General features: G+C 41.1%; 72 protein-coding genes and 2 tRNA genes. 23 read left to right on the top strand and 51 right to left on the bottom strand.

What is annotated here, in order from left to right; genetic code table 11:
- Positions 1–217: 217 nt before the first annotated feature.
- The 3 genes from AVJ20_RS05980 (at position 218) to AVJ20_RS05990 (ending at position 1,129) form a co-directional block, all read left to right on the top strand.
- Positions 218–293, top strand: a tRNA-Asn gene (locus AVJ20_RS05980).
- Positions 294–548: 255 nt separating this feature from the next.
- A tRNA-Asn gene (locus AVJ20_RS05985) sits at positions 549–624 on the top strand.
- Between the two features lie 22 nt (positions 625–646).
- The gene (locus AVJ20_RS05990) at positions 647–1,129 is read left to right on the top strand and encodes a DUF2726 domain-containing protein (protein WP_171319228.1); all 483 of its coding nucleotides are present in this window, start codon (positions 647–649) and stop codon (positions 1,127–1,129) included.
- 75 nt (positions 1,130–1,204) lie between these two features.
- Here the strand turns inward: AVJ20_RS05990 and AVJ20_RS05995 are convergent, their stop codons facing one another.
- The 4 genes from AVJ20_RS05995 to AVJ20_RS06010 form a co-directional block, all read right to left on the bottom strand.
- A complete protein-coding gene (locus AVJ20_RS05995; protein WP_111884529.1) occupies positions 1,205–1,465 on the bottom strand; it encodes a hypothetical protein in 261 nt (86 codons plus the stop codon).
- A gap of 182 nt (positions 1,466–1,647) precedes the next feature.
- Positions 1,648–3,108 (bottom strand): alpha/beta hydrolase family protein, encoded by a 1,461-nt coding sequence (locus AVJ20_RS06000; RefSeq protein WP_111884530.1) that lies wholly within the window; start codon positions 3,106–3,108, stop codon positions 1,648–1,650.
- Between the two features lie 122 nt (positions 3,109–3,230).
- Positions 3,231–4,112 (bottom strand): 4-hydroxybenzoate octaprenyltransferase, encoded by an 882-nt coding sequence (gene ubiA, locus AVJ20_RS06005; RefSeq protein WP_078191899.1) that lies wholly within the window; start codon positions 4,110–4,112, stop codon positions 3,231–3,233.
- Positions 4,113–4,134: 22 nt separating this feature from the next.
- Entirely contained in the window at positions 4,135–4,620 is a 486-nt protein-coding gene (locus AVJ20_RS06010; protein ID WP_111884531.1) for a chorismate--pyruvate lyase family protein, read from the bottom strand.
- A gap of 203 nt (positions 4,621–4,823) precedes the next feature.
- On the opposite strand from AVJ20_RS06010, the gene AVJ20_RS06015 reads away from it, so the two are divergent.
- A complete protein-coding gene (locus tag AVJ20_RS06015; protein ID WP_111884532.1) occupies positions 4,824–5,738 on the top strand; it encodes a polysaccharide deacetylase family protein in 915 nt (304 codons plus the stop codon).
- 84 nt (positions 5,739–5,822) lie between these two features.
- On the opposite strand, the gene AVJ20_RS06020 is transcribed toward AVJ20_RS06015, so the two are convergent.
- Positions 5,823–6,101, bottom strand: a complete 279-nt coding sequence (locus tag AVJ20_RS06020) for a hypothetical protein (RefSeq protein WP_111884533.1) — start codon at positions 6,099–6,101, stop codon at positions 5,823–5,825.
- 96 nt (positions 6,102–6,197) lie between these two features.
- Positions 6,198–7,613 (bottom strand): type I glutamate--ammonia ligase, encoded by a 1,416-nt coding sequence (gene glnA / locus AVJ20_RS06025; RefSeq protein WP_171319222.1) that lies wholly within the window; start codon positions 7,611–7,613, stop codon positions 6,198–6,200.
- Positions 7,614–8,675: 1,062 nt separating this feature from the next.
- On the opposite strand from glnA, the gene AVJ20_RS06030 reads away from it, so the two are divergent.
- Complete coding sequence (locus AVJ20_RS06030; protein ID WP_111884535.1) at positions 8,676–9,881, top strand: tyrosine-type recombinase/integrase; 1,206 nt, start codon at positions 8,676–8,678, stop codon at positions 9,879–9,881.
- 635 nt (positions 9,882–10,516) lie between these two features.
- Here AVJ20_RS06030 and AVJ20_RS06040 read toward each other — a convergent pair.
- Entirely contained in the window at positions 10,517–10,699 is a 183-nt protein-coding gene (locus tag AVJ20_RS06040; RefSeq protein ID WP_111884537.1) for a hypothetical protein, read from the bottom strand.
- Between the two features lie 264 nt (positions 10,700–10,963).
- Between AVJ20_RS06040 and AVJ20_RS18885 the strand changes: the two genes are divergently transcribed.
- Complete coding sequence (locus AVJ20_RS18885) at positions 10,964–11,092, top strand: hypothetical protein (protein WP_257235011.1); 129 nt, start codon at positions 10,964–10,966, stop codon at positions 11,090–11,092.
- Between the two features lie 81 nt (positions 11,093–11,173).
- Positions 11,174–11,506: a GrlR family regulatory protein gene (locus AVJ20_RS06045; RefSeq protein WP_111884538.1), complete on the top strand. Its 333-nt coding sequence runs from the start codon at positions 11,174–11,176 to the stop codon at positions 11,504–11,506.
- A 52-nt stretch (positions 11,507–11,558) separates the two neighbouring features.
- Here the strand turns inward: AVJ20_RS06045 and AVJ20_RS06050 are convergent, their stop codons facing one another.
- From AVJ20_RS06050 to AVJ20_RS06250, 42 genes are all read right to left on the bottom strand, one after another.
- Positions 11,559–12,065 carry a hypothetical protein gene (locus AVJ20_RS06050; protein WP_111884539.1) on the bottom strand — a complete coding sequence of 169 codons (507 nt, stop codon included), beginning with the start codon at positions 12,063–12,065 and terminating at the stop codon, positions 11,559–11,561.
- Positions 12,062–12,568 carry a lysozyme gene (locus tag AVJ20_RS06055; protein WP_111884540.1) on the bottom strand — a complete coding sequence of 169 codons (507 nt, stop codon included), beginning with the start codon at positions 12,566–12,568 and terminating at the stop codon, positions 12,062–12,064. Before AVJ20_RS06055 ends, AVJ20_RS06050 begins: the two co-directional genes overlap by 4 nt.
- Positions 12,552–12,815, bottom strand: coding sequence for a hypothetical protein (locus AVJ20_RS06060; RefSeq protein ID WP_111884541.1), 264 nt, complete (start codon positions 12,813–12,815; stop codon positions 12,552–12,554). Before AVJ20_RS06060 ends, AVJ20_RS06055 begins: the two co-directional genes overlap by 17 nt.
- Before the next feature lie 59 nt (positions 12,816–12,874).
- On the bottom strand, positions 12,875–15,364 hold the full coding sequence (locus tag AVJ20_RS06065) for a phage tail protein (protein ID WP_111884542.1): 2,490 nt from the start codon (positions 15,362–15,364) through the stop codon (positions 12,875–12,877).
- Positions 15,364–15,789, bottom strand: a complete 426-nt coding sequence (locus tag AVJ20_RS06070; protein WP_111884543.1) for an NlpC/P60 family protein — start codon at positions 15,787–15,789, stop codon at positions 15,364–15,366. The genes AVJ20_RS06065 and AVJ20_RS06070 overlap by 1 nt, the downstream gene beginning before the upstream one ends.
- Positions 15,786–19,091, bottom strand: coding sequence for a hypothetical protein (locus AVJ20_RS06075; protein WP_111884544.1), 3,306 nt, complete (start codon positions 19,089–19,091; stop codon positions 15,786–15,788). The genes AVJ20_RS06070 and AVJ20_RS06075 overlap by 4 nt, the downstream gene beginning before the upstream one ends.
- Positions 19,092–19,150: 59 nt before the next feature.
- Complete coding sequence (locus AVJ20_RS06080; protein ID WP_111884545.1) at positions 19,151–20,008, bottom strand: DUF2163 domain-containing protein; 858 nt, start codon at positions 20,006–20,008, stop codon at positions 19,151–19,153.
- Entirely contained in the window at positions 20,005–20,658 is a 654-nt protein-coding gene (locus AVJ20_RS06085) for a DUF2460 domain-containing protein (protein ID WP_111884546.1), read from the bottom strand. Before AVJ20_RS06085 ends, AVJ20_RS06080 begins: the two co-directional genes overlap by 4 nt.
- A gap of 11 nt (positions 20,659–20,669) precedes the next feature.
- The gene (locus AVJ20_RS06090) at positions 20,670–23,651 is read right to left on the bottom strand and encodes a phage tail protein (protein ID WP_111884547.1); all 2,982 of its coding nucleotides are present in this window, start codon (positions 23,649–23,651) and stop codon (positions 20,670–20,672) included.
- 112 nt (positions 23,652–23,763) lie between these two features.
- Positions 23,764–24,528 carry a hypothetical protein gene (locus AVJ20_RS06095; RefSeq protein WP_111884548.1) on the bottom strand — a complete coding sequence of 255 codons (765 nt, stop codon included), beginning with the start codon at positions 24,526–24,528 and terminating at the stop codon, positions 23,764–23,766.
- Between the two features lie 71 nt (positions 24,529–24,599).
- Complete coding sequence (locus tag AVJ20_RS06100) at positions 24,600–24,836, bottom strand: hypothetical protein (protein ID WP_111884549.1); 237 nt, start codon at positions 24,834–24,836, stop codon at positions 24,600–24,602.
- A gap of 26 nt (positions 24,837–24,862) precedes the next feature.
- Positions 24,863–25,183 (bottom strand): hypothetical protein, encoded by a 321-nt coding sequence (locus tag AVJ20_RS06105; RefSeq protein ID WP_111884550.1) that lies wholly within the window; start codon positions 25,181–25,183, stop codon positions 24,863–24,865.
- A gap of 6 nt (positions 25,184–25,189) precedes the next feature.
- Positions 25,190–25,948: a hypothetical protein gene (locus AVJ20_RS06110; RefSeq protein ID WP_111884551.1), complete on the bottom strand. Its 759-nt coding sequence runs from the start codon at positions 25,946–25,948 to the stop codon at positions 25,190–25,192.
- Between the two features lie 60 nt (positions 25,949–26,008).
- Positions 26,009–26,449, bottom strand: a complete 441-nt coding sequence (locus tag AVJ20_RS06115) for a hypothetical protein (RefSeq protein ID WP_111884552.1) — start codon at positions 26,447–26,449, stop codon at positions 26,009–26,011.
- Positions 26,442–26,924, bottom strand: a complete 483-nt coding sequence (locus AVJ20_RS06120; protein WP_111884553.1) for a hypothetical protein — start codon at positions 26,922–26,924, stop codon at positions 26,442–26,444. Before AVJ20_RS06120 ends, AVJ20_RS06115 begins: the two co-directional genes overlap by 8 nt.
- 7 nt (positions 26,925–26,931) lie before the next feature.
- Positions 26,932–27,126, bottom strand: coding sequence for a hypothetical protein (locus AVJ20_RS06125; RefSeq protein ID WP_111884554.1), 195 nt, complete (start codon positions 27,124–27,126; stop codon positions 26,932–26,934).
- A gap of 9 nt (positions 27,127–27,135) precedes the next feature.
- Positions 27,136–27,519, bottom strand: coding sequence for a DUF4054 domain-containing protein (locus AVJ20_RS06130; protein WP_034703003.1), 384 nt, complete (start codon positions 27,517–27,519; stop codon positions 27,136–27,138).
- Between the two features lie 8 nt (positions 27,520–27,527).
- Positions 27,528–27,914 (bottom strand): hypothetical protein, encoded by a 387-nt coding sequence (locus AVJ20_RS06135; RefSeq protein WP_111884555.1) that lies wholly within the window; start codon positions 27,912–27,914, stop codon positions 27,528–27,530.
- Between the two features lie 13 nt (positions 27,915–27,927).
- Positions 27,928–28,923, bottom strand: a complete 996-nt coding sequence (locus AVJ20_RS06140) for a DUF2184 domain-containing protein (protein ID WP_111884556.1) — start codon at positions 28,921–28,923, stop codon at positions 27,928–27,930.
- A gap of 6 nt (positions 28,924–28,929) precedes the next feature.
- Positions 28,930–29,400, bottom strand: coding sequence for a hypothetical protein (locus AVJ20_RS06145; RefSeq protein ID WP_111884557.1), 471 nt, complete (start codon positions 29,398–29,400; stop codon positions 28,930–28,932).
- Between the two features lie 14 nt (positions 29,401–29,414).
- Complete coding sequence (locus AVJ20_RS06150; RefSeq protein WP_111884558.1) at positions 29,415–30,602, bottom strand: DUF2213 domain-containing protein; 1,188 nt, start codon at positions 30,600–30,602, stop codon at positions 29,415–29,417.
- A gap of 173 nt (positions 30,603–30,775) precedes the next feature.
- Positions 30,776–31,321 (bottom strand): hypothetical protein, encoded by a 546-nt coding sequence (locus tag AVJ20_RS06155; RefSeq protein ID WP_162689740.1) that lies wholly within the window; start codon positions 31,319–31,321, stop codon positions 30,776–30,778.
- 60 nt (positions 31,322–31,381) lie between these two features.
- Entirely contained in the window at positions 31,382–31,573 is a 192-nt protein-coding gene (locus AVJ20_RS06160; RefSeq protein WP_111884560.1) for a hypothetical protein, read from the bottom strand.
- Positions 31,574–31,621: 48 nt separating this feature from the next.
- Positions 31,622–32,431 carry a phage minor head protein gene (locus AVJ20_RS06165; protein WP_111884561.1) on the bottom strand — a complete coding sequence of 270 codons (810 nt, stop codon included), beginning with the start codon at positions 32,429–32,431 and terminating at the stop codon, positions 31,622–31,624.
- Entirely contained in the window at positions 32,406–33,719 is a 1,314-nt protein-coding gene (locus AVJ20_RS06170) for a DUF1073 domain-containing protein (protein WP_111884629.1), read from the bottom strand. The genes AVJ20_RS06165 and AVJ20_RS06170 overlap by 26 nt, the downstream gene beginning before the upstream one ends.
- Positions 33,720–33,769: 50 nt before the next feature.
- A complete protein-coding gene (gene terL, locus AVJ20_RS06175) occupies positions 33,770–35,296 on the bottom strand; it encodes a phage terminase large subunit (protein WP_111884562.1) in 1,527 nt (508 codons plus the stop codon).
- Positions 35,274–35,756, bottom strand: coding sequence for a DUF2280 domain-containing protein (locus AVJ20_RS06180; protein ID WP_111884563.1), 483 nt, complete (start codon positions 35,754–35,756; stop codon positions 35,274–35,276). Before AVJ20_RS06180 ends, terL begins: the two co-directional genes overlap by 23 nt.
- 46 nt (positions 35,757–35,802) lie before the next feature.
- Positions 35,803–36,450, bottom strand: a complete 648-nt coding sequence (locus AVJ20_RS06185) for a putative metallopeptidase (protein ID WP_111884564.1) — start codon at positions 36,448–36,450, stop codon at positions 35,803–35,805.
- Positions 36,447–36,617, bottom strand: a complete 171-nt coding sequence (locus tag AVJ20_RS18415; protein ID WP_171319224.1) for a hypothetical protein — start codon at positions 36,615–36,617, stop codon at positions 36,447–36,449. The genes AVJ20_RS06185 and AVJ20_RS18415 overlap by 4 nt, the downstream gene beginning before the upstream one ends.
- Before the next feature lie 711 nt (positions 36,618–37,328).
- Positions 37,329–37,829, bottom strand: a complete 501-nt coding sequence (locus AVJ20_RS06190) for a hypothetical protein (RefSeq protein WP_111884565.1) — start codon at positions 37,827–37,829, stop codon at positions 37,329–37,331.
- Positions 37,826–38,233 carry a DUF559 domain-containing protein gene (locus tag AVJ20_RS06195; protein WP_111884566.1) on the bottom strand — a complete coding sequence of 136 codons (408 nt, stop codon included), beginning with the start codon at positions 38,231–38,233 and terminating at the stop codon, positions 37,826–37,828. The genes AVJ20_RS06190 and AVJ20_RS06195 overlap by 4 nt, the downstream gene beginning before the upstream one ends.
- A gap of 6 nt (positions 38,234–38,239) precedes the next feature.
- Positions 38,240–38,590 carry a hypothetical protein gene (locus tag AVJ20_RS06200; RefSeq protein WP_111884567.1) on the bottom strand — a complete coding sequence of 117 codons (351 nt, stop codon included), beginning with the start codon at positions 38,588–38,590 and terminating at the stop codon, positions 38,240–38,242.
- The gene (locus AVJ20_RS06205; RefSeq protein WP_111884568.1) at positions 38,583–38,984 is read right to left on the bottom strand and encodes an HNH endonuclease; all 402 of its coding nucleotides are present in this window, start codon (positions 38,982–38,984) and stop codon (positions 38,583–38,585) included. The genes AVJ20_RS06200 and AVJ20_RS06205 overlap by 8 nt, the downstream gene beginning before the upstream one ends.
- Entirely contained in the window at positions 38,975–39,322 is a 348-nt protein-coding gene (locus AVJ20_RS06210; RefSeq protein WP_111884569.1) for a hypothetical protein, read from the bottom strand. The genes AVJ20_RS06205 and AVJ20_RS06210 overlap by 10 nt, the downstream gene beginning before the upstream one ends.
- Entirely contained in the window at positions 39,312–39,617 is a 306-nt protein-coding gene (locus AVJ20_RS06215) for a hypothetical protein (protein ID WP_111884570.1), read from the bottom strand. Before AVJ20_RS06215 ends, AVJ20_RS06210 begins: the two co-directional genes overlap by 11 nt.
- Positions 39,599–39,871, bottom strand: a complete 273-nt coding sequence (locus AVJ20_RS06220) for a hypothetical protein (protein WP_228157163.1) — start codon at positions 39,869–39,871, stop codon at positions 39,599–39,601. Before AVJ20_RS06220 ends, AVJ20_RS06215 begins: the two co-directional genes overlap by 19 nt.
- Complete coding sequence (locus AVJ20_RS06225) at positions 39,872–40,657, bottom strand: hypothetical protein (protein ID WP_111884571.1); 786 nt, start codon at positions 40,655–40,657, stop codon at positions 39,872–39,874.
- Between the two features lies 1 nt (position 40,658).
- Positions 40,659–41,546, bottom strand: coding sequence for a replication protein (locus AVJ20_RS06230; protein WP_111884572.1), 888 nt, complete (start codon positions 41,544–41,546; stop codon positions 40,659–40,661).
- Complete coding sequence (locus AVJ20_RS06235) at positions 41,543–41,851, bottom strand: hypothetical protein (protein ID WP_111884573.1); 309 nt, start codon at positions 41,849–41,851, stop codon at positions 41,543–41,545. Before AVJ20_RS06235 ends, AVJ20_RS06230 begins: the two co-directional genes overlap by 4 nt.
- Positions 41,848–42,099, bottom strand: a complete 252-nt coding sequence (locus AVJ20_RS06240) for a hypothetical protein (RefSeq protein ID WP_228157164.1) — start codon at positions 42,097–42,099, stop codon at positions 41,848–41,850. The genes AVJ20_RS06235 and AVJ20_RS06240 overlap by 4 nt, the downstream gene beginning before the upstream one ends.
- A 47-nt stretch (positions 42,100–42,146) precedes the next feature.
- The gene (locus AVJ20_RS06245) at positions 42,147–42,647 is read right to left on the bottom strand and encodes a phage regulatory CII family protein (protein WP_111884574.1); all 501 of its coding nucleotides are present in this window, start codon (positions 42,645–42,647) and stop codon (positions 42,147–42,149) included.
- Between the two features lie 57 nt (positions 42,648–42,704).
- On the bottom strand, positions 42,705–42,884 hold the full coding sequence (locus AVJ20_RS06250; RefSeq protein ID WP_111884575.1) for a Cro/CI family transcriptional regulator: 180 nt from the start codon (positions 42,882–42,884) through the stop codon (positions 42,705–42,707).
- Positions 42,885–42,961: 77 nt separating this feature from the next.
- On the opposite strand from AVJ20_RS06250, the gene AVJ20_RS06255 reads away from it, so the two are divergent.
- Positions 42,962–43,630, top strand: coding sequence for a LexA family protein (locus AVJ20_RS06255; RefSeq protein WP_111884576.1), 669 nt, complete (start codon positions 42,962–42,964; stop codon positions 43,628–43,630).
- A gap of 87 nt (positions 43,631–43,717) precedes the next feature.
- Positions 43,718–43,915, top strand: a complete 198-nt coding sequence (locus AVJ20_RS06260) for a hypothetical protein (RefSeq protein ID WP_111884577.1) — start codon at positions 43,718–43,720, stop codon at positions 43,913–43,915.
- Here AVJ20_RS06260 and AVJ20_RS06265 read toward each other — a convergent pair.
- On the bottom strand, positions 43,912–44,229 hold the full coding sequence (locus tag AVJ20_RS06265; protein WP_111884578.1) for a hypothetical protein: 318 nt from the start codon (positions 44,227–44,229) through the stop codon (positions 43,912–43,914). The two genes, AVJ20_RS06260 and AVJ20_RS06265, sit on opposite strands and share 4 nt — an antisense overlap.
- Positions 44,230–44,248: 19 nt before the next feature.
- Positions 44,249–44,608 (bottom strand): hypothetical protein, encoded by a 360-nt coding sequence (locus AVJ20_RS18630; RefSeq protein ID WP_228157165.1) that lies wholly within the window; start codon positions 44,606–44,608, stop codon positions 44,249–44,251.
- 204 nt (positions 44,609–44,812) lie between these two features.
- On the opposite strand from AVJ20_RS18630, the gene AVJ20_RS06275 reads away from it, so the two are divergent.
- From AVJ20_RS06275 to AVJ20_RS06340, 14 genes are all read left to right on the top strand, one after another.
- Entirely contained in the window at positions 44,813–45,238 is a 426-nt protein-coding gene (locus AVJ20_RS06275) for a hypothetical protein (protein ID WP_228157166.1), read from the top strand.
- Positions 45,238–46,359, top strand: a complete 1,122-nt coding sequence (locus AVJ20_RS06280) for an ATP-binding protein (RefSeq protein WP_111884580.1) — start codon at positions 45,238–45,240, stop codon at positions 46,357–46,359. The genes AVJ20_RS06275 and AVJ20_RS06280 overlap by 1 nt, the downstream gene beginning before the upstream one ends.
- Positions 46,356–47,525, top strand: a complete 1,170-nt coding sequence (locus AVJ20_RS06285; protein WP_111884581.1) for a hypothetical protein — start codon at positions 46,356–46,358, stop codon at positions 47,523–47,525. The genes AVJ20_RS06280 and AVJ20_RS06285 overlap by 4 nt, the downstream gene beginning before the upstream one ends.
- Positions 47,526–47,667: 142 nt before the next feature.
- Positions 47,668–47,907, top strand: coding sequence for a hypothetical protein (locus AVJ20_RS06290; protein WP_111884582.1), 240 nt, complete (start codon positions 47,668–47,670; stop codon positions 47,905–47,907).
- Positions 47,908–47,910: 3 nt separating this feature from the next.
- Positions 47,911–48,510 (top strand): HNH endonuclease signature motif containing protein, encoded by a 600-nt coding sequence (locus AVJ20_RS06295; protein ID WP_111884583.1) that lies wholly within the window; start codon positions 47,911–47,913, stop codon positions 48,508–48,510.
- Positions 48,510–48,920: a hypothetical protein gene (locus tag AVJ20_RS18500; RefSeq protein WP_213066185.1), complete on the top strand. Its 411-nt coding sequence runs from the start codon at positions 48,510–48,512 to the stop codon at positions 48,918–48,920. Before AVJ20_RS06295 ends, AVJ20_RS18500 begins: the two co-directional genes overlap by 1 nt.
- Complete coding sequence (locus AVJ20_RS06305; RefSeq protein WP_111884584.1) at positions 48,920–49,123, top strand: helix-turn-helix transcriptional regulator; 204 nt, start codon at positions 48,920–48,922, stop codon at positions 49,121–49,123. Before AVJ20_RS18500 ends, AVJ20_RS06305 begins: the two co-directional genes overlap by 1 nt.
- A 116-nt stretch (positions 49,124–49,239) precedes the next feature.
- Entirely contained in the window at positions 49,240–49,824 is a 585-nt protein-coding gene (locus AVJ20_RS06310; RefSeq protein ID WP_078190263.1) for an anthranilate synthase component II, read from the top strand.
- 18 nt (positions 49,825–49,842) lie between these two features.
- Positions 49,843–50,889 carry an anthranilate phosphoribosyltransferase gene (trpD, locus tag AVJ20_RS06315; protein WP_111884585.1) on the top strand — a complete coding sequence of 349 codons (1,047 nt, stop codon included), beginning with the start codon at positions 49,843–49,845 and terminating at the stop codon, positions 50,887–50,889.
- Positions 50,890–50,905: 16 nt separating this feature from the next.
- A complete protein-coding gene (gene trpC, locus AVJ20_RS06320) occupies positions 50,906–51,712 on the top strand; it encodes an indole-3-glycerol phosphate synthase TrpC (protein WP_111884586.1) in 807 nt (268 codons plus the stop codon).
- Positions 51,713–51,818: 106 nt separating this feature from the next.
- Entirely contained in the window at positions 51,819–52,802 is a 984-nt protein-coding gene (locus AVJ20_RS06325; RefSeq protein WP_111884587.1) for a hypothetical protein, read from the top strand.
- A 111-nt stretch (positions 52,803–52,913) separates the two neighbouring features.
- Entirely contained in the window at positions 52,914–53,603 is a 690-nt protein-coding gene (locus AVJ20_RS06330) for a Smr/MutS family protein (RefSeq protein ID WP_078191970.1), read from the top strand.
- Positions 53,604–53,698: 95 nt separating this feature from the next.
- Positions 53,699–54,247, top strand: a complete 549-nt coding sequence (folE, locus tag AVJ20_RS06335) for a GTP cyclohydrolase I FolE (RefSeq protein WP_171319230.1) — start codon at positions 53,699–53,701, stop codon at positions 54,245–54,247.
- Positions 54,248–54,366: 119 nt separating this feature from the next.
- Positions 54,367–54,723, top strand: coding sequence for a cupin domain-containing protein (locus AVJ20_RS06340; RefSeq protein ID WP_078191972.1), 357 nt, complete (start codon positions 54,367–54,369; stop codon positions 54,721–54,723).
- The last annotated feature ends 136 nt before the right edge of the window (positions 54,724–54,859 follow it).

Consider the following 54,859-nt stretch of genomic DNA (forward strand, 5'->3'; position numbering starts at 1 on the left):
GATTCTAAAAAGCCCACTCATTGCGAAGTGGGTTTTTTATTGCCTGATATTTAACAAAGCATACCTACTTTTTTGTTTTTGCTTTCCTAAAAAGTATCCGTATATGTACCAAGTTGTCTGATTCGGCTATTTTTAAAACACTTAATTTGATTTTTAAGTATTTTATTTAAATCTGGCTTGACCACCCTCCCATACATCTTTAGAATCCACTTCAGATTCTCCAATAGCTCAGTCGGTAGAGCGACGGACTGTTAATCCGCAGGTCCCTGGTTCGAGCCCAGGTTGGAGAGCCAAATTCTAAAAGCCCACGCATTATGTCGTGGGCTTTTTTATGCTCTGACTTTTGTTTTGAGATAAGTATAACTTGCTCTATGACCTAAGCTTTTCACTTAGCTCTCCGACCACATTAGAAAGAATAGTCAGAGCTTAAGTTTTAAAAACGCTTTATATTAAAGGTGTTTATATTTAATACATTCAGCCTAAATTTCCTTATTTTTTGCAATTCTGACTTGACCTCACTGCATTTGCCCCATAGAATGCGTGCAGATTCTCCAATAGCTCAGTCGGTAGAGCGACGGACTGTTAATCCGCAGGTCCCTGGTTCGAGCCCAGGTTGGAGAGCCAAATTCTAAAAAGCCCACGCATCATGACGTGGGCTTTTTTCATATATGTAGTTTATTTCGTGCCAAATCTCAGTCAGTTTACATTTTTTATTATTGGTTGCTTGGCAACTTTTGCCCTTGTCTGCTTAATCTTTCCGAGACTGTTTAGAAGCAAACAAAAGTTTTTCCCACGTCGTGTAATCACCGCCTTTGAAAGTAAGATGTTTCATCGTTTAAATGAAGCATTTCCGGACTACCACATTTTAGCACAAGTGGCGTTTAGCGCACTGATCACCACTCAAAATTACAAAATCAGAAATAGATTTAATCGAAAAGTCACTGATTTTGTCATACTTGACCAAACTTATAATGTGCTTGTGATTATCGAACTTGATGACCCCAGTCATATAGGCAAAGAGCAAGAAGATGCTGAACGTGATGCAATGCTTGAAGAAGCTGGCTACCGTGTAATCCGCTACATCAGTATTCCAACAGTTCACACGCTCAGGCATGATGTAAATAAATAGTTGTTAAATACGTAAAGTACAATCAAACATTGGGTGAATGCGCATTGCATTCACATCCATAATGTAAGCAGAATTTTACTGAGCATTTGACTCTTGAGCTGCCAGCACTTCCGATACTGCTTGGTCAGCCTCAGCAGCCAAAGCCGCATCTTGAGCTTCTTTTTCTTTAATACGCTCAATCATTTCAGCTTGTTGTTGCTTATACTTTTCTTGGTTTTTAGCATCACTATTGACTGCAAGAAAAGCCATACTGACCAAAAATATAGGAATCAATAGCCCAAGTGCCATCAAAATGATCATCTTTTTGGTATTGGGTTTTGGCTTAACTTCAGACATAACGATTCTTTCATTTACATAAATAATTCGACGCCCAATATAGCAAAAAACAAAATTCGCTCAAGCCTTCATATCATTCTTTGCTCGAACTAACGATGCCCCTCATTTTCACGGATTGAATGATTAATAATCCAATATGCAAAAAAAAGGAGACATGCTCCTTTTTTTATTATTGAAAAAACTTAGCTTGAAGCAGCTCCCCCCTTACAATGTGGACTTTGGCTTGCATCTTTTTGCTCATTGGTTAAGACAATACCTGTACCTGCTGACATTTTAGCTTGAATAAATTCGACCGCTTGCGCATTTCTACAGATAATTGCCTGTGTATGATTTGCATTTGGCACAACGTCTAATTGATAACCTTCAGCATAATTTGCATCTGGGAAATACTTCGTCGCTTGTGTTTTCATATTTGCAAATAGCGCTTGCGTAACCACAGGAATAACTGCCTGATCATTTGCACCTTGAATAATATACACAGGCGCTTTAATTACTTTGGCAGCAGTAGCATTTGTCGCTGGCTGATTATCATTTAAAAATTTCTGAACAACAGGATCGGTATCGATTTTATTCAAATCAATTCCATACTGTGAAACCGTATGCGTTGGATCCTTTAAAAATTCAATCACAGCTGCTTTAAACTGTTCTTGCAAACCATTTGCGCCATTTGGATCGGCATAACTTAAACATGCACCGTCATCCCCTGTACGTCCATAGGCTTTTTCTGCAATAACACCGGCATCAGCAGTAAAAATATTTTTTAAATCATAATTTGGCTCATAGGCTTTAATACCCGAACTGGTCAATGCAGCATATGCCAAAAGCTCAGCATAGCCATCTGCAATTTGATCAATTAACGCTTGTGCTTGAACCTCCGAAAGCTGCCCCATACTAAGTGCATAACGCACTTGTGCCAACTGTTCATCCAATCTATTCAATCCATGGGGTTTAGGTTGACCATTTGCATCAACATTTAGTTTTGGATCTAAATAGATCTTAATAATCGTGCCTAAACTCGACGCAGGTGCGGCTGCTACTGCACCTTTATAATTAGTATCGGTATTCGCAAATTCCGCCGTCCCTAAGGATGCATGACCACCTTGCGATTGACCAATCGACATCCACTGACCATTGAGTTGCTTACCATAATGTTCTTTTGCCGCTTTAACTGCAGTAAGCGCCGAATTTGCCGCACTCGATAAATTAAGGTATGGATGAACCCCCTTGGTTCCTAAACCCTCATAGTCTGGTGCCACAATTACATAACCTGCCGCCATAAGCGTGTTAGCTAGAATTTTAAAGCGTGGATGAATTGCATTTTTACTTGGCGCACATTCATCTCCAGCTCCGACTGTTCCATGCTCCCATACCACAACACGATAACCATCTTTAGGTTGAGTAGCTTTCGGAAACAACACTAAAGCCGTTGCTGTTGCTACTTTCCCCTGCACATTGGTCATGTTATACGTCATGACTTTTATGGACGATGTATTGTCTACAGTTTCTAAAGCATAATTTGCTTCAGAAACAAATGTTGATTTTTGATTCGAAGATGATGAGTCATTATCATCGTCATTACACGCGGTTAAAGACAGCATAGAAACTGCAACTGTCAAAGCCAATGCTATTTTTGAACGTTTCATAAAATATCCTTTTTAATCATTATTCTTTACACATGAAACTACATGCCTTTTTATTAATGCATAAAAAAAAGCACCCGAATAGGATGCTTTAGTTCATTTTAAAAAGTTTCAGATCAATGACATTAAAGAGCCAATGCCATAAAAATTCCAATAAAAATCATAAACCCTACCCAACGGTTATGGCGAAACGCCCAAAAACATAACTGCGGATCACGGCCTTTGGTTTTAGTCCACTGGTAAATAAAATCGGCAGCCACAGCCAACATTGCAACTAAACCAAATGGCATCAAGAGATCTTCTAAATACAACGCAGAACCAATCAGTACAATGCTTAGCGCCTGTAATAAAGAAATGATTTCTATATCATATTTACCAAATAAAATCGCAGTTGATTTCACGCCAATTTTCAAATCATATTCACGGTCAGTAATGGCATATTGTGTGTCATATGCAACGGTCCACGCCAAATTACCAAAGTACAATAACCAGCAAGTCAAATCAGGTGTTTGCCCCACAGCGGTGTAAGCCATAGGAATCGACCATGAAAATGCCGCGCCTAAAAATACTTGTGGCAGATGCGTGTAGCGTTTCATAAAGGGATAAATGAACGCTAAAAACAATGCACCAAAGGACCAATAAAAAGTTTCTATCGGTAAAAAGAACAACATACATGCGCTAGCAAGCACCAAGATCAAGAACACATATATGGCTTCTTTAGCACTAATCACTCCAGTGGCTAAAGGACGATGTTTGGTTCTTTCCACAGCACCATCGACTTTACGGTCAGCAAAGTCATTAATCGCACAACCTGCTGCACGCATAAATATCGTGCCCAAAATCATGGGAATCAAAATACTGAATTGCGGTGTTCCTTGATTGGCAATCCACAGTGCCCACATGGTTGGCCAAAAAACCAGTTCCGTGCCAATTGGCTTATCGAAGCGACATAAATAGTAATAAGCTTCTAAACGCTGCTGCCAAGTAATTTGTTGCACCACGGCCATGACTGTCCTTCATCTGGTAATGTTATTTCTGCAAATATTGTTCAAAACTCGCTAAAAAAGTTTCCTGAACAATAAATTTACAACCATGCCAAGTATAACAGCTCTGACGTGTCCAACCATCGTCTAGCCACAGTACACGCCGCTCACACTTCGGATTGGTCCGTTGAAATAAAAAATGTCCGATCGGTTTTTTACCAATATGCTGAAAAATCCGCGCACGTCCTTGTATGCTAAGGATTGGAAATATACTTTTTGCCTTGACCCACGGCTCAGCTTCACAGCCATATAAATAACTTTCACGTACCCAAGCTGTGTGCTGTATTGGCATTTGTAGCCACCGTGCATCTTGAAGCGTCATACGTTGAAATTGCTCAATACTTGGCTCAACCTTAAATACGCCTTGGGCAAAATCTGTTAATTGTTGAGTTAATGAACCCGAAGCATACAACCATGTTCTTAATTCAGGAGACATTCTTTTATCCCGCATTTCGCATGCTTGACGCTGCATATTCCATTTCCCTTATAAGCATTTGCTGAGTATAGCGAATCCTTAGTGTAACCAACTCAACATCGTTTTTCATGACCCATAGCTTGTTTTCAGTAAAATGAGCAAAACCAAAACAGCTTAAGCACTTCATTACATATGCAATCAACACAAACCTCACATACACAGTATGATGTCGTGGATAACCACTAAATTACACAAGCATAATGTTTCCATTTTACTCGCTACATGTTTTTATTTTTTTCGTTTTACTTTGTGCCAATATCACGGTTCAAGCAAAATCTATTGCACTCAGTTTTGATGATGGATTAAATCCAGCGTTTAACGCACAAGCGGAACAAATCAATGCTCAAATTTTAAAGCATCTGCATGATCAAAAAATCAAAACTATTGTTTTTCCGAGCCTGATTAAAATTGGTGATTATCAAGGTAAGCAACTAATTCAAGCGTGGGGACAATCCGGCCATCTGATTGGCAATCATAGTGCACTGCACCAAAATCTGAATAAAGAAAATGTCACATTAAAAGATTATCTGCACAGCATTGAACATGCGGATACAGTGTTAAAAACGCTGCCGAATTACACACGTATCTATCGTTATCCATTTTTAAAAGAAGGTAATAGCGCTGAAAAACGTGATGCTGTCTATCAATGGTTAGAGCAGCATCAATACCGCATTGGCGGTATGAGTATCGATGCCAGTGACTGGTTTTATAACCGAAAATATCTCGACTATGCCAAACTGCAAGATCAGGACAAATTAGACCGACTAAAACAAGCATATATTACTCACCTGCTTCACCGAGCAGATTATTATGACCAACTTGCCCAGCTCACCATAAATCGTTCGCCACAGCATGTTTTACTTTTACATGTGAATGCTATTAATGCCGCATTTTTAAAGGATGTCATTACTGCTTTTCAGCAGCATGGCTGGACTTTTATTTCAGCAGCAGACGCCCTACAAGACCCACTATATTCACAGCGCAGCCAAAACATCCCTGCGGGAGAGAGTGTGATTTGGTCCATTGCCAAAACCAAAGGATTCGAAAACTTACGCTACCCTGCCGAAGATGCGCCATATGAAATCGATAATTTAAAACAGCATGGTTTGCAATAACGTTTGGCAAATTTCTAGATATTCAATAAAAAATGACCTGCAATATTGCAGGTCATTTTTTCAGTTCAATTTTTTAGTGTTGAATTAAAAGTTATCTGTCTTGGCAATGGCTTCAAACTTGCCTTGCGGTGTTTTAATCAGAACTAGTCCTTCGGTTGTAATATAAAAACTTTCAGGGTATTCAAACTCCAATGCCAGCTCTGGGTTTTTCAGTTCGACAAATTGAGCCTGTTTATAACCTTCAACGGTCCGCCCAACTTCCAAATAAGTCACTTCTGAGAAGTTGAGTTTAAATCCCTTTGCCTGATCCGCTGGATCAATCCAAGGGAAAAAACCGGTATGTTTTTTACGTGGTTTTGCCATGTTTAGATATTCATTCAACTCTTTGCTTTATCTTAACCCATCCCATAAAAAAACCCGCACAAGGCGGGTCTTTTTACAGTGAAATTCTGTACAGAATTACAAGCTGTAGTACATGTCGAATTCAACTGGGTGAGTAGTCGTGTTAAGACGACGAACTTCTTCAGTTTTAAGTTCGATGTAGGCATCAAGCATTTCTTTAGTGAACACGCCACCTTTAAGAAGGTAATCATGGTCAGCTGCAAGAGCTTCAAGCGCCATATCTAAGCTATGAGCCACTGTAGGGATTTTAGCTTCTTCTTCAGGAGGAAGGTCGTACAAGTTCTTGTCAGCAGCTTCACCTGGGTGGATCTTGTTTTGAATACCGTCAAGACCAGCCATAAGAAGTGCAGCGAAACCTAAGTACGGGTTCATCATTGGATCTGGGAAACGTGCTTCGATACGTTTGCCTTTAGGGCTAGAAACATAAGGAATACGGATAGAAGCTGAACGGTTACGTGCTGAGTAAGCAAGCATAATCGGCGCTTCGAAATGTGGAACTAAACGTTTGTACGAGTTAGTTGATGGGTTTGTGATTGCGTTCAATGAACGAGCGTGTTTGATCACACCGCCAATGAAGTACAACGCCATTTCTGAAAGACCAGCGTATTCATCACCAGCAAACAAGTTCTTGCCGTCTTTAGAGATCGACATGTGAACGTGCATACCAGAACCGTTATCGCCAACCATTGGTTTAGGCATAAACGTAGCAGTTTTAGCATATTGGTGAGCAACGTTCCAAACCGCATATTTAAACTGTTGAACTTCGTCCGCTTTGCGAACCATAGTGTTGAAGCTTACACCGATTTCAAGCTGGCAAGATGCAACTTCATGGTGATGTACTTCTACACGACCTGGACCCATGATGTCTTCGATTTTTGCACACATATCTGCACGCATATCTTGTGAAGAATCAACAGGAGGAACTGGGAAGTAACCACCTTTCACACGTGGACGGTGACCAGAGTTACCCGCTTCGTAATCTTTACCAGTAGACCAAGCAGCTTCTTCAGCGATTAATGTGTGGCGCGCGCCAGACATATCGATGTCCCATTTTACTTCGTCAAAAACGAAGAATTCTGGTTCTGGACCAAAGAAAGCTGTATCACCGATACCAGTTGATTTTAGGTATTCTTCCGCACGGCGAGCAATAGAGCGTGGGTCACGTTCATAACCTTGACCAGTTGAAGGTTCGATAACATCACAAGTCACAACAACTGTAGCTTCTGCAAAGAACGGGTCGATAAAACAAGTTTCTGCATCTGGACGTAAGATCATGTCAGATGCTTCAATGCCTTTCCAACCAGCAATTGAAGAACCATCAAACATTTTGCCATCTTCAAACGTATCTTCGTCGATTGAATCTGCTGGGTAAGTTACGTGTTGTTCTTTACCCTTAGTATCAGTAAAGCGAAAATCGACCCATTTTGCGCCACTTTCTTGGATGAGTTGAAGGACCTTGTTCGCCATGCTCATTTTGCTCCGATGATTTTTTTGTGCACACTGAAGTGCGTGTTAGTAGTTGGTAGTTATTAAGCAATTACCGTACCAACTTTTAAAAGCCAAGCTAAAATATTGAATTCCTTATCAGAATAGAAGATTTTAGCTCCTAGCTTTTCGACTATTATACTGTGTGTAACAGTAAATGCACCATATTCAGCCACTCTTCATCACTTTTGTTTAAAAACTTCTCGCAGGTGTATCAAAATAGTGCAACTTGGTTTTGCACCAAAATGATTAATCGCTTTCAACGATAAAATCATTGAGATTTTATCAAAGCTTTAAGGTCGAATTTAAATACGATAGAAACTAATGGCTTAGCTAGTTATAAATGGAAAAATACTGGCGTAATAACTGAATTAATGATCGATATCTAGGTTTTTTGAGCCCGTAAAGTATCCATTTTTTGACGTTAATTTAACCATTTTGTTTTAATTTTAATCAATCTACCTTTGCATTAATTTGTGCTCCATTTTGGTGATTTTGCTTCAAAACGATTCATATTTTTCCATCAAGAGCCTGAATTGCTATTTTTAACGACAGCAAACAGATCTTTTTAAAATATCAACTGAACACATTTTAAACACTTAAATTCAGCCGATTGCTTTGTTCAACTTAAATCCTAAATTTATAAGTTGATAATTTGCTGAAATGATTTCAGTTGCGATGAACTTTGGCGAAATTGTTCAGCAGAAATTGAATAATATTTGCTATGATTGGCTGCATTCTAAATATTTCACTATTTTTCTATTTAAAATATCCACACGATATTTGGGTCAATATACAACTATTTAGAATCATTTCGGACTATTCAAAGCACAGTTAAGTGCATAAATTTCAAAGGTTAATACGCTCATGCTTTTGATGATCGAAAAAAAGTACTGAGATTCACACTACTCCCCATTAGTTCCTTTTACCTACATAACAGTCTGATTTGTTACAAAATAGGTTTGTATTAGTTCCTTTTAGTTCTTCTTAATCCGGTACATTTACGGGTAATATTGCGGGTAACCTTAAATTTACCCGTTCGTTACCCGTATGGCCTCCAATAAGCTTACAGATGCAAAAATTAAAACACTTAAACCACAAGAGAAAGTTTACCGAATATTAGATTCAGATCGCCTGTATATTGAAGTTCGCCCATCAGGTACGAAAGTTTGGCGTTTTAAATTTACACATCAAGGTAAAGAGTCATCTATGAGTCTTGGTGAGTATCCATCAATCGGTTTAGCTGATGCTCGCATTTTGCGTGAAGAAATGAGGGCAAAACTTGCTAGAGGAGTTCACCCTGTTTTAGAGAGAAAGCAGCTCAAACTTGAAGAAGAAAGCAAACTAACCAATACTTTTAAAAATGTTGCTTTAGAATACTATGCAGAGCGCCTAAGCTCTAAGACTGAAAACTATAAAAACCAATTTTTAGTTTCTATGGAAAAAGATGTATTTCCGGCTATCGGATCTAAAGACATTAAAGCTGTAACGTCAGCTGATGTTTTAGGTATTTTGAAAAATACTATTAAACGAGTTAGATCTCAAAAGAATCGTGGCACTGGTGAGGTTACAGCAATACAAAATAGGAAGTTTATTGGTGCTGTTATGCGATATGCCATTGCCACCCTACGCGCTGAGAATGATCCAACATATGCTGTTCGTGATGTGGTTATCCGCCCTGAAGTTACCCATGCAAGAGCATTAAGTAAAGATGAGCGTATCAAGGTCAGAACTCGCTTAGAAACTTACGGCGGCACTGAAACGGTAAAAAATGCTGGTCTTATGCTGCTTTACACGATGCTTAGAACCATAGAAATACGTCGCATGGAATGGTCTTGGGTAGATTTTGACGATCGCATCGTAACTTTTCCTAAGGCTGCCATGAAGAAAAGCCGCGAACATATTCTTCCGATGTCGGAACAAGTCTACGCAATTCTTAAAAACCAATATTTAAATTCTGGTAATAAAGTTTATGTGTTCCCTTCGGTTTATAAATCGGATTCAATGCTTAACCAGATGACCCTAAATAGAATGTTTCAACATTTAGCTATTGAAGATGTTTCAGCTCACGACTTGCGTGCTACTGCTTCTACTTTGCTGAATGAATATGGCTATGATGAGAAATGGATTGAAGCTCAACTTGCACATGCTGACGATAATAAAACCCGAGCATCATACAATCACGCAAAATATTTGGCTGATCGTAGGAAAATGATGCAAGATTGGGCTGATATGGTAGATAGATGGAAGCAATAAAGCCTTCTATTGTTTCTATTGTTGGTGGGTACTTCTTTCTTTGAAATACCTTATACAACTCTCTATAAATTCAGCATTTACGTGCTACAAGCCTAGAATATTATCGAGATTTTGTTCTTTCAGAATTGACCACATCTCTTTACTATTTCAGATGAAGAATTGCGATTAATATTTTTAACTTACAGAGTCATAACTTACCTTTTATGCTTTTTTTCATTTTATAGTTTTAAAACAGTAAGCCGAGCCTAATTGAAAATAATGCACACAAACGAAACACTTCGCAATATATTTAGAACAATGCAAGATAAAAAATTATTACTATAAAAATATTTCAATCTATTTAATAAAATTTTTAAAATAATTTCTTCTCGAATTTGAATTTAAAACTAAATGGTAGCAAAACTTATCATATTTATTACGATGCTGATAATCATTATTATTCTGTTGAAATTCATTATTCAACAATATTTCTTTAAAATTCAAATTTGTTACTTCAATAACTAGTTTTGTATCCATGACATTCACCTTTTGAACATAATAATTATTAACTAGATAAAGCAACTAGAAATCACTCAAAGTTAAAGGAGGTGTGGTCAATTCCCCCTTTAACCCTGCATCAGAGACAAAAAAACAACTCAATTATTTTTTTTATCTTGTTGTTGCTCTTTGTTTATTTGAGCCTGATCTTTTTTTTGCTCATGTTTACTCTGATGTTCACTAACTTGTTGCTGTTTTTGCGGTTGATTTTCCTGATCACTATCAGGTTGTTTATGTGAATCTTGATTCTGTTTAGAACCTGGCTGTTTAAAGTTTGGCATAACTACTTCCTATATTTGTCATTAGCATTAGTGACAAATACAGATTGGACCCTTTATTTATATATAGATACTATTTAAATGTATCAAGAAATATTATTAAACTTTTAGTAAAATACATTCTTATATTTAATAGCCTGTTATAACTAAAAATCAAATAAATTTTATATTTTAATTTTCTCAATTATATTTTATTACAAAAATAACCTGAAAAAATAAATATTGAGTGCTATTTATTTAATCTCCAAGTAAAGAAGTAGGTGCAAAATGAAAATTTTAAAAATATTAGGTGCAAGTATTTTAGCTGGCTGTTTATACAGAAAAATAAAAAACCAGAAAAAATCTAAATGTGCACTTAAAAATGATGCTGAAACTCAGGCATCAGCCACTAAATGAATTATTAAAAACTCATTATTTAGTTTTTAATACGTTCAATATCAAACAATTACTCACAGTTTATTTATATCGAGAACACTAATGAATAACGGTGTTTATTTACTTATTTTTAAAAGTATTAATATTGATTTTGGCACCGGAATTTTGGTTGTGAACAACAACATAGCCAATGGCGGCGATACTATATATTCATATACTGGCGAAATAAATGATACACAGGTTGTGTTTGAGTTTATCAAACACAATATTGAAGCACATTCACTCTTCGGGAATGTTGGCAAACTTAAGCTTAATCTGACATGTCACCCAGAGCCTGAGGGCTATCTTATGAAAGGTAATGTAGAGAATATCCAGTCTGTCCCACTGGTCATTAAAGCTAAGTTTATTGGTCACATTGCTAAAGAGTCTAACTAGTAGCAGTTCAGCAATAATTTAAAAAGCATAGCCCTCAATTGAGGGCTTTTTATTATGGCCAAGCATCATTTAATCGTTTTGCATCAGCTGCGTGTTCATCAGCTCGTTGCGCCACTGTTCGATATTCATTGACGCATTTTTCGAGTACGACACCGTTGGCACTAGCGTACTCAATGATGGTTTCTCGGGTAGCTGTGGACATACGACTTGAGGCTGTATCGATTTGCTTTGACAGCCGATCAATAGCGGACTTAGCGCTATTGCTATCAGCAATAATTTGTTTGATATCATCACGATGTTGAATCTCCGCTTTGAGTAGCTTTTCAGACCATTGTTTTTCTTTTGCGATAGCATCTGCTTTCGCTTTTTCGGTTAATGCCTCAGCCTTGGCTAGATCGGTTTTATATTTCGCATCAAGTAATGCGTAATCATCTTGCCAGCTTGAAACTCGCCATGTCTGCACACCAAAGCCGATAAGTGCAAGCAATAAAAAAGCCGCCAATGCAATGATGACGGCTTCATAAAACTTTGTGATAAATCCTGTTATTAATTCTTTCATTGTGCCCCCATGCATTTTTGATGACGCTCTAATTGTCGAGTCCAAACGCCATAGCAATTGTTTGAACGCACTGAACAATCACGCTTTGCAACGAACTTCCACTTCAATAATGAATCGCAAGCGGCCTTGTACTGCCTAGCCTTCAGGTTGCGTAGCATTGAAGATGAGCGCCAGTTAGCTGCACCAAAGTTGTATGAAAAATCGAGATACACATCGTATTCAACTTGCGAAAGTTTCACACCTTCAAGTGACTTTCGAAATGCAATCTCATCTTTAGACACGTGCGCCTTTGCCCACTCCAATGCGGTTTTTCGAGAAATTGGTGGATCAGTCATTTTGATTGGCTTACCACCTGGTTTAGTAGTAGATCCAATGCCCTGTGTTACAACCCCGCCGCTATCTTTATAGGGTTTTGCTGAGTAACCTTCATGCTTTTCTAAACCCACAAAAAAAGCAGCCGAAGCTGCTAATCCATACGTCCAATATTTAGTCTTGTTTGACATTGCATTGCCCTCGCAATTTCGCAATTTTCAGTTCATGTTCTTCCTGCTCACGTTGATCTTTGCGCTTTTGAAATTGCTTATTTGATAAGTAGTTTGCAAAACTGATCGCAAGACCAGCCAAGCCGATAATGACACCGACTAAAAAACCCCAATCCCACGTTGCAAGCCAACTTACAACAGTTAGCCCTGCACCTGCGCCTGTTGCTACTGGTCCAGATGCATCTACAATTTGTGTCGTATTCGACATTGCGCCCCCTAATTTTTGGCAATAAAAAAGCACCCGAAGGTGCTTTATGGTTGAAAATTTTAACTATCAGCAGTTGCCTGTGTTATTCGTGATGAATAATTCCACGAAGTCGGCTTCCAAACGTCCCTTGCTGCAACACGCACATAATATGTGGTCGTTGATTGCAAGCCCGTAATCGTGCAAGCATTTTCCGTACCCGTCCAACGTGCTGCCGTGGTATCAGGATCGAAACTTGCATTGGTACTGATCCACACCTGATAATCTTTTAGATCCGGTACTTCACTTGGTATCCAAGTCACTGTGATCGAATCAGCCGTTGCTGATGTGTACACGTTCAACAATTGTGGTGGCACTGGATTACTGATATTCAGCTCAGCAAAGGTACTAATAATCGAACCGTTTTTACTTGCGACACGTACTGTATAAGCACGTTGAATTCCGTCAATTTTCGCCTCTTCCATGCTGTATGAATAATCGGTATTCGTCGTTTCAACTGTTCGAAGCAAAACTCCACCTGAACGAATCTGAACAACATAGCCAGATGCACCCGCTGCCGGTTGCCATTGCACTTTGAAACTGGTACCCACAAATGCTGATTGCAGTGATAGACCCTTCACCCCTGCAGGACGACCACCGTTTACGGTATAACTATAAGCAGTCACTTCATCCAAAGTTTCTTCTTTTTGCTCAAGACCATTAAAGCTGGTGAACTTCAAATAAACCTCTTTGCCAACCATGTTCGGATTAAAATCGTACTCAAAAATGGCACGGTCAATACGAACAAATGATTCGCCTGCATTATGTGAGCTTGCATCATTGAAACGCCCACGAAGCATGCCACTTAATGTATATCGCCCAGATCCGTCCAATGTTGCATCAACATAGTTGATATATTCATCCCCGACTTTACACAAAGTTGCATCAACTTCAGCATCTTCAACCGTACCACCAAAAATTTGAGACGACGTATTGAGCTGCACTTGCATCGATGTATCATCTGTATCAATTGCAGTGGTCAACGTGCCATAACGTGCTGAGCCGTAAATCGTACCAATCATTTCATAAGTGGCATTATCTAAACTTGCCCAGACGTTACAACCGCCCCAATTGATACCACCCGATGCTGCAACCCAAATCTGATTTTTACCATCCGTTAATTCTAATGGAGGTTCAAAAATAGCCGGCGCATTGACGTTACCTGGTTCTTCATTCCCGCCTTGGTACCCGTTTGATGATTGCAGATCGTATTCAACAGCTGATCGAGATCCGACTGCAAGCTCTTCAGCAGTAATTGAAAGTACACCCTCTTCATCTTCTTCAACCCGAGTGATCCGCACTAGAAACTGATTCAATCCCAACGATTCATCCGTGATGGTTACAATGTCCATTGGCTCCAGTCGGCAGTATTTCCAACCCAGCTCAAACTCATATTCATTTCGAACATACAGTTTTCGCTGTAATAGCAATTGCACCGCATGACGGGCAATTTTCGGCTCACAGAAAAAGTCAAACTTGACTGGATCTTGTGTACGCAGACCAAACATTTCAATATTGGCTTGGTCCTTGGCTTCAACTGTTTCAGTGTTGTACTGGTTGAAGCGATTCACATACTCGATTTGGCAGTGGTTATAGGCATCTGTGTCACGGCTTCGACGTACACGTATTGGCTGATCTTCACCTAAGAAATCATCATCAGTGAGGTGATATACCGGTTCAAGATTTGGTGTGAATGTCACACCATTTCCAGTCACTGCACTGTCACCATAGGAACGGATTTTCAAGCCATCTGGACTTGGTACCACTGCACAATTCACTGCTTCAACAATCTCATTGATGATTTCAAACGCTTCACGCTGTTCTGTCAAAGCAGGACTGATCAACAAATTAGTGGCTGCACAATATGTTCGAAATTCAGATAAATCTGCCATATTCAAACTAGGTGCTGCACCGTACCGTGGATTCGTAATGAAGTCTTCGATCACATCCGCAGGATTTGCATCATGGATCGTTTCTGAAAATGTAATATCGCTAATCACTTCAAAATTATGATTCGATAATGCAGCACTTCCACCCAAGTCATAATTGGCACATGCGACATATCCAAGGAACGGATAATGCACTGCTTCATCTGGATGCTTTGATGCTAAATAACCCCAAACTGGATTATGGTCGCCATCAAAAAGTTCAAAGCCGATCTGATCAATCGGCTTGAGTTGCACACCACCTTCAGTCTTAGTGACGATCTGTTCTTTATCACGCCAAACAATGCCAATATCTTTGATTTTGTTTTCACACAATCCAAGCATCAAAGATGCTGAATAAGTATATGTTGTGTTTTTTGTCTTGGTTTTACCGCCTTTACCACCAGATTTAGTGGTTGTCGTGTGGGCAGTAGATTTAAAATCGCCATACCAAAACATATTGGCTGCAACACGATTTTTTCCATAAACCAGTGGCTGTGTCAGACCATAAGCAGACTGCTGAATGCGCATCGAGTTGATGCGCTTATCAGACGTACTGACTGTTGTACTTCCAAATATCCCGCCCATTATTCTTTTAGCCTCTTCATACGAAAAAAGCCCGCAATTCTGCGAGCTAGACTTCCTTTTGTGCCATCTTGGAGTATTACTCCTTGATGAATATAGGAGTGAATAATCGTTGGCCATTCAACGACAATTGCACCATGACTGATGCACTTGCCAAAATGATAAAGAACAATGTCACCAGGCTGTGGCTCATCGACTTCATAGCACACGGATAAAACGTGCTCCAAATATCGTTGGCCAAGCTGATGCATGTGCCAATCTGGTGGGTATGGTCGCGGATCTAAGTGATCCATGAGTCCAACTTTTTCATAGACTTCACAAATAAGAGTCCCACAATCTACCCCCACGCCTTTGACACGTCCTTGGTGATGATATGGTGTGCCGAGCCATGTCATAGCTTCAGTAACTGCTTCAAGATTTTTACTCATCGCATATACCGAATATCGCCAATGATCCATGTACCACCGCTGTTAAAACGACCATCAACACGCTTATCAAAGATGAAATGCTTTTCTAGAGCATAAGCAAAACAGTTTGGTTTTTCGCCGTTTAGCGTAGCGTCAACAGGCTCTTTATAGATTTCAACAACATTTACGCCATCATAAGTCATATAAACAATGTCATGCGGTGCATCTGTGCCTGTGTATGCGCCATCACGTCCAAAGTACATTGTTGCTGGCAAATGCGGTGCGTGTTGATAGCCACCACAACCGTAATGACTTAACGCGCTATGTGTAAACATTGCTGTATCACGCAAAGCATTCGGGTTTTTAGTTCGAGCCATTCGATATAAAGCAGTTGGATTTGCATCAGCCCCAAGCAACAAGCAATCTTGAAGTGGGAAAATTGATACATGCTGCTCATTTAACCAGTCTTGACTACGTGTATTAAAGCTGATCATTGATTGCTCAGGAGTCGCAGGTTTCTCAATAAACCACAAGTTTGACGCAACACTTGAGCCTGGGTTATTGAATGCGCCATCGCCCATCACAACCCAAACACCTTCCCAATACGGATCATACTTGACAGCATGAATGTGCATTGAATTACGCTGAGCGTTATCAATAAAGCTTGAAGTTGCTATATCAAGAATAACTTGATAAGTCTTACCGTTATCGCCTGAAAAATTCACACGACCAGTTCCGCGACCTTCTGTGGCTGGCTTGTAACCTGAAGTAATGACAATATTATCAACACAATCAGTTCCCCAAGCATTGTAGTGAATCCCCTGAACGTCTTGATAACCCGTTGCTGTAAGCCAAGTTGCACCCCCGTCTGTGGAATAGTGTGCAGTTTCCTTACTCACAATAACAAGTGTCCCGTCGCCAGTAATTCGTAGCCACCCCTTAGGGGTAGAAGCATTAACCAACGGCAAGCCAGAGCTATTAAATACGCCATGTTTTTCAGTACCAACGCTTGCCGACGCAACACAACGAATATTTAGATCATCAACTGTTGTTTTATAAAGTGCATTACCATTTTTGATATAAACATTGTCATCAAAATCAACATGCAGAATTTTAAAACCTTCACTGTCAATATGACGTACATTGCTCAATCGCTTCGGTAGCAAAGATTGACCGTTAATTAACTCATAATCCGCAACTGTGTCTTGTGCTGTTTTCAGCGGTCTAAACAACTGACGTCCAACACTAAAGACGTTTTGAGGCTGTTCAGCTAAAGCATCTTTCAAACGCAGATAATCGGTTAAACCTGTTGCAGTTTTTTCGCTTGCATATTTAATAAACTTAACAAATGGATTATGGCTTCCAACGGTTTGAATAAATCGCTTTAACTGCAATGGAACAACACCTGTATTCTCTGTCAGAAAAAACAACTCAGCATACTTAATAGCATAGCCATTATACGTTCTTGGAATAATGACCTGATTTAACGTCCAAGAATCATCACGGTTAATTAAAATGTTTCCAACGAACGCAGTAATTTCCGAAGTCTGACCATCTCTAAACAAACGCATCCATATCCGTGTTGGATTCGTTGTTTCATATTCGCTTTTAGCTAAAAATGATACAACGACTTGTTTGGATTGATCTGACGGCATATTAACAATGTATTTAGCGCCCTGCCCATAGGTTGCTGACGTTTCAGTAACTGGAATAGATAACACTCGATCACCTTCCGCATCAATCGTGATCGGATATTCTACTGACTGATCACCGTATTTTGAGAAGCCCGACAAAGTTGGATATTCCCAATCTGACAGCATTGTCCCTGTCTGATCCTCATTAAATAAATCTTCAAAAATAAGATCGTCAGAATACGGAACTTCTGAAACAATCAAACGACCAAGCTCTACTTTTGCATCATTTGTTAAGTTGATACGAAAGTTTAGTGATGCTGTTTCTGCTGTCGTTGTAATGCTGACATTTTTTACACCACTTGATGTAATGTTAGCACTTAGCCCACCAAGACTTGTGCCGTCTGCTTTCGTATGATAGACAGTGATTTGAGCAGTCCCAGTTCCCAAAGTTGCTACAGAATCGGGCAGGCTAATATAATAAGTTTTGCCAGTTTTGATATTTCCAAGCGCCACTACTTCGCTGTAAACTGCTCCACTGACTGCATATCGCTTGCTATCGACCGACTTCGCAACAACAGACCAGTCTGGGAATGATGAAAAGTTCTTTTCAGGTTTTTGTGATGTTACTGCCTTGATCAGGTCTGACTTTATTTTTGACTCATCGAAACGATCACCGATTTTCTTTTTAGCATTGACAGCAACAGGATCATAGCAAAGCTCAAACGATCGCAATGTAATTGCAGATGTGCCGTAATTATGAATAGCCAACTGCACTCTGTTGACTGTTTTTGCAAATGGGTTAGACAGTGAGAACTCATTACCTTGAGTTGAACACAAGAAGTAAGGTCTCACCTCGACGGTTGACGAATCTTTTGGGTAGCCTGTCCAAAAGAAGCGACAATCTCCTGTACTCATTTGATCAAGATAACCACAGTAGTACACCTTATTTAAATCACTTACAGTTAAGTCGAGTGTTAGCTCTTTCCCTGCTTGGATTGTAATATCACTATTTTCGTTGTAGCTCACACCATCGAAAACAGGCATTTTTGTCCAGTGTGGCAAGATACTTTTTCTCTCAGAATTTCGAGCAATTGTAACGTCTTTTGGTTCATTAACTCGCACAAACGGATTTGTTGGAACGCCTTCACCAACATAAAAATCCTCAACAACCAATTCAGCTCCACCAGTGACTTGCGGTTGAATGTTTACATGCTTGAACACAGCGCGATTGGCTTCACTTAACGCAACTTCAGATAGTTTTATCCAACCTGTAGCACCATCTGCAATGTTACCGTAAGCACTTAAAAATGTAGCATTATCTTGCTTAACCGCTTGCGCAAGAAAGCTCATGTTTGTTCCAGAATTTAAGGCTGCACTTTTAACTTTTACCCAAATTTGCAGTTTTGAACGAAGTTCACCATTAAACGGTACTGTAAAACCACCATTTACATTCATGCCTTTGTATCTGATTTCTGTCGGTGCATAGTCAGCTTTTAATGTTGATTTATCAAATGTATTCGCAATATATTGGGTCGCGTGTGCCGCTATTCCTCGAAATAAATTAATATTATTTTTAGCTGTAGAATCTTCTTTTGACTCAACACTCTCAGCCATCTGAGCAAGCATTTCACGCACTTGAGAGTGTTTTTTCGTTTTATCACGAAATTCAGTTGGTGATGGAATAGGCATATCTTTACCCCATAAAAAAACCCAGCTCAATGGCTGGGTATGGATTAATACAAATTTGGTTAAACGGCAGTTTCAGGCACTGGTATAAATGGCGCACCACGGAAACGGCTGAAATTATTAAAACGGTTTTGGCAAGTTTCTAAACGTTTATCACATCCAGGATAAACCTTGATTCGCTGACCTGCCTGCGGTGCTTCCAACAATGGCAAAGTCAATAACAAAGCACCTGATTCATGCATGCGAATGGTTCGTTTCAGACCTGCATTGCCACCGTCTAAAAACTCAATCACACCTTGAGTAAACCAACCCTGTGGCTGATTCACCTGGCATAAAATTCGTGCTGTAGTACTGCCTGCTTCAATCGTCGTTTGCACCATGAAGTTTTGTCGCAGTAGACCGCATGCTGTGTCGAATAGCGTATTGGTACAGCTTGGCTGATACAGATTTCGTGGCATTTGCACGTTCAATTCGTCCAGATCTGACGCAACACTGGCTTGAATGGAATTACGATCTAAGTCAGGCTCAATGATTCGACCTTCAAACAATTTGATCGTGCCTGCACTGGTATCTGTTGGCGTATTCATATCCATAAAAATGCGCTCTAACTTAAATCGAGCACCGTCCAATTGGCCATTATGAAAAGCACGAACAACATTGATGCCGTTCCATTCATTATCATCAATACAATCAATACTGATGGATAAATTATCAACTTCAATACCGAGTGACAGACTAATTCCTTCACGGCTGATGATTGGACCACTCGAACTATATGTTTGACCAGCAACAGTCAGATCAAAGTCATAATTTGTGTATCGAAATACATCACCTTGAACTGTCGTGATCGTATACAGATCTGCCATCACAAACTGATCAGCATCAAGTAATGCGATTAATTTTGGAGAAGCTGCTCTCATACTTTATTTCCTAAAGATCCAATCATTTCAACCTTATTGGCTTTCCACAAATTACTCATAAAGTTGGTGTATTGCTGTTCATCGTCAGCAAAACGACAACGGTAGTAATACGTGCCATTTACATCAAATTTATGACCTGGTTTCAGTGGCTTTGATAGCGTGACCCGACCTGACTTAGTAACTTGAGCTGTAGTGTCATCCCAGAACAGATCGTAGTCATTGTCACTCCAAAACTGCTGATTATCGTTATCGTTCCAAAACGTTGGATCGACCTGAAAAAAAGTTTCTGTTTTGGTGTGTGCCAAAGGGATCTGTGATGTATGCATCTGCTTATAGAGTTGATAACTCGTAGTAGTGCCATCACCTGCAAAAGTACATGCGTAATCACTATCATCAGGCATCTTAAAAAGAAAGGAATCAAATGCTCCACGGCGCTCGATAAAGAAGCTTTCGAGTTGTTGTAGTTCATTACGTCCTTTCGATTCACGTAGAAAGGCAAATGACAAAGATATTTCATACTTCGGAACGGCCTGGTAACTTGCTCGAAGCTCCCTACCGTTCGCTGAAGTCATAATTTTGGTATTAAAAATGGGAGTCTTTGATAACTCCCATTCAAGACCTGGCAATTCAGGAAATAATACGTCTAACACAAATAACCTCCTTAGGTACCGAAATTACGACGATGGCCTTTCAATCCACTCGCTAATTCACGACCATGCTTTTCAAAGAAACGTTTAACATCACGCGAATCAAAAGCTTGAACAGTGAAATGATTCGTTGTTTGCTGACTAGGAGCTTGAGGCGTGCTGAATCCGCCATCAGATGTCAATGACTTCCCTAACGCACGAATCGTATTAGCATGCTGTTTAGGCAAGACCATTTCCTCTTCGTGCAATTGAGTCATTGGATTTACGCCGGCAGGAATATCATAGCCTCCTCGAGCAGATGCTACTTTACCCACGATTGCAGATACACCGGCAAAAGCGGCAATACCTGCTGCCACACCCAATGCAGGACCAACGATAGGAATAGCTGATAAAGCTGCCCAGGCTGCGGCCATGGCTTCCCACGCAGACATCATGATTGATTTAATGGTACCCATCAGTTTGATGCCCAGACGCGTAAATACACCAGTAGCTGTTGCCGCTGTCTTCATACTCTCACCAGCCACGACAGCACCAGTTTGGGCAGTTTGACCTGCAACTTCAGCAGCGGTTTCAGTTTTGATGAATCCAAGCTTTACGGCCAATCGAGTCGCTAAGCTTGCAGCGTACTTTTTCATTGGCGCTGTGATCATGCTTTGAATAAATGCCCCAGCCAGTTCTGTGAAAATGGCATTCATGGCATTTTTCCAAGTCAGCGTGCCATTCATCATGGCTTGAATGCCTTTATCCCATAGCCCCGACATGCGAGAAGTCAAGCTACCAAACTTATCTTCAAAGTCTTTCATTTGAGCATCTGAAAGAACTCCTACTTGCTTGGTATCAGAAACCTTTTGATCAGTATCTAAATCAGAAATATTGTTAATAATCTGATTCTGATTGCCTTGTTTCCCTGAGATACCTGACATTTGGTTTTCTAAATCAAGACGCTCCTGCAAACCATTACGCTTGATAGCTCTGAGCTGATCTTCCAGCTCTTTATCAAGCCGTGCTTTTTGAACATTTGAAATCTTCTTAGCATCGAATTCAGCTTGGATATTAGCCTTTTCAATCTCATAGATTCGCTGAGCTTGTTGCTGCTTATTTTGAATTTCTGCTTCACGAATAGCTTTAACTTTTTCAAACTGTTCAGCATTCAACGCAGTAATCTTGTCACTAGCATCCTTTTCCGCACTTACCTTAAAGGCTGCCTTTTCAGCATCTGTGATTTTCGCTTTTTCAATTTCTTTAATTGCTTTTTCAAAATCCAGCTTAATTTTCTGTTCTTGGGTAGCATACTTATAACGAATATCAGCAATTGCTTTAGCTTCTTGTTCCGCAGCTCTTTCCCTTGCTTTTGCGTCAGCATCAGATTTAGCTTTTGCCGAACTTCCCTTAGAGTCCTTAACCCCTGTGCCAATACCTTTACCTGGGTTAAATGTCGGTGAGGGTGTAGGCGGTGGTGCAGAACCAACCACAGTAGGATTTTTTAAGAACAGATTTTGAAGTCTTTGCCCACCAGTTGTTGCAGAATTGACAATAGCTGAACCTGCTGCACCCCAAGCATTAGCTGTGTTGCTTACACCAGTATTCCAACTTGTTTTTAGATTGTTCAGACGTGACTGCATCTGACCTGTATAGCGATCAGTAATTGAACCTAATTGTGATAGACCACTTTCCCAAGATGCTTTGGCAGCTGAGAAATTAAAGTTCAAAACATTGCTAACAACATTACCAAAGGTCTGGAACTTAATTGATAAAACATCAAGACCGTATTGAATCGTATCTCGGAATCCTCCAAACACATTCATTACACTGTTCACTGAAATATTGATGGCTTGGCACACTGTAGCGACGACCGCACGAATAGCAGCAAAAGCTATTTCAATACTAACTTTCAGACCAACTGCTACGGCTGCGAATCCATTCATCGCACCAGCGACTAGATCCATAAATCCTACTTGCTGAATAGATCCATCACCAATATCAGCTGTTAAATCACTCCAAATCCCACTGATTGTACTAAACAGGCTCTGAACAATATCGAGAAGGCTTTCAAAAGTTGTGATTATTGCAGTGACTGCGCTATCAATACCCTCTCTGGATCTTGATGCAAAACTAAGGAAATCATTTGCCAGGTTTGTTAGTGCAGGTGCTGCCTGAGCGGCTAGTCTTGTGAATACGCCGTCTATAGTTTGCTGAATTGTACTTAGAGCACTATTGAATTCCTTTGTCTTAGCAATTGCTTCCTGATCCATGATCAAGCCAAGTTCATGCGCTTGTTTTGAATACTCTTTTAGCTTCTCAGCATTGTTTTCTAGCAATGGAGCTAATAGCGTCGCATCATTAGCGATTGACTCCATGTAGAAAGTCATCTCAGCTTGGGATACGTTAGCTTTCTCTAAAGTTTGATAATACTTTTCGAGGATTTGCGGACCGGTAAGGCCTTGGAACTCTTTGGCAGTCACACCCACTTTTGGTGCAATTTTTTCGAAGAAATCAGCCATTTCTCCGCCACCAGTTTGCATGAAATCACCAAACTTATCGTTCACATCTTTCATGATGTCAGATAGTTTGTCTTGTTCGACCATGACTGATTTAGAGGCAAATGCCCACTCTTGGAATTCTTTTGTGGTTGTATTGGCCAATCGTGCTTGAATTTCCAATTCCTTAGACGCTCGACCAACTTCAGACGTTAATGACGCCAATCCAATAACCGCTGTCCCAACAGAAGCGGCTATACCAACTCCAATCGCAGCAAAACTTTTAGTCAGATTACCTGAAATTGATTTCCCAATATCTTCAAATCTATTGCCAATATTCTTGGTTATGTCATCTAAACCAGTTTTAATCCCTGAAAAATCCAACTTAAATTTAACTTTATTCCCTGTATCCTCAATTCTTTTGGCGCCGTCGCTAACGATCTTTTCAGCATCATCCATGCCTTTTTTAAGGTCAGAAGTCTTCGCACCAACGTGCACTTCTACTCGATTGTTGCTCATAACTCCTATCTCACAGGCATAAAAAAACCGCCGTGAGGCGGTATGAAAATTTTCAGATATTAAAAAAGCACCCGAAGGTGCTTCCACATACTCAATTTGAGGCTCTGATTAATTACTGCTTTGTCCCTAAGAACAATACTGCATTCTGGCGGCTACTATTTTCAGCTACAGCGTAAAGTGTTTTGGCGCCAGCATCATAATAAACAACACCTTTAACTTCCTGGCCAGCCATGTAACATGGTGAGTAACCGAAAGCCAAATTAATATTATAGTAGGGTGTATTTTCCTCAGCTGTAACTTTTCCCGTAAAGGTGCAACCGCTTTGCCCTCTACCTAAAACAACACCAGTATTTGAAATTGTTAAATTAGCATTCTCAGCACCTTGCACTATTGCGGAGTCACCACTATAAGAACCTGAAATAGTTGCAAGACTAGCCACCGCTTTATTCATGGTTGCATCGTAAACTGTATCAAATGTAGCTTGATTTGATGGTGTATAAGCAATACTACCACTTAAGCTTTTTTTAGTGTCCACAGTGCCATTAAGTGTAGTGTCATAAACACTTGACCCACCAAAATAAAAATCTTTCCCGTTTGAGCTGCTGACATTATTGCCACTAACCTTCAAGTTGCCTGCAATAAAACCAGTTACACCATTTTTGTATGGAGGAGAGTATAAGAACCAAAATTTATTATTTTTATCCACCAAACCAATAGCAGACTGGCCTTGATTTGTACTTCCTGTGTATATCCCCATCACCTCAGCATTTACTACAGCACCATTGCCACTCCCCTCATTAGTGTACTCATCACCGCCACCACCACCACAAGCGCTTAATGTGAGTACTAACAGTCCCAAACCCAACACTTTTTTCATGATTATTCCAAGTTATTATAAAGTCATACAAACTTTAACCAACTCAAGTATATAAATCAATCAAGGCAACCTTAGCCACCCTGAGGAAAGTTCTGCAGATCTGCAAACAAATCATCTTCATCATCGTTTTGCAAACCATCTGAACCGGTACTGTCTTCAATCCCCATAAACGCTTCAAGGATTCGGCATAATCGCTGAATACCAACATGGCTGGGAGGACACTGCTTATGATACACATTCAATGCCTTGACCCTTGGGAAATCCAATTCATTACGCACGTAGTCGTAATCCTTACCCAAAGTCAGCACCAAATGCGTGTACAGCTCCTCCCAGTCTATTCCCCCGATTCACCTTCTTGAGGTTCATCACCTGTATAAACCAGGCCTGATGCACCCATGACCGTTTCAAATACGTCATTGACGTGACCAACATCGAGTAGCTCATCAGCCACGTATTCACGTGTAATGTCAGGGTAATTGCGCTTTAAGGATTTAAAAGCAACATCTACCACCAAAGCGAAATCGCTTGGATCGAAGCTTTTCAGCTTTGGCATCAATTGTTCAGCAGCACCCAAGGACAACGGCGCAAAAATCCAAATCTGGCCATTAATTTTAAGTGGGTTACCACGTGGGTTTTCGACCTGGTTAAATTGCATTTGGTATTACTCCGAAGTAGTCCATTTAAAGACGCGGTTTAAGTCGTCAGCCATTGGCTGGAATTCAAATTCAGGTAGATCGTAATCATCCTGTTTTGAGCTAAATGCCAATTTGTTGCTGACACAGCGGAAGAATTCCATATTCAGGAATTTACCTTTGTAGTCACGCATCAGATCAACGCTGAATTCAGGCGTATAACCCATATCTAAGTTGCTCACGATACCGGACTTAGCGCCTGCCACTGTTGCTGAGTATTTGAAGCTGATAAATACTGTTTTACCGACATCAGCTGTTGCAAAGGTATAAACACCTGCTTCAGACACACTGTACTGACCTGCAACTGGTGCACTCGCTACACGCTTTAATGGAATCGCTTTTGCATCAGTCACGCCTAAATCTTTCACGAATGTGCCGCTGTTCGGAACGACTGGTGTTACTGAGGCTGCAACGACTTCACCATTGATGGTTTGTGCGACTGCAGTAATACCACCCTCAGTGACCACGCCACCAAAGAAAATAGAATTCAGCAATGCGCCGTTGATGCGACCCATGGTTGCTTTACACTTAATCGAACCTTTACCGCGTGCGGCATCCACGGCGAACTGACCACGGCCATAGAGTTCTTTTAAGTCATAGCTGATATCAACTGACGTTGACTGCAGTACGCCCACTTCAACGGGTGTGCCATTGGTGATTGGATTACCGTGCACATCCTGTAATAGTGTGGCAAAGATTTTACCGGCACCAAATAAATATTGAGCCATATCGACCTCTTAAAAATGAGAAAACCGCCGTATTGGCGGTCATGGAATTTATGAATTGCTTTAGGTAGTGGTGAGGATCCGAATCGGAATAATGGCAATCCCCTGGTCATCGAGCATGTTTTCAACTGCTTCAAAAACTTCGATCGTACCCTCAATCCAGCAATGCTCGACCAATCCCCCTAAGGTTTGGTATTCGCAAATATCAGGATGATCTGGTACAAGCTTGGCACGCACTTGATCAATCATCTGATTCAACTGTACCGACGGCGGTATGGATGGATCTGATTCATGAATGTAGACATAAACTTCCGCTTCAAGCTCAACCTTGGCATCCAAGCCTTTCACCGGCGCTTCGGTTTGATTGCCTTGCGTCACAAATAAAGCTGGACGCTCTTCAGGTGCAACATGATTGAAATGCTTTAAACGGCGACTTGTGGTTTTAATCCCCTCGATGCCTGACAAGCGATTAAACAATGCCTGGTAAATGGCTTCACTATTCACTGCTTAATCCCCTTACAATTGCAGCATCAATATTCTTCGGCACAATCTTCGCCACTTCATCCAATGAATCACGCATAAAACGGCGCTCTTTCATATCCACTTTACGTGAATGGGCTTTAATCATGATTTGACGTGGTGTGATCGGCTGACCAAAGACTTTCTTGATCATCCGAAGATGCGCCTTAATGGCCATCGCACCTTTAAGCCCAAATTCATGCGCAAAGGCATACGGTACCAAAGCACCACCTGCACCGACTGTGCCCTCGATCCAGTCCTTATCCTCTTCCACTTTAGATGAAACGGATCCTCTTAAACGCCCAGACTGCACATTCAAACGCTGACCTGTCAGCATGTCTTCTTGAATGGTGCGCTGAAGTTTAAGTGTGAGTGCATTTACCGTGCGCCGTATTTCAGCACGTACACGTTCATTGACCTCGTTAAAATCAACATCAGCATCAACACGGTAATCACTCATACATCACCTACTTTGCAGCAGCAATTTCCTTTTTAGGTTCTGCTTTGGTTTCAGGTACCGCACGTTTAAAACCATGTGGTGCCAAGATGTGTGCAATGTCGGTATCCGACTCGATCACACCTTTTTCAACCTTGTACGTGGTGCCTGCAATTTCAAGCGAAGTCGCTTTGAAATTTTCAGGCGCTTGATACTTAAATGACATGCCTTGCTCCTAAACAACGAAAGCACCAACACCCAAACGATTGGGATTGGTACCATCATTACCGATTGGAATTGAATTTTTTAATGCCAGGTAACGCTGGCCATAAATGCTTTGGTTATAAAACGCATCGGTACCCGAACGTGAAAAGCTCACGCTCTGACCTGCAATGGTCATACTCGAGGCATCTGAAAAGCTGTTACCTGACTTTGATTTGAGTGCAACCTTGAGAATGTGTGCTGCATATAGACCCACAGCACGTTCTTTCAGATCACCAAATTCAAGTGACTTCACTACGAGATCCGCTTCCTCTAATGCGTCTGCAATTTCTGCATCGGGTAGATTCATCAGCGCCGTGTCGTACTTAAACTTCAACTTAAAAGCTTGTGGGTCCATAGCTCACCTTATTCGGTAGCTTGAGCAAGTTTTTCTTGCAGCTGCTCAAGGGTTTCATCTTCAGCAAAGGTTATTTCAAGATCAGTCAGTGCTTTACGCACGTCATCAATCGTGAGCTCAGCAGGTTTAGATTCATCCTTGCCTTTACCTTCATCAGTTTTACCTGATTGAGCGCCTTTACCACGACCTGAAGCAGGTTTTGAATCACCAACTTCTGCAATTTCTTCAATGCTTAGCTCAGCAGCATCAATCAAATGCTTAGCAAACTTATTCTTTTGAAGTGCTTTGTGGTGATTGGCTTCAACTACTACGGCGATACCTTTAGGTAAAGTCACCAGGCCTGCAAAAACAAAAGCGGCATTAGAGCCGCTGTATGTGTATGAATATTTAGCCATGAGATTTTAATCCTTATGCATGGTCAAGGTAACGAAGTGAATCAACACGCTTCAGCCAAACACCTTGGTATTTGTAGTGGCCTGGCACAAGTACATCCAGTCCTTTCGGTTGCGCCGTCAGGAACTCAACGCTGTTGCCTTTGAATTGAATACATGATGGATCACGGCGATAGATGATCGAACGGTCAGCACCAGCGGTACCTTTACCATTGCCACGACCAGAACCACGAATAGTTAATGTTTTGCCTTGAGTGGTGAAGATGTTGTTTTCTTCAATGTACTTCAGGAATGTTTTACCGCCTGAGTTTGGTACCACACGTGTTGAAAGGTGTGTGTACTGCGCTGATGCCATTAGGTAGGTATCAGGCTCAATGGATGCATCACCATCAAACAGGTCTGCCGAGCTTGCCAGCGAGTTATTGAAGTCGGATAAAACCTCTTCAATAGTCGCCGTAGACCAATCGTGCTGACCTGTCACGATGGTCACGCCTGTTTGGTTCAAGAAGCCATTCACCTGCTCAAGCTGTCCGCTGGCATTCGCTTTGGTGTAACCGTACCAAGCGACATTAGACATGTGCTTTTCAGCCGCCAAGTTTGCAGCCTGAACTTTATCCGCTTCAAGCGTAAGGTTCATTTGCTGTGCAGTCGCCAATTCAACCACTGAATATTGATAACCAATCACACCGACTCGTACTGGCAAGCTCACAGTGTCGTATTCAACTTCTGCAAGCGGAATATCATCACCGGTACCAGCGTAGTCTTCACCAATACCTACGCCTTTTTTACGAGAGAGAATTTCACCACCACCATAAACCGCATTGACGTTGGTTACTGGGATGAACTTGGCATAGTCAAGGACCTGCGCCAGCTGTGGTGTAATTTCGTTTTGTTCTTCGATCTTAACGAAGAGCTGTGCCAATGCATCCATGTTGAACGCATCGCCAACCTGTGCCTGAATGGCATGTGAAATCGGCGTTAAACGCGCTTTCATTTTTGCTAATTTGCTCATGTTTAATTAAGCTCCACGAAGATTAAGAAGGGCTAAACCATCGGCACCAGTCACGGTTTCCCATGCTGCACCTGGTAATTCTGTTCCATCAGTTGCTGAGCTCGACAATGAACCCAACGGCGCTACAGTGGTACCGTTTGCTGTTTTTACATAAACCGCTGCAGTAATGTCTGTAATCGGTGCTGTAGGTTTAACCCAAATTGCACCTTCAAACATGATCGGCACCATATCAGCCGCTTTATAAGCTTCTTTGCCAGCCGCCGTTTTGCCTGATTTACCAACGCCGTGGCGTACCACAACACCAAAACGTGTAGGTGTAGCACCTGCCACAGCCGTTACAGATTTACCATCGGTCGTGCGGACAACCACATCGCCGTCATTGACTAAAGTCAGACCTGAAAGCGGTAATGACAGTACAACTTCTTTGGCAGTTAAACGGCCACGCTGACCGACTACCGCATTTAATTGCTGAACCATGATTCAAGTTCCCCTTAAATTGTTTTGTATGCAGCAGACTTGTCATAACCCTTATTTTCATTCGGGTCTTGATAGTTGTTTTGCTGTTGTTGCTGTTTATGCAAAGCATCACCGACGGCGTTGCCTGGTGTGGTCGTTTTGACCGCTGACAAAGCACGGAATACCGTGTCGACTTGATCAGGCTTAGCATCACCCACGGCGACACCACCAAGGACAGCAGTGACTAATGCATCACCAGCTTTAGCCGCGATCACATCACGCTTGATCTGCTCACATGAACAGCCTTCCGTTTTGATACCGGGTACCAATGCAACGGCGTCCGCAACCACTGACGCACGTTCAGCCACAACCTGATCAAGTTTTTCAGGTGTGATTTGGTTTTTTTCAAGATCACCGACTTTTTGCTTCAGTTCGGCATTTTCAGTCTGCAAGGTATCAACTACTGCTTGTACAGCTGGTAATTCATCACCGATGGCAAATTGCTTGTCACCGACTTTGAGTTTTGCCGCTTTTAAGTTTTCAAGCTGGTCTTGCTGGATTTTCAAGGCATCCGCTAAAGGCTTGTTATCGCCAATGTCAAAGCGAATACCATTTACAACTACTTCCATTGTTTTTCCCTCTTGTGGGTTTGGGTTTTGGTCACCGACGCGACAATCACCGCCACAGCGACCGTATTTCACCAGCGCCACGTGATTGCCTTTAAAATTGATAAATCTGGCTTGATACGGCGTACCATCTGGTGCCGTACCTTGTTCAAGGACAAGATCAGCCGCATAGCCCAATGAGATCTCTACACGCTCATTGTTTTGAATGGCATTAATACTGTTCTGATCTTTGATGATCAGATCACCCAGCATGAACTCACCTTCCTGGCGTACGTTTTCGCATTCGCCAATGTGGTATTCCTTCCAGTTGGAAGCATTGATTTCATTCTTAGGTGGGTGGTAGTCCGTTGCGTCTACGCCGTCGAATCCTTTCAGCACTTCAGGCTTAAATAGATCCTCAGCTGCCACATAGACGTTGATGACCTGATCCGCTGAATAGCCTTCTAAATTGGGAAATTCATAAGCGTAGTACTGACGGACTTGAGGTGCTTTGGCCAAACGTACGTTGACGCATTTCAGATACCCTTCTTGAGTAAATGAGCGTGTACTTTCGCTTGGTGCAAAGTCACCAATTTTGAGTTGGTAAATGAGTTTCATGAGTTAATGACTCAGCTTTTGTAAGATTCCGCATAAAAGAAGTGCACAAGCTACGATTGCCGCCATGTGTAAAAAGCGCCAACCAAACACCCCTGAGTCATTATTTGGCTCAGATGCTCCAATTTTTTCCAATGGTGGAGGTGGCACAAATTCAGGTTTAGGCTCAGGCTGTTTTACTGAATTTTGGGCATTAAAAAGAGCCCATCGGCCCTTAAGTTTTCTGCTGATTCAACACTCTGTAAGTGCTGGAATGATTCATCAAATCCCAAGGCTTCATGCTCCACATAGCCACCACGTCCACGCCGTTTTGAATAAAGTGGTTTGCGTAATAGATCTGCTTCCATGTTGCTACTGAAATCAGGATAAATTTGGCAGTCTGGGTAACCGCTTTGCATGACGTCCCAATCAGTTACTTGAACACGTCGCTTTTCCAAGGTTTGTTTGATTTGACCTCGAGCCTTAGCTAAAGCTGCTTTGCCTTCATCTGTTGCAAGATATTCAGCCATATAATTCAGCGAATCATTCAACTGAGCACACCACTGACCTAAAGCCTTGCCAGCACGTTCCAGCGCATCTTTCCATGCTTCAGGATCGATGATGACTGAGTAATCCCCTTGTGGATGCGCCGTATCAAATCCTACGTGCGCATAACCTTTGTTTTTGTTTTGAGCTTCCAAACGGCGATAAAAACGCGCCTTGGAAAATTTCTTTTTACGCATGACATCACCTTTCTGTGGGCAATAAAAAACCCACCGAAGTGGGTCAATAATCAGCATTATTCAAGGCTTAAGATACACTCGGATTGAGTGACCACCTCGAGCAGCATTATAACTATGTTCAACATCACGCACGGTACCTGAAACTTCGTCGCCGTGTTCAGTTGTACCGGTAAATATTTCACCAATTCGAGGTACAACGTCCAAATCCGCATCTATTGCTAAATGATCATGATTAATAATTTCAACTTGCATAAGAAAATTCCTATCTAATGAGAATCAACTTTATGAAAGTTATAAAATTTAATCAATCAGGATATCCTCATAATTCGGCAACGCTGTGCATCGGCATTTGATCTTCTGACCAGGATGCCCACCCTTAGGCGGTGTATCCCATCGAAAGGTTTTGCCATGATGGCTGGCACATAACGGACGCACACGATCATCGTTGGAATCTTGCCAATCGTATGTTTCCACACCCATGGATTCCTGACGCTTCTTATTGATAGCGCCGTTGATCTTGCCCATCTGATCAGAAGCAATTAAGCGTGCCCGAAAGTCCGTACTATGACCGAGCTTTTTAATTTCCTGCGCCAATGCCTCATTGGTCTGCCCTGTCTGCAAGGCATTCATCACTAAGGCTTCAAGCTTATCAGTGTATTGACTTGGGATAGACTTAATCAGTGAAACGTTTGCAGCAATCTGATTATCGATCTCATCCTGAATATCAGCACCACGGAAAAACGGCGTAAGGTCCACACCAAGGATGGTCTTGGTATGGCTTGCAATCTGCTTATCCACTTCTTTACTGGTATCCATGACCACCTTAGTGGCCAAAGATACCGACACTTCCATGGTGTACTTCACCATCTTTTCACGTAACGCCGTGAATATATCCGTCACCCAGCTATCGCCAATGTTTTGGCCAACGGTAGGTAAAACCAAATCCTTGGTTTGTTGCTGGCAATATTTGGAGATTTCCAAAAGCTGACGTGTATAAAACAGCTCAACACGGCGATTGACCTTGACTGCTTTAGGCTTAGCCTTGCGACCTTTCTTGCGTTTCTTGATCTGCTGAAGCTGAGGCTTAAGGATCTGTATGATCGTCGTCATTGGCTGTCACCATGGTTTCCAGCAATTTGATGTGATCTTCACTAATCACAGAGTAAACGCCGTCGATATTCAGCTGACGTGCGATCTGAGGCTCAGTGATGATGCCCATATTGAGATACTTTTCATCACGCTCAGCATTGGCTTTTTCCACTTCCGCACGGACTTTCGCATCCAATTGCCAGAGCGGATTGAATACCACATCCAGGCCTGGTATCTGTCGTCCAAATGTAGATTGACAGATCACTGCGAGGAACTTCATCAAGATCGGCTTGACGTGCCATTCTTGTTTAGTGGCGATCGTATCGTAATAGTTCCGTGTGTCATATTCACCCGTGGCATTCATACCTGCAGGAGACTGCATAAACAGCATCGTATAAGGAATCTCTGCGGCACCCGCCGTCTGGACTGAGAATTCACGCATCATGTCAGGCAAGCCAGCGAAGTTATACATCTTAGAATTGTACTTTTCCTCAGCATCCAACACGATCATGCCGTTTAAGCTTTTCATCAAGCCCACAGACATGAAACGTTCCATGACGCCTTTCATATCCTCTTTGATCTTATCAACCAAATTAGGCGTTTGAATGACGTCAATCTTCGATTCATGAATCAAACTTGCTGAGCCTTTCTTCACACTGGCATGGTCGAGCAGATCCTCATAGACTTCTTGCAAAATGCTCTGAGGTTCTTCATTAACCACATCGGCATGAGCAATACGAATTAAGCGAGTATGGTGAATGCGCTTTTTCGCTTCATTCCCCATTTTCATTTCATAAAATTCAGGCTGTTTTAGCAATCCACAGCATGCCGACGGCGGTAAATAACTGTTTTTATCCGCCGTGATGTATTTCTTTTTCACGACTGTGAAGAATTCCAAACGACCTTGGCCAAGTTTAGAAATATCTAAAGGTTGATCTAAGGCAGCACCATCAGCCGTGCCAAGCAGAATATACACAACGCCATAGAGGCGAGAAAGAATCAAGCCTGATAAAAGCACATGCTCTAAGTGAAACGCCTTACACGCCTCCTCAAGCCGTTTTAAATCATCACCTTGAATGCCTTCATAGAACCATCCAGCACGAAGCATGTCCGATGCAGGACGATTTACAATACGGCGTGCAAGCCAGTTTTGGTACACAGCTTCAAGCTGCTCATCGTCAATGTCTTTACGGACGAACTTACCACCTGTGGCTTTGTCACGCTCGGTACCAATATTAGATACCAGGTTTGTATATGCACCAGCATCACCAATGGCGTTGATTGCTTTTTTGACAGCATCAGCGACCATGGTTTTAAGCTTGCCGTCTGCATTGTTTTTATCTTTAGCCATAAATACCTCTAATCAAATACAGTCGGCTTTTTCGCAAGTGAGTCATTAATCGCATCGATGGTAGGATCCCATTGGTCATCATGCTCATGTGACATGCTGGCAGTAAGCCCCTCGATCTCTTCCACATAGTTCAATAACCACGGTGCACTTACAGGCAACATGACACGACCATCTTCAACGTAGAACACCACGTCCATGGTACGCGTCAGTTTGTCCGTATCACGCTGAATCGCTTTGATTGGTAATGTGGTATCACGCGAAATGTTTTGGATCAGCATCGTGCCTGATGCCTTGTCCTCGATGGCCATGTATCGAAGCTTGCCGATCTTGGTATTGCTTTCCTTGTGCTTATTGATGAAAGCCTTAGCTTCCTTAATCAGCTCAGGTGCTTCCCATTTTCCACGGCGCACGTCGATGATATACAGGCGATTGTCATGCCCAAGACCTGCACATAAGAACACTGAATAGTCGTTATGCTCTTTAGTCTTTTGCGCCGTATCTGCCCAGATCGCACGCCATTTGAGTGGAGGCAATTCGAGATAGCGACCGAACCATTCAGCCTTAACAAGATCACCACCGAGCTTTTTAGGTTCTTGCTGGTACTGACTGCTGAACGTATAACGAGACACCGTAGCGCCGTCTTTGTCCTCACCGCCTTTCTCTAACTGCAGTAATGACTGTAACGATTCTTTCAGTGGCCAATAGCTTTGGCGTCCTTTCTCGTCACGCTCCACATCACGTGGCACTTTCTTACGAATATGCTCAGGCAATGAGTTGATATAGTCATCATCAATCAGTGCCGGTATCGAGATCTGATGCCATTTCCCCGGCACGTTACCAGTCATCACAAAGTTAGTCGGATCCTCAACGTGTAAACGCTGCATGATCAGAATAATCGGTGTAGATGATTTAGCTTTACGTGAGTTGACCGTGTTCAGAATCTTACGGTTTGCCTTGTTACGCGCCGTCTTACTGAATGCATCTTCAGGCTTGAGCGGATCGTCCAGAATAATCGCACCGGTAAATCCAGCATCTGCTAAAGTACCTGCACGGCGACCCGTAACCTGACCACCCATCGAGGCGCTATACACGTGCCCCGCTTCATAGCCATCTACAGTGGTTTTCCAACTTGCCTTAGCATCCGTACTGGTCGAGATCTTTACAGGCCATAAGCCCTGAAAATCGACCGATTTCACGATGTTTCGCGCCGTGGATGACACATCCTCTACAAGTGACTGCGAGAATGATAAATATAAGAATCGTGAACGCTGATTACGTGCGATACCGCGTGCAATCAGATTGGTCAGTAATTCAGTCTTACCCGAACCAGGTGGGACGTTAATGACTAAGTTTTCAATGCGACCAGCAATGACTTCATCAATCGCCCAAGCGATATATTCATGGTGCCAATTGACCGAAAACTTAAAGCCCATTCTTGGCATGAAAAAACGGCGTGTGAAAAACAAATGTTCACGTTCACATTTCTCACGTTCGATCTTTATCTCAAGCGGTCTAGTATTTACTTTCGAGTTCATCTAACACCTGCTTCACTAATTCAGGGCTAGCATCCACGTAGGTAACATTTTCGCTTTGTAATGGTCCACCACCTGCGCCAGTCAATTCTGTTTTATTGGTGTACTTGCCACCGACATCTTCAGCCACCTGTTTAAGAATGGTCAGCTGCAAAATCGGATTGCGTTTGTTCTGTGGGTTATTCAGCAAATTCTCATAATGTCGTAAGCGCACGGCGAGATTTGCCAAGGGCATTTCATCTGTGTTTTTACGGAACTGCTCCCGGGTTGTATAAAACTCGTCAGCTAATGCTTTACTGAGGTTTTGCCCTGTCCGTTTGGTCGGGTCGTATGCCTCACACTGCTGACGTGAAATAGTGATGCCAAACTCTTGTTGGACAAGCTCAACGGTTTCAGTAGGTGTATTCCACTGCGCTAAGCTACGCACGATAAAGAGTTTGTGCTTTTGATTTAGCGTTGCCATTGCTCTTTATCCGTCCAACTTCGTCCAACTTAATGGACAAAAAAATTTAAACAACCTTCAGAAAGCAAGTACCGCACGCATGGTAAATATCGGCTCTTGAAATTTCAGGTCGCTGTTTCGCTGCATCAATCATGGTTTGAACTTCTTCGCTTGCACCATAACGGCGTACCACACCAGTGAATTCCTCCACGTCATGCCCTTTGATCTCAAGCTTTGGTAAACCTGTTTCACGGTTAAATTGTGGGATACCCCATTCATCCCGCTTATGTGCAATGTGGTAAAGCTCATGCTCAACCAGTGCACAAAAGGCAATATCATTCGCCACTTGGGCAAATTTGGCATCAACGGTAATGAGATATTCAGGAACTTGACCAAACCATTGCTCAAATTGTTCCTCTTGGCGTGCTTTCTTCCATCCACCCACATTGATCATGACTTTCTCAGCTTGACCAACGACAAAGCGCCCCTGTTTGATAAATCCGCCGTTTGCCCACATCACGGCGATCTGTGGCCAGTAAAATGAGTCCAGGTGAATATGATCAGGGTTAAATACTTCAGAATGTTCATTTAGAAATACAGCTTTAATCCATGCCCACAGTTCTGGTGCTGGGATAAAGTTAGGCGTATCTAAATCGAATATTTCTTTTGGTGGGTATGGTCGAACTGGTATGGCTTGTCCGACTTCATTGCTCATTGCAGTACGTTCCGTAAGTTTCGGATGCGCTCCTTAAGCTCAATCATGATTTCATCAATCGCAATCATTTGATGACGCTTAAGACCTGAACGGCTGAGGTTTTGATATTTCGCCAGCTCCGCACAACAGAACTGTAAATCTTGTTTAGCTTGCACACGATCTGTCATAGGAACCTCTACGGCGCTAATCAATTGAATATGTAAAAAAGAAAAGCCACATACACTCGTTCACATGTATGTGGCTCTGCTGCATAACAGCCAAGGCGCTCCCCCATGGAACGCGGGTCCTACTTTTTCTTTTCACAGTCACGACATTCAATTTCATACGTGTATTCGTATGTGTGAATGCCGAATAAGCATTTTAATAATTTCAGCATGTCGTTGGCTCCAACTTCCATTCTCATTGTGATGTGAGCCATCCTAGTGCATTGGAGACACACAACTCACATCACGATGAAAACGAAGGCCCTTATCGCGGGCTAGACGCTACTCACTAAATCCACACATACCCAAGTGAGCTATGGATTGTGCTATTTAGATTTCGATTCAGTCATTATTTGGGGAGTCACCCCATTTCTTAAGGTTTTACTCTGAGGCTCACTCAGTGCGTGACGAAATAACACTGGATTCAAACCACTTATACGGCTGGTTTCTGCATCACACCGTTTGTGCTTTTAGCTGAGAGAATTTACTCACAGCGTCACAAATCCAAGTTACCAATCGGCTGACGTTATTTCATAAGATCACCAATGATTCAGGTTTATAGGAAATTTCAGGCAATAAAAAAGCCCACCATTTGGCGAGCTTTTAAATTAACTTAGTGCATCAACGTACACTTCGGTCACTATATCACAAATATGCCATACCCCGTGCGCACATTCAAGCTGATTTTTCAGCCTTTTTTTCGAATATATCAATCTTGAATCGAGGATAACGAGACTTGATAAATGCCAATCCGCATTTAATATCCTGGCGTATTTGCAGAACCGATGTGTCATTGCTTTCAGCGATATCACGTAATGAATTGCCCATCACGTAATGTGACCAAAGTGCAGATACCCACTCCTGTACAATTTCATCATTGATGGCTTGGATATCTAAGATCAATTTATGAATCGCACGTGCTTCATTATTGTCGATCTGACAGCATGTGCCACGGCGTTGTACACATAATCGATCTTTAAGTTTTTCATCGTTCATATACATCGCAAGCAATTTATCACGCTGTTCTTGAGTAATGCGTTTGGTCGGCATAGTCTTCACGACCATTACCATTGTTTCACTGTCTCCATTCATCCATGCCCCAAACTGGCGTAACCAGTCTTCAAAGCTAAACTTAGCCCAATTTGTTGATTGCATAATTGTCAGCGCTGCATTCATCCTAAATCCCCTACCATCTTCTCAATTTGTTCAATCGCTGAACCTGATTTCACTTGCTCTGTACTAAAACGTATTACCTGGTAACCCATCATCGTTGCTGAGTTATATTTTTCCATGTCCCCGATATACCCCTTGCCTCTGGTATGGCGTCCACCACTCCATATACCGCCTTCGACCTCAATCAATATTTTCTTGCCGATTAGGTGAAAATCAGCTTTCCATTTGCGTTTGGGATGGAACCTAAATTCCTGCTCAAACTGAATTTTCACCGCACGCAATTGCATGGCCAAAGTGGACTCACCTACACTTTCACGTGCTGCTTTAACCGTGGGACGCTTACACCCCTTTTTCGGTTTTTCGATTCCTAACATCTTGTGGTATTCAGCCAATGAGTAACTTGTCATAAGGTACTAAATCGCCCTTTCTAACATCGCTATACAGGAACGGTAGGCAAATACACGTTCTTGATTATTGTTCTGTACAGCATCACTCATTGCCAATTTCAGGCTTGAAAGCAAATGCAGATGTGAGCTATTCAGCTTTGACCATTTGCATTTATATTCCTCAAGCTCCTTTTCAACCATTTCCAAACGCTCAACCGCTTCGGCATGACTCAATTTATTGAAGCATTCACCGTCGTATTGGCATCGACCAGCTTCTGGGCAATCTTGTGCAGCGTTCTGACATCGAATTATGGCTGCAGCATAGATTTCAGGATCCTTACTGCGAAGGTCTCTTTGACAAGGAATACGTTTAGGCATGTTCACCCCGACGATACGTTTCAAAGAAAAACGTCACTGGCTGTTGTTTAATTTCAAGCAAACCAAAACGCATTAAGTGCCGAGCATGATTGCTATCACGTAAAAGCTGTACATCACGATAATGTGTTAAGACAGATCGCCAGTGGTCAATTGTCATTGATGATTTATTTGTATTACACGGCACACAAGCAGGGTTCATGTTTTCAATAGTGTCTAAATCTGGTCGCGTCATTTCACCTGAAATTAACTTGCCACCACCTACATGAATCAAATCACGTTTCACTGCTTCAATATGATCTGCATGCCACTTATCACTCAGTTCACAACCACAGTAAGCGCAATGACCGCCGTATTTTTGCTTTAAGGCTTCACGTTGTTTTTTGCTTATAGGCATGGTGCACCTCGACGCTCAGCATCAATGATCACTTGTGGTGTCGAGGTGTCCTCACCAAGCAATTCCATGCTGTCATGGACCACTTGATTTAAGCGTGAATGAAGATCAATACACACCTTTGACAATTCCACTCTACGTTTGCGATGTTCGTTTTTAAGATACAAAGCATCATCACGTTCTTTTTTCATTGCGATGTAGCACTGTTCCATAGCATTCAAACGATCATTCAGTTGATCAACTTCATTCTGACGATGCTGCCATGCTGTAGCAGCTCCCCGAGCCCATTCGTTACTTTTGCCACAAAACGGCGCTATAAAATCTTCAAATTTATTCGTCATTTTTATTCACCAATTTGATGGTAAAAATTTGTTTTGTTTTATCAGTCGGTGTAAAGCCTGATGGTGTCGCATCATCACGGATGACATACCCAGCTCTTTCCAACTGATCTAAGTAGCGTTGTGCGGTACGACGTGTTTTTCCAATCCATCCTAAAACATCAGTAGCACTTGTTTTTCCACGTTTAGCCATCATTTGACGCAATACCAGTAGCATCTGCTCACCTTGAGCCACCGCATGTTGTGATCGGCACCAGTCCATCGTTTGGAAGTCATGCTCTACTTTTTGCTGTGCCATATCCTTTCCCCATCAACGGATCCAAAACCACAGATCAAGCATGCAACGTCATAACCGTGTTCACATACTTCAGCTGGAATCACTTCAACATCACTTGGTGAGCACATAAATGGCGTACCGTCATCTAGTCGACCAAATACACGACCATCTTCAAGACGATCTATAACGCCGTGGCCAGTGAAGCGATTGCCTGAAAACTCAGTACGTGATTCAGAAACAAAATCCACTTTTACGCTATTTCCTACTTGCATCATTTAGCCCTCAAACTGTCTGCGAATTTCAATCGGTACTTTCACGCCATCGACGGCGCACTTGTGCAAATACGCTTGAGGGTTATCGAAAGGATCTGGCCAATACGTTTCAACTGGTTGTTGTTTCGGTGTAGCTTTCAACTTTTGTGGCTGTGGTACCGCACGATTTTTCACATTCAGCTTTTTCTTTAGTTCTTCAAGGTGCTTTTGTGCTTCTTCGTTTGTAGCTGGTCGATACTCTTCAGCTTCGTTATTCCAGGTCAACGTTTTTGGCTCTTGGTACCATTCCTGAACACGGCCTTTGATTTGTGCTTCCATCACGTAAGCTTCGTATAAGCGAATAAATTCATCTTTGGCGCGGTACATTTCGCCGTCGTTGATGTAATGGCGAACCTGATCCAAAGCAAACTTGGCGAGTTTAGTGATTTCACGGTACTGAAATGTGCCATCAGGTAATTCAGTTGGTTGGTGCTTCATGATCTTGGTGTAATCACATGCCTTGATCCAAGCCTTTTGAGCATTCCACCAATCTTCGCCAATACACATGGTTCGGAAGTCAGCAAAGCTAGGCATGAACTTATTGCCGCTGGTACTCAACAAGAGCAAACCACGTTGAAACTGCTCTGATGTCACACCGATCATGGCTTTTGCAACACGCTCTTCTACAACTTGCATTGGGATTGAGTTCTTACCGTCTGCTGGGAAGTTTTTATTAAACTGTGATGCGTAGAGTGTTCGTAAGGTTGCAATCAACTCATGCACGTCGTCACGACAAACCAAGTGATTCATCTCAATATCCTCCCACCAAAGCGTAATCATCGGGTGTTACGTCGATAATGCTCGATCCACCTTTTTGATCAAATGACTGAGCGAAATAACTCGGCTCCTGAATTCCAGTCTGGTCTTGCTGCAAATTCTGCTGTTTTGGAGGGAAAACGCCTTGATAGTTTCCAATGATTGAGTTTTCCAAGGATTGGTCTGCCAAAGATCCGTATGACTCGAGTTTTTTCAAAATGAGTTTTACAGCGTTTTCAGTGAGTGGTTTTTTAGACGCTGTTCTCATATCCACAAATTGATTCCATAAATCCTGATTTACCAATCTTGGTAATTCACATGATTTCGGGTCATATGTTTTTTGAGTTTCAACTTTTGGTTTTTTAGTCGAAGGTTGTTCTGAAACACGGATTCTTTTTTTATTTATTTTTTTATTTTGATTAGTGTCTTTTGATAGTGTTTTTTGTGTGTAAAAATTTTTTACTAGGAATGGTAAAAATTCTTTACTAGCGGGGTAAAATTTTTTTACTAGCAGTGGTAAAGAATCTTTACTAGCAATGGCTGCTTTTTCACCTAGTAAATTTTTTTTACTAGGGAATTTCACAGTCCAACCAACACTTGTTTCGTCACCAAGTTTGAAGGTATTTCCATAAATCGTGCTCGGCATTTCTACCAACAAACCAACCTGAATTAACTCGTTTTTTGCTTTGATGACTGTTGGACGGCTCTTACCCGTAATTTCCTCTAACTGGCTTAGTGATATCGAATCCATCACTTTGTTCCATCCGCGTGTTTTACGGCACACCACAAGATAAATCTTGCATGCAGCGTCCGAGATTTGGTTCAGCACTTCGTCCACAAATGCGTTTGGCACTTGAAAGCTATTGGGCGTAAATTGGCTCATTTTGAGTTCACCCCTTCATTAATCTGTATAAAACGTCCAAACATCAAAATCATTTCTGAACGCAGTAAGCTTGAGATAATTTCACCGGCATACCAGGCCGAGATCCGATGTTCATTGGTTAGCATTTCGATAAACTCATCACGTGTGACTGCAGCATTGGCTTCATCACGATTGATCTTGCGTAAGTTGGCCTTTCGGATATCCAATAAACCATTGAGCGTGCGTAGTGCTGGGTCATACCAACTCTGAACGCCCTGCAGGTGTTTATGCTCAGGTTGCTTTTTAATTGCCTTGTTGGTGATCATGGAACCACCGCAAGCGCTTGTTCAGCAGCAGTCAAACGACGTTTAGCCAAGACTTCAGCAACCGTTGCCGGACGCACTAAATGGCTCAGCGCAAAGTTGTGATTTCCATCCAGTAGTACGCCATCACCTTGGACTTTATGTACGGTCATTAGATGGCCTGGTTTGATTGGGTCTGTGAAGACCACGACGTCGCCATTAAGAAACCCTTCGTTTGCCATGTCATTGTTTTGTGGTATATTTGGTTTCATATTCATTGGTTCCATGATTAATGAATCTAAAAGCCTGAGTTCTGACCTCAGGCTTTTTCTATTTCTAAATTTGATGTGTATTTTTTCATTTGCTTAAGCGCAGCCTGATCTACTGCTGCAATCAATTCTGTTAAGCCCTGCGTTAACTGGTGAATTTCTTCATATTCCGCAGGTGTAATAACGCCATCCTCATAAGCCTCATACACAACATGGTTTGCTTTGCCGCTTTTAATGTTGTGTTGCATCATTGCCTCAAAAATTGATAACTCATGATGTTTGCTTGAATCACAACCGACTGGTACAAGCGCATAACCCAACTGATGTGCCCATACGCGTAAAATTTCAGGATTTTGCGTATACATCATGATGGTCTCGAGCTTTTTTAAACTCGGTAAATGGTTTGGCATGCCTACGTTTCCGTAGTTGCAAATCGTGTTATGTGAATCACCAGTAACTTGAGCGATTTCTTTTGGTGAAATCCCCTTGGTCTGATTAATCATTTTAAAAATTGCCGTCTGTGCTTCACGGCTTAGTGTTATTTCTTGCATTGTGAAATCCTTGTTTTATTTCACGTTTATCCAAAACATTGACCGAGTGATAATTGGTTAAGCAACTTGATGCTTTAATGGTTTTTTTCCGCTTGCTAAGTCGCGAATCTGATATTCACGTGCAAGTGGTATTTTGTTTTCTGGCCATTGGTAGACAGCTGGCGGTTTGATTCCAAGCATCTCAGCCAGCTCAACACCATTAACGCCAAGTAGCTCAAAAGCTTCTTGTCTGGTCATTTCGCACACCTTAAAAATAAGATTTCTTAGTATTTAATCAAAGAAAACTTATAAAAGCAACATGTAAGATAACTTATATGGAAAATCAAACTATTGGTCAGCGTATACGTGCGCTTAGACGCTCAAAAAAATTAACTCAAGCGCAGTTAGCTAAGATTGCAGGTGTAAGTTCGCCCGCTGTCACGGAGTGGGAAAAGGATAGTTATTTACCTAAAGCAGCTTCACTTGATGCAATAGCAAGTGAATTAGGTGTGTCTACTGAGTACATTCTTACTGGCAAAGGCGAGTCTTACGGCTCTTTTGGAAATGTAACCCCTGTTGTGTCAAAGATGGCCCCAGTCCTTTCATGGGTGCAGGCAGGTGTATTCACCAGTGTTCAAGCTGTGGATATGTCGCAAGTAGAGGAATGGCTTCCACTTCCTGAAGAATGCACCAACTGTTTTTACTTAAAGGTTCAAGGCATTAGTAACAATCCTGATTTCCTTGAGGGTGACTATATTCTTGTTGATCCCGATGTTTATTACAGTGATATGCAGTCTGGTGACATGATTGTTGTAAGAAGACTTGAAGACGCTACATTTAAGAAATTGGTAATTGAGACTGATGGATCTCGCTACCTTCAGGCGCTAAATCCAAACTTTCAACCCAACATCATTCCTCTAGATGAGGATTGCCATTTTGTAGGTCAAGTTGTTGATTGCATTCGTTATACATATCGCGCTAAGCGCAGAACTAGAGCTAATTAAAAAACAAAACCCAAGCATGAGGGTGCTTGGGTAGTTAAAACTGCGAACCCGACGCAGTCCTTTAAAACAGATCGGGTGGAGAACTGAGTGAAAGATGAGATTAAAAAAGCTTTGGCTATAGAATTAACCAAAGCTAGAATTGCTGATAAGGACCCTATCGCTTTTGATATCACGAGTGCTGATTTATGGGTTGAAACCTACGAGCAATCAGTTAAGGACATCAATAAAGCTGAATACGATTACTGCTTAAAAGCAAACAGCCCAAAATCTAGTGTATTTGATTAATCACACTTAAGGCTTTTGATTAAATTTTCAAGAGCCTGTTTTTGCTCTTCATTATCAATTTCCACAATAAAATCATTCTGGAAAACATACTTTTCCAATTTCTTGGCTTCTTCAATTGCTGTTGCTACATCTAATTTAGATATTTCTATTAATTGCATCACTGTTTCGTGACGCCACTCTTTTCGATTTTGTACTACTTTCATACCTATAAACCTTATCCAATCCACCCTAGCGGTGGGTTTCTTTTTTAAAAAATCCATATTTTCCCTGATATTATGAAGTTGAGACTCTGCACCAACATTGTTCTCAAACATCCATAAATACCGGAGAAAATTATGATTGAAGTTTCTTTGATAAATATTGCAAAAGGCGCCCAAGAGGCTTTGTACTCACATGAATTTGAATGCCTGCCCCGGATCGGCGAATGGTTAAACCTAAAAGGTCAAATTTTTGAAGTTGTAATGATGATTCATCACCCTTCGGATCAATCTGGTCCTGACTTATATTTAAAACACTTAGGCAATGATGTTGATTTAATTGACCATCTGATCCATAAAAACGCAATTTAATCTTTGTTAGATTTTCCACAGTAATCTGTTCAGGGTCAGTAATAAGGATGCCAGTTAAAACTCCTTTTGGTCTATGACTGGCGTTCACGGAAATTAACTCACCCTTACTAGTAATTCCAATCATCTTAAAAGCTCCATCCAACCCACCACCACGGTGGGTTTTCTTTTGTCTATTAAAGCACAAAAATAAGTTTCCAAATAATTAAAATAAGATTTCTTATAAAAACTATTGACTACAAAACTAAGTTTTCTTATATTTATCTCACAGACAACAAAAAAGCACATCGATCTTCGAACCCCGATGTGCTTTGCAAACTGCGAGATAAGTATGAACAAAACCTTAACCCCTTTCAATAGCCTCAAGGTAACACTTGTCGCTGCAACCGTAACAATCGGTGCTTTAGCATGTGCCTATAAGCCTGCTTTAAGTAACACTCAGGTACTTCACAAAAGCATCCCTGAAGTGACTACTGTCGCTGCAATGGAACTCACTTCTAAAAATTCAGGTAATGCTGTTATCCGTTTAGACAACTTCACTCTAGATGTAAGCTTTGACTTTGAACCATTTGAAGACAGCTACGGCGTACCCGGTAGTGAATTTGATACGGCTGAAATTACCCAGCTATCTGTAGATCAGATCTCCGATGAATACGGCAATCCTTTCCCTGACTTCACGGACTACAACGACCACCGCAACATCAATGAAATGTTGGTGCAGCACATGATTAAAAACCGTTTGTTGGGAGAAGTGTGATGACTATTAATATTATTCCGGCAGACCAAGCATTAAATGTCAGTGCCATCATCACTTACATCTATGCAGATCCAGGCCTCGGTAAATCCTCTTTAGGCTTTACTGCTGATAAAGCTGTTTCCTTTGACTTTGACCGTGGTGCTCATCGTACCGGTGAACTTCGTCGTGGTGCAGTAATTCCAGTTCAACAATGGGCTGACGTTGCAGGTCTTACAACTCAAGACTTAGCACCTTACAACACTGTCGTCATTGATACAGTAGGCGCGATGCTTGAATGCATTAAAACCCACCTATTACTTCATCCTAACAACCGGCAGAAAGATGGCGCTTTAAAACTTAAAGCCCAAGGTTTGGCCAATCAAACATTCAAGCAGTATGTGAACACCCTAATCAGCATGGGTAAGGATGTTGTTTTTATTGCTCACGCCTCTGAGGACCAAAATAATGATCAGATCATCTACCGTCCTGACTTAGGCGGTAAGAATAGAAATGAGCTGTACCGTATCGCAGATATGATGGGCTACATGACTACTGTCACTACTGGCGAAGGTAAGAATGCTCGTGTCATCAACTTCAAACCATCTCCCACTCACCATGCAAAAAACTCTGGTGCTCTTGGTGGAGAAACTGGTGAAGTTTGGGTACCTGACTTAAAAACAGAACCGATGTTTTTAGCACAATTAATTTCAGCAGCTAAGGCACACATCAATACATTAACCCCTGCGCAACTGGCTTCAGCAAAAGCACTTGAAGATTTGGAAAACTGGAAACAAAGCTGTGATGAAGCGCTATATGCCAGTGATCTAAACCAGTTAACTGAGTCTCTTGATAAGAGCCATATGTATTACCAAAACATGCGCCAAGCCATGCTACTTAAGGCCAAAGAACTGAATTGTACCTTTGATAAGCATAAAGAAACGTGGATCAGTCCACCTGAATTTAATGGCATATCAGATGCGCAACGTGATGATCTATTAGCCTTCATCGATGAGCGTGGATTAGATACAAAAACTGTATGCGAGCATCTGGGTATAGATTCGCTGATGCAGATCGATGTATCGAAAATTCAAGAAGTAAAACAGGAAATAGATCAAATTGCTAAAGCGGGAGTAAATTCATGATTATCTTAAACGGACAAGAAGCATTTTCTGCGATGGCTGCAGGCCAAAATATTAAATGTCGTCATACTGGATCTGATTTAGATTTCGATAGTATTCGAAATTTCCCTGCGACTGTATTTTTTGACCCTGATCATGAATTCCGTATTGCTGTCGTATATATGACCATTGGTACCATGCAAGTTCCTGAGGCTATATCCGAAGCACCAGCAAAAGGCACACCATGTTTTTCTCCATCACTTTTAACTTCTGAGTTAAGCAAGTCGTTTAAATGGAAGAACTCAGCATCTGACTTAGAGTTACTGACTCGCGGCTTAGTGCATCTTTATGATGAAAATGCAGTTACTCATGCTCAAGCGCTAATTGCGGTGAGTCATGGTTCTCTGAATAAAGAAGAATCCACTGCTGATGTATCTTTTCCTTGGGAAAATGAACCAGCTGCAGAAGCTGAAAATAGCCAAATTCAAACATCAAATGATGTTGAAGAAAAGACATCGGTTGAACCTGCAGTTGAAGAGATTGAAACAGATCCAGTGAAACTGGTTGAAAAGTTCACTATGCAAATTAATGCATGCACCACCAACGAAGCAGTCTTGGCATTACGTCCGGTGTTCATGGCAAATGGTCATTTAGAACGTGAACACACTCAGCACCTATGTAAGTTAACTGAGGGCAAGCTGCTTGAACTAGATCCTGAGCAATACACACCTAAGTCAGACCTTATGGCTGACAACTTGAGTGTTGAAGAACTCAAACGTTTGCAGGTTGAGGCTGAAAAGTTAGTAGCAGATAAAAAGTTAAATTTTGATTCAGCTGAGGTTGACTATCAAAATCTTTTAAATGATCTACTAACACGTGCAACAAATGCTCCAACACCAAGGGAAGCCACGGCCCTTACCGGTTATACACGCAACTGGACTGAAGCACAGCGCAAACCATTGTTGGATGCTATTCATAAGCGCCTACGTGAGCTTGCACCTGCAGAAGCTGAAATTAAGACTCCACCTTCACTGATGGTTCAGATTCAGAATGCACCAAACTTAACGGCATTAGATGCTTTGGAAATCGATGTCTCTGCTCGTAGTCCTGAAATACAACCTAAGTTAATGGACTGCGTTAAAAAGCGTCGCTTCGAGCTTGAGAATCAAGCAAGTGAGGTTGTCCAATGAAATTTAAATACTCAACAATCACCCGAACACTGACAGTGTTCGGGGCAAAAATGGACCATATTTTTCATAACGTCAGTGCTGGTGAAATAGAGGCACTTATCATCGACGCAAAATTTAAAGAAGCGACTTGGAGAGCGTAATCATGAGTACCCCTATGGATTTAAATTCCGTTTTATTTGCCCAACTTGAGCGCCTTAGCAATCCTGATTTAAAGGGTGGTGAACTCGAAGCTGAGATTCAAAAAGCTGAAGCGATTGAAAAAATCAGCGAGCAAGTTATTAAAAATAACAATATGCGTTTAAGTGCTGCAAAACTGGTTGCTGAATATCGAGGTGTTAAAAATCCCGATTCAGTAGAAATCCCACAGAACTTGATCGGGTGATATATGCCAAAATGTGCTGCGATCAACTATACCGGCGAACAGTTGGACTTTATTAAGTCTAACTGTGTTCTAGCTCGGAAAGAGCTGACTGAAAAAGTGAATCTTAAGTTTGGGACGACCTTTACAGTTGATCAAATTAAGTCTTTATGTACACGCAAAAAATGGAATACTGGAAGAACTGGCTGTTTTGAAAAAGGGTTAAGACCTTGGAATACTGGAACTAAAGGCCTCACAACTGCCAATAAAACCAGCTTCAAGAAAGGCCAGATTGCCTGGAATAAAAAACCAATTGACTATGAGCGGATATGCTCTAAAGATGGCTATGTCTTAATAAAAACAGCTGAACCAAATGTTTTTGATTTAAAGCATCGTGTTGTTTGGGAAAAAGCTAATGGTGCTGTGCCTCAAGATCAAGTCATTGCTTTTAAAAATCAAGACAAAACTGATTGTCGTTTAGAAAACTTGATTTTAATGAGTAAGGCGGAAATGGTTCGTTATATCCAAAGCTTCCACAAACTAGCCACACCACAAAGTAACGAGGTGTGTTTGTTAATGGCTAAGATTAAAAATAAAAAACACCAATTAAAGAAACAGGTGGCGTAATGGATATTCAGAGAGAAGAATTTGAGCTTACGTTTCAGAAGACTAGCTTTTGTAAAAATATGGTTAAGTCCCTTGAAAATAGTGACTGCCCTTTTACATCAGTTTTCGAAATGCGCAATGGTAAATATCGCAGCTCATATGTTCAATTGTCATTTGAAATTTGGCAAGCAGCCAAAGCCCAAGCGGTGCCAGCAGGGTTTGTTTTGGTTAAGAAAGAGTTGCCTGAGCAGATTGCGGAAAAAATGGCGATTGATCACATCGATAAGCCAAGACACGAGAATAATCCGGTTTGGAGTGAAATTGCGGAGCAATCATATAAGGATCAGGTCAAATCTAAAAAGTGGGAATTTTGGCGTGATTATAAAGCCATGATTGAAGCACAGGTAAAAAGTTTAAAGGAGGTGTCTTGATGGAAATTGATCGTCGAGTTCGGGCTAATGATTTTATGAAACTTCTCTCTGTTGGGAAAACTAAGTTCTATAGAATGTTAAAGCAAGGAGAGCTTCCCGAGCCAATTCGTTTAAGTGAAAAAGATGTTTTTTGGCACGAATCTCAAGTGAAGAAAGAAGTCGAAAAATACAAACAAGAATCTGATAATATAGCCTGCACTTAGCAGGCTTTATATTTTGTGCCTAATTTAAGTTGAAGTTCTTAAAACGGGTAACGTTACGGGTAACAAAAAAACGTTAAACAAAATATTAGTATAAATTTCTTAGGGATACGCTAGATATGCTTCTCATGATCGACAATTATGACTCTTTTACCTACAACATCGTCCAATATTTTGGCGAGTTAAATCAGGAAGTAAAAGTTGTACGTAACGATGCCGTGACATTGGAAGATATCGAGCGATGGCAACCGAAGTATTTAGTCATTGGTCCTGGCCCTTGTTCGCCAAGTGAAGCAGGTATTTCAATTCCTGCGATTCAACACTTTGCGGGAAAAATTCCTTTACTGGGTGTGTGTTTAGGCCACCAAGCCATAGGACAAGCTTTTGGCGGCGATATTATTCGCGCTAAAAAAGTGATGCACGGTCGTTTATCTGACATGTATCACAGCGATCAAGGTATTTTCAGTAACCTCCCTTCTCCATTTTCCGCAACGCGTTATCACTCTTTGGTGATTGATCAAGCGACTTTGCCTGAATGTTTAGAAGTGACCTGCTGGACCAATGAAGAAGATGGCACGATGGAAGAAATCATGGGCGTTAAACATAAGACATTGCCTGTCGAAGGCGTGCAGTTTCACCCTGAATCGATTCTTAGTGAACATGGCCATCAAATCTTTAAAAACTTCTTAGAAATTTACGCTTAATCGAGTGCAAAAAATATTATGAATATTCAACAAGCTTTAAATAACATCACGAAAAATATTGAACTCACTCAACCTCAAATGGAAGAAGTGATGCGTACCATTATGCAAGGTGAAGCGACCGATGCGCAAATTGGCGCACTCATGATGGGCTTACGCCAAAAAGGTGAAAGTATTGATGAAATTACTGCCGCAGCACGTGTAATGCGTGAATTTGCGATCAAAATTGATGTCAGTGATTTACCACATTTGGTGGATATCGTTGGTACAGGTGGTGATGGTCAAAACTTATTTAACATCTCTACTGCGTCTAGTTTTGTTATTGCAGCAGCAGGTGCAACTATTGCTAAACATGGTGGTCGTGGTGTTTCATCAAAATCAGGCTCTTCTGATCTTTTAGAACAAGCAGGAATTAACCTTGACCTTAACATGCAGCAAACTGAACGCTGTATTCGTGAAATGGGCGTGGGTTTCCTCTTTGCCCCTAATCATCATAAAGCCATGAAATATGCTGCTGGTCCACGTAAAGAATTGGGCTTCCGTAGTATTTTCAACCTACTTGGCCCGCTTACGAATCCGGCCGGCGTAAAACGTTTTGTGATTGGTGTTTTCTCTACAGAATTATGTCGTCCTATGGCTGAAGTTTTAAAACAGCTTGGTGCAGAACATGTCTTGGTGGTGCATTCTAAAGATGGTTTAGATGAAATTAGCCTTGCATCAAGTACTTATGTTGCAGAACTCAAAGATGGCGAAGTCACTGAATGGGAAATTCAACCGGAAGCTGTAGATATCGAATCGCAAACCTTAACAGGTCTATCTGTAGATAGTGCTGCTGAAAGTCTAAAATTGATCAAAGATGCTTTAGGTAAAAATAAATCTGCACTCGGTGATAAAGCCGCGAATATGATTGCCCTAAATGCAGGCGCAGGCATTTATGTTTCAGGCTTAACCAAAAGCTATAAACAAGGTGTTGCATTAGCACATGACATTATCTATGGCGGTCAAGCCTTAGAAAAAATGGGCATTTTGTCTGAATTTACGAAAACTTTAAAAGAATACGAAGCTTAAGATTAGGACACAGATCATGGTAGATATCGCCAATACAATTTTGGGTAAAATTGTTGACCGTAAAAAAGAAGAATTTGCAGCCCGTCTTAAACAACATAGCTATAAAGATGTCGAAGAGCTAGCTCAAGCAGCTACACCTGTTCGAGGTTTTGCACAAAACCTCGGCTCTAAACGTCCGGGGGTGATTGCTGAAATTAAAAAGGCATCACCATCGAAAGGCATCATTCGTGAAAACTTTAACCCTGCTGAAATTGCGCAGCAGTATCAAGATGCTGGTGCGGCATGTTTGTCTGTTCTCACCGATGTGGATTTTTTCCAAGGTGCCGATGAAAACATTCAGATTGCACGTACGAACTGTGACTTACCTGCGCTACGTAAAGATTTTTTGATTGATCCATATGGTGTAATTGAAGCACGCGCTTTACATGCGGACTGTATTTTATTAATCGTGGCTTGTTTATCTGATCAACAACTCGAAGAAATGTCGAAAACTGCTTTTGAGCACAATCTCGACGTATTGGTTGAAGTACATGACGAAGAAGAACTTGAGCGTGCAATGCGTCTTTCTGACAACTGTCTACTTGGCGTCAATAACCGCAATCTAAAAACTTTTGATGTTGACCTCAATACATCATTACGTTTGAAGAAGTTACTTGAACCTTCTCGCCTGCTGGTGACAGAAAGCGGTATTGCAACACCTGCTGATGTCGCGATGATGCAAGAACATGATATTCATGCATTCTTGGTCGGTGAAAGTTTTATGAAGCAGCCACGCCCTGATCAGGCGTTTAAGGAGCTGTTTGGTGTGCCTGATAAAATATAAATGAAATATGTAGGGTGAGTTCGCTCACCCTTTTTCTACTTTGCATCCATATTAAAAAAATTACACATCCTTTTTATAATTTTTATTCAATTGAGAATTAAAAATAATGAAGTCGATTATTTCTTCTACTCTTCTATTCATTTCATTAATCTTGGTTTCACTACACCAGATAAGTTGGGCAAAAAATATAACTCTGTATACTGGCTCACCGTATCATATTGACCAAAATCATATCCTCTACTTCAATATTTCCACTATGCCCGAAGGCATCATTGCTGCGCAGATTGACCTAAATCAAATTTTTCCAAATATAAATACTAACGTGCTAAAGGGCAAAAATTATGATTTCAATAAGAATCAAATTGAAATCATTAGTTATCAAGGCTTACCAATAGTCATTAATTACTCAATCAATACTAAAAACAAGAATATTGAAAATTCAACCTATTTTTCTATTTCTAAAGGACATAAAAATTCTTTATCAAAACCAATCAATATTAAATCTCACCCTATTTCCATGGAAAAATTAAATCATTTTGAACAGATTTTTTATAAAGATACCCCTCATTTATTGAAAAAGAATTTAGCTGATGAGCCATATTTAATAAATATATTCATGTTCCATGCAGCAATAAATGATTTTGATGATATGAATGATTTTTTCCAAAATGCGATAAAGAACCTGACACAGAAAAATGATATTGATAATTATGAAAAAGCCAAAAATTTGTATCTTGAATATTTAAATTTTGATGAAAACAATGAATTTTATGATACCACCTTAATTATGGCGACTATCGAGCACACAGATATTTCTTTCATCAAAAAAATGAAGCTGAGAAAAATAAATGAACTTGTAGTAGATGAAGTTGAACCACAAACATATTATTTCACTAGATGCTCCCCATTAGGTAAAGCTATCCGCCTAAATCAATATCAGATAATTTCTTATTTACTTGAAAAAGGCGCTTCAACCGAAATCGTGTGTATTTCTAAATTTAATGAAGAACAATCAGCATTAGCTCTTGCGGAACAATATAAAAATAAAAAAGTTATTAAATTAATTAATTCAACTTTGAAGCCCAAATAGGACTTGTAATGAATTAAGAGATCTTCTTTATATAAAGTCTTTCCAGTTCAAATCAGTGCCATTTAAGGCTATAATTGCACTAAATTTTTGTATATTTCCCGTTTTTTCATTATGAGCAAACACGATTCTTCGCTTTCAAAAGATCAGTACAACCTACTGAAATCTTTTAAAAAGCAAATTACGAATCCACATTCCTCAACGATTGCTAAACAGCCTGAGCCAACGCCAAAGACTGTTGAACAAGAGCAGGAAGAAGACTTCGCGCTTTTCCAAAAGCAAATGCAAGGTGTTCAAAAAATGAATGCAGGAAATATTGCAAAAATGGAAAAAGTGGGTCGTAAAAAACCTGATGCGCAAACGTTGGCTAAACGTGCTGCTGCAATTGGTCCTATGGAAACAGATGATGCATTACTTTCTGATACGCAAGCGATGCTCAACCCTGTTGCCAGTCAAGCTGCTTTAAGCTATCGCATTGCAACCTTACAACATAAAGTTTTTGAAGATTTGAAAGCTGGTAATCTACGTTGGTTTGAAGCTGTCGACTTACACGGTTGCACTGTTGAAGAAGCCCGTTCTGCCGTGCTGCAAATTATTCAAATGGCGAAAGATGACAATCAAAACGTCATTAAAATTGTGCATGGCAAAGGTCCAGAAGCAATTTTAAAAACTTATGTAAATAGTTGGTTACGTCAACATCGTGATGTATTGGCATTTGTGAGCGCCCCAGAAAAACAAGGCGGCACAGGTGCTGTACTGGTTCTGCTTAAACGTGCAGAAAAAAACCCACAGTTTAAACAATAATCGGATTTAACTCCAAAAGAAGGCATTGTAATAGTTTTCTGCTACAATGCCGTCCTTGTTCAATCTCTCAGTGTAAGTGAACACGTCTTATGTCTATGCAGCAATCCTACGCAAATATCCTAACTGCCGTTGGTGAAGATCTGAATCGCCCGGGTCTTAAAGATACGCCTATGCGTGCTGCTAAAGCTTTTTCATATCTTACTTCTGGTTATAGCCAGACACTTGAAGAAGTGACCAACAATGCGGTTTTCCCATCCTATAACCGTGAAATGGTCTTAGTTAAGAATATTGAATTCTATTCATTGTGTGAGCACCATTTATTGCCTTTTTATGGCCGTGTACATATTGCTTATCTCCCAGAAGGCAATGTTTTAGGTTTATCAAAATTCGCACGTATTACAGAAATGTTTGCCCGTCGCTTACAAATTCAGGAAAACCTCACTCAGCAGATCGCTGAAGCTGTGGCTGAAGTGACTGGTGCACGTGGTGTTGCTGTGGTGATTGATTCAGCTCACATGTGCATGATGATGCGTGGTGTAGGTAAACAAGAGTCTACAACCCGTACCGTTTCTTTTGTCGGTGACTTTAAAACCAATAAAGAAGAACGTCGTGAATTTTTAAGTGCTGTGCCTGAAAGCTATTAATAGAACATTCAGCGTTAGCTCTTCAAAAAAAGCCTCAAACTCTTGAGGCTTTTTCTATTTATGTTTTAATGTCGCCAATCGTTTGCTTTGATAGCAAAGCACTATTTTCAGGATGAATCATGTCAGATGTATATATTGCCGGTCAGGGTTTAGCGCAAGCCAAACACAGCATAGACTTCCCTCGCCCAGACCGTTTGGTTCAGGGCAATCCTAAACGTGAAACTGCAAGCCTGTATGTACACCCCAATATGGACTGCGGGATCTGGCAATGTGAAGTTGGCGCATGGAATATTGTCTTTGCACCGAACAAACAAGAGTTTTTTACTATCCTTGAAGGATTAGTACGTATTCATGATCAACAAGGTGGATATATCGAGGTTTCCGCTGGCCAAGCGGGCATTATTCCCCCATCGTTTCAGGGCAAGTTTGAAGTTGTCGAAGCCGTCAAAAAATACTATGTGGTTGTAGAAGTTTAATCGCCCAAAATATTTATTTTGAAAAAATATCTTTTAAAAATATTGTTTGTAACCGTGCTGTAAGACTTGTAACTCAAAACTACAGCATAAAATTAATATCAATTACTTAATGTATTTCTGTTCATAAATTAAACAT

The sequence above is a fragment of the Acinetobacter sp. CFCC 11171 genome (assembly GCF_003268405.1).
GTDB lineage: Bacteria > Pseudomonadota > Gammaproteobacteria > Pseudomonadales > Moraxellaceae > Acinetobacter > Acinetobacter amyesii.

Coding starts and splice junctions, on each gene's coding strand:
- AVJ20_RS05990 (WP_171319228.1), top strand. CDS start 647: ATGACGTGGGCTTTTTTCATATATGTAGTTTATTTCGTGCCAAATCTC.
- AVJ20_RS05995 (WP_111884529.1), bottom strand. CDS start 1,465: ATGTCTGAAGTTAAGCCAAAACCCAATACCAAAAAGATGATCATTTTG.
- AVJ20_RS06000 (WP_111884530.1), bottom strand. CDS start 3,108: ATGAAACGTTCAAAAATAGCATTGGCTTTGACAGTTGCAGTTTCTATG.
- ubiA (WP_078191899.1), bottom strand. CDS start 4,112: ATGGCCGTGGTGCAACAAATTACTTGGCAGCAGCGTTTAGAAGCTTAT.
- AVJ20_RS06010 (WP_111884531.1), bottom strand. CDS start 4,620: ATGCAGCGTCAAGCATGCGAAATGCGGGATAAAAGAATGTCTCCTGAA.
- AVJ20_RS06015 (WP_111884532.1), top strand. CDS start 4,824: ATGTTTCCATTTTACTCGCTACATGTTTTTATTTTTTTCGTTTTACTT.
- AVJ20_RS06020 (WP_111884533.1), bottom strand. CDS start 6,101: ATGGCAAAACCACGTAAAAAACATACCGGTTTTTTCCCTTGGATTGAT.
- glnA (WP_171319222.1), bottom strand. CDS start 7,613: ATGAGCATGGCGAACAAGGTCCTTCAACTCATCCAAGAAAGTGGCGCA.
- AVJ20_RS06030 (WP_111884535.1), top strand. CDS start 8,676: ATGGCCTCCAATAAGCTTACAGATGCAAAAATTAAAACACTTAAACCA.
- AVJ20_RS06040 (WP_111884537.1), bottom strand. CDS start 10,699: ATGCCAAACTTTAAACAGCCAGGTTCTAAACAGAATCAAGATTCACAT.
- AVJ20_RS18885 (WP_257235011.1), top strand. CDS start 10,964: ATGAAAATTTTAAAAATATTAGGTGCAAGTATTTTAGCTGGCTGTTTA.
- AVJ20_RS06045 (WP_111884538.1), top strand. CDS start 11,174: ATGAATAACGGTGTTTATTTACTTATTTTTAAAAGTATTAATATTGAT.
- AVJ20_RS06050 (WP_111884539.1), bottom strand. CDS start 12,065: ATGAAAGAATTAATAACAGGATTTATCACAAAGTTTTATGAAGCCGTC.
- AVJ20_RS06055 (WP_111884540.1), bottom strand. CDS start 12,568: ATGTCAAACAAGACTAAATATTGGACGTATGGATTAGCAGCTTCGGCT.
- AVJ20_RS06060 (WP_111884541.1), bottom strand. CDS start 12,815: ATGTCGAATACGACACAAATTGTAGATGCATCTGGACCAGTAGCAACA.
- AVJ20_RS06065 (WP_111884542.1), bottom strand. CDS start 15,364: ATGGGCGGGATATTTGGAAGTACAACAGTCAGTACGTCTGATAAGCGC.
- AVJ20_RS06070 (WP_111884543.1), bottom strand. CDS start 15,789: ATGAGTAAAAATCTTGAAGCAGTTACTGAAGCTATGACATGGCTCGGC.
- AVJ20_RS06075 (WP_111884544.1), bottom strand. CDS start 19,091: ATGCCTATTCCATCACCAACTGAATTTCGTGATAAAACGAAAAAACAC.
- AVJ20_RS06080 (WP_111884545.1), bottom strand. CDS start 20,008: ATGAGAGCAGCTTCTCCAAAATTAATCGCATTACTTGATGCTGATCAG.
- AVJ20_RS06090 (WP_111884547.1), bottom strand. CDS start 23,651: ATGAGCAACAATCGAGTAGAAGTGCACGTTGGTGCGAAGACTTCTGAC.
- AVJ20_RS06095 (WP_111884548.1), bottom strand. CDS start 24,528: ATGAAAAAAGTGTTGGGTTTGGGACTGTTAGTACTCACATTAAGCGCT.
- AVJ20_RS06105 (WP_111884550.1), bottom strand. CDS start 25,183: ATGCAATTTAACCAGGTCGAAAACCCACGTGGTAACCCACTTAAAATT.
- AVJ20_RS06110 (WP_111884551.1), bottom strand. CDS start 25,948: ATGGCTCAATATTTATTTGGTGCCGGTAAAATCTTTGCCACACTATTA.
- AVJ20_RS06120 (WP_111884553.1), bottom strand. CDS start 26,924: ATGAGTGATTACCGTGTTGATGCTGATGTTGATTTTAACGAGGTCAAT.
- AVJ20_RS06125 (WP_111884554.1), bottom strand. CDS start 27,126: ATGTCATTTAAGTATCAAGCGCCTGAAAATTTCAAAGCGACTTCGCTT.
- AVJ20_RS06130 (WP_034703003.1), bottom strand. CDS start 27,519: ATGGACCCACAAGCTTTTAAGTTGAAGTTTAAGTACGACACGGCGCTG.
- AVJ20_RS06135 (WP_111884555.1), bottom strand. CDS start 27,914: ATGGCTAAATATTCATACACATACAGCGGCTCTAATGCCGCTTTTGTT.
- AVJ20_RS06140 (WP_111884556.1), bottom strand. CDS start 28,923: ATGAGCAAATTAGCAAAAATGAAAGCGCGTTTAACGCCGATTTCACAT.
- AVJ20_RS06145 (WP_111884557.1), bottom strand. CDS start 29,400: ATGGTTCAGCAATTAAATGCGGTAGTCGGTCAGCGTGGCCGTTTAACT.
- AVJ20_RS06150 (WP_111884558.1), bottom strand. CDS start 30,602: ATGAAACTCATTTACCAACTCAAAATTGGTGACTTTGCACCAAGCGAA.
- AVJ20_RS06155 (WP_162689740.1), bottom strand. CDS start 31,321: ATGCGTAAAAAGAAATTTTCCAAGGCGCGTTTTTATCGCCGTTTGGAA.
- AVJ20_RS06160 (WP_111884560.1), bottom strand. CDS start 31,573: ATGCAAGTTGAAATTATTAATCATGATCATTTAGCAATAGATGCGGAT.
- AVJ20_RS06165 (WP_111884561.1), bottom strand. CDS start 32,431: ATGACGACGATCATACAGATCCTTAAGCCTCAGCTTCAGCAGATCAAG.
- AVJ20_RS06170 (WP_111884629.1), bottom strand. CDS start 33,719: ATGGTCGCTGATGCTGTCAAAAAAGCAATCAACGCCATTGGTGATGCT.
- terL (WP_111884562.1), bottom strand. CDS start 35,296: ATGAACTCGAAAGTAAATACTAGACCGCTTGAGATAAAGATCGAACGT.
- AVJ20_RS06180 (WP_111884563.1), bottom strand. CDS start 35,756: ATGGCAACGCTAAATCAAAAGCACAAACTCTTTATCGTGCGTAGCTTA.
- AVJ20_RS06185 (WP_111884564.1), bottom strand. CDS start 36,450: ATGAGCAATGAAGTCGGACAAGCCATACCAGTTCGACCATACCCACCA.
- AVJ20_RS18415 (WP_171319224.1), bottom strand. CDS start 36,617: ATGACAGATCGTGTGCAAGCTAAACAAGATTTACAGTTCTGTTGTGCG.
- AVJ20_RS06190 (WP_111884565.1), bottom strand. CDS start 37,829: ATGAATGCAGCGCTGACAATTATGCAATCAACAAATTGGGCTAAGTTT.
- AVJ20_RS06195 (WP_111884566.1), bottom strand. CDS start 38,233: ATGACAAGTTACTCATTGGCTGAATACCACAAGATGTTAGGAATCGAA.
- AVJ20_RS06200 (WP_111884567.1), bottom strand. CDS start 38,590: ATGCCTAAACGTATTCCTTGTCAAAGAGACCTTCGCAGTAAGGATCCT.
- AVJ20_RS06205 (WP_111884568.1), bottom strand. CDS start 38,984: ATGCCTATAAGCAAAAAACAACGTGAAGCCTTAAAGCAAAAATACGGC.
- AVJ20_RS06210 (WP_111884569.1), bottom strand. CDS start 39,322: ATGACGAATAAATTTGAAGATTTTATAGCGCCGTTTTGTGGCAAAAGT.
- AVJ20_RS06215 (WP_111884570.1), bottom strand. CDS start 39,617: ATGGCACAGCAAAAAGTAGAGCATGACTTCCAAACGATGGACTGGTGC.
- AVJ20_RS06220 (WP_228157163.1), bottom strand. CDS start 39,871: ATGATGCAAGTAGGAAATAGCGTAAAAGTGGATTTTGTTTCTGAATCA.
- AVJ20_RS06225 (WP_111884571.1), bottom strand. CDS start 40,657: ATGAATCACTTGGTTTGTCGTGACGACGTGCATGAGTTGATTGCAACC.
- AVJ20_RS06230 (WP_111884572.1), bottom strand. CDS start 41,546: ATGAGCCAATTTACGCCCAATAGCTTTCAAGTGCCAAACGCATTTGTG.
- AVJ20_RS06235 (WP_111884573.1), bottom strand. CDS start 41,851: ATGATCACCAACAAGGCAATTAAAAAGCAACCTGAGCATAAACACCTG.
- AVJ20_RS06240 (WP_228157164.1), bottom strand. CDS start 42,099: ATGAAACCAAATATACCACAAAACAATGACATGGCAAACGAAGGGTTT.
- AVJ20_RS06245 (WP_111884574.1), bottom strand. CDS start 42,647: ATGCAAGAAATAACACTAAGCCGTGAAGCACAGACGGCAATTTTTAAA.
- AVJ20_RS06250 (WP_111884575.1), bottom strand. CDS start 42,884: ATGACCAGACAAGAAGCTTTTGAGCTACTTGGCGTTAATGGTGTTGAG.
- AVJ20_RS06255 (WP_111884576.1), top strand. CDS start 42,962: ATGGAAAATCAAACTATTGGTCAGCGTATACGTGCGCTTAGACGCTCA.
- AVJ20_RS06265 (WP_111884578.1), bottom strand. CDS start 44,229: ATGTTTGAGAACAATGTTGGTGCAGAGTCTCAACTTCATAATATCAGG.
- AVJ20_RS18630 (WP_228157165.1), bottom strand. CDS start 44,608: ATGATTGGAATTACTAGTAAGGGTGAGTTAATTTCCGTGAACGCCAGT.
- AVJ20_RS06275 (WP_228157166.1), top strand. CDS start 44,813: ATGAACAAAACCTTAACCCCTTTCAATAGCCTCAAGGTAACACTTGTC.
- AVJ20_RS06280 (WP_111884580.1), top strand. CDS start 45,238: ATGACTATTAATATTATTCCGGCAGACCAAGCATTAAATGTCAGTGCC.
- AVJ20_RS06285 (WP_111884581.1), top strand. CDS start 46,356: ATGATTATCTTAAACGGACAAGAAGCATTTTCTGCGATGGCTGCAGGC.
- AVJ20_RS06290 (WP_111884582.1), top strand. CDS start 47,668: ATGAGTACCCCTATGGATTTAAATTCCGTTTTATTTGCCCAACTTGAG.
- AVJ20_RS06295 (WP_111884583.1), top strand. CDS start 47,911: ATGCCAAAATGTGCTGCGATCAACTATACCGGCGAACAGTTGGACTTT.
- AVJ20_RS18500 (WP_213066185.1), top strand. CDS start 48,510: ATGGATATTCAGAGAGAAGAATTTGAGCTTACGTTTCAGAAGACTAGC.
- AVJ20_RS06305 (WP_111884584.1), top strand. CDS start 48,920: ATGGAAATTGATCGTCGAGTTCGGGCTAATGATTTTATGAAACTTCTC.
- AVJ20_RS06310 (WP_078190263.1), top strand. CDS start 49,240: ATGCTTCTCATGATCGACAATTATGACTCTTTTACCTACAACATCGTC.
- trpD (WP_111884585.1), top strand. CDS start 49,843: ATGAATATTCAACAAGCTTTAAATAACATCACGAAAAATATTGAACTC.
- trpC (WP_111884586.1), top strand. CDS start 50,906: ATGGTAGATATCGCCAATACAATTTTGGGTAAAATTGTTGACCGTAAA.
- AVJ20_RS06325 (WP_111884587.1), top strand. CDS start 51,819: ATGAAGTCGATTATTTCTTCTACTCTTCTATTCATTTCATTAATCTTG.
- AVJ20_RS06330 (WP_078191970.1), top strand. CDS start 52,914: ATGAGCAAACACGATTCTTCGCTTTCAAAAGATCAGTACAACCTACTG.
- folE (WP_171319230.1), top strand. CDS start 53,699: ATGCAGCAATCCTACGCAAATATCCTAACTGCCGTTGGTGAAGATCTG.
- AVJ20_RS06340 (WP_078191972.1), top strand. CDS start 54,367: ATGTCAGATGTATATATTGCCGGTCAGGGTTTAGCGCAAGCCAAACAC.